The 54,873-nt window shown below is 61.0% G+C and carries 57 protein-coding genes, 1 tRNA gene, 1 pseudogene and 1 riboswitch (2 of these 60 only partly in view); of the genes and pseudogenes, 31 read left to right on the forward strand and 28 right to left on the reverse strand.

Features of this window, described 5'->3' with window-relative positions; genetic code table 11:
• The 3 genes in view from J3P79_RS19660 to dapA are tightly spaced (at most 17 nt apart) and all read right to left on the reverse strand, a layout consistent with a single transcriptional unit that may run on beyond the window.
• Window positions 1-343, reverse strand: partial view of an MBL fold metallo-hydrolase gene (locus J3P79_RS19660; protein ID WP_434605238.1) — the 5' portion only. It extends 416 nt beyond the left edge of the window; only the first 343 of its 759 coding nucleotides appear in the window; its start codon is at window positions 341-343; the stop codon falls past the left edge of the window.
• Window positions 344-347: 4 nt separating this feature from the next.
• Complete coding sequence (bamC, locus tag J3P79_RS19665) at window positions 348-1,463, reverse strand: outer membrane protein assembly factor BamC (protein ID WP_434605240.1); 1,116 nt, start codon at window positions 1,461-1,463, stop codon at window positions 348-350.
• A 17-nt stretch (window positions 1,464-1,480) separates the two neighbouring features.
• Window positions 1,481-2,359, reverse strand: a complete 879-nt coding sequence (gene dapA, locus J3P79_RS19670; protein ID WP_434605242.1) for a 4-hydroxy-tetrahydrodipicolinate synthase — start codon at window positions 2,357-2,359, stop codon at window positions 1,481-1,483.
• A gap of 315 nt (window positions 2,360-2,674) precedes the next feature.
• On the opposite strand from dapA, the gene J3P79_RS19675 reads away from it, so the two are divergent.
• Together J3P79_RS19675 and J3P79_RS19680 are read left to right on the forward strand one after the other, a co-directional pair.
• Complete coding sequence (locus tag J3P79_RS19675) at window positions 2,675-3,235, forward strand: glycine cleavage system protein R (protein ID WP_003184325.1); 561 nt, start codon at window positions 2,675-2,677, stop codon at window positions 3,233-3,235.
• Between the two features lie 10 nt (window positions 3,236-3,245).
• A complete protein-coding gene (locus tag J3P79_RS19680) occupies window positions 3,246-3,719 on the forward strand; it encodes a peroxiredoxin (RefSeq protein WP_434605244.1) in 474 nt (157 codons plus the stop codon).
• Between the two features lie 129 nt (window positions 3,720-3,848).
• On the opposite strand, the gene J3P79_RS19685 is transcribed toward J3P79_RS19680, so the two are convergent.
• Both J3P79_RS19685 and J3P79_RS19690 read right to left on the reverse strand, forming a co-directional pair.
• The gene (locus J3P79_RS19685) at window positions 3,849-4,919 is read right to left on the reverse strand and encodes an AI-2E family transporter (protein WP_039593318.1); all 1,071 of its coding nucleotides are present in this window, start codon (window positions 4,917-4,919) and stop codon (window positions 3,849-3,851) included.
• A 29-nt stretch (window positions 4,920-4,948) separates the two neighbouring features.
• Complete coding sequence (locus tag J3P79_RS19690) at window positions 4,949-5,188, reverse strand: sulfurtransferase TusA family protein (protein WP_434605247.1); 240 nt, start codon at window positions 5,186-5,188, stop codon at window positions 4,949-4,951.
• A 98-nt stretch (window positions 5,189-5,286) separates the two neighbouring features.
• On the opposite strand from J3P79_RS19690, the gene J3P79_RS19695 reads away from it, so the two are divergent.
• Window positions 5,287-6,720, forward strand: a complete 1,434-nt coding sequence (locus J3P79_RS19695) for a M48 family metalloprotease (protein WP_434605249.1) — start codon at window positions 5,287-5,289, stop codon at window positions 6,718-6,720.
• A gap of 66 nt (window positions 6,721-6,786) precedes the next feature.
• On the opposite strand, the gene J3P79_RS19700 is transcribed toward J3P79_RS19695, so the two are convergent.
• From J3P79_RS19700 to rpoE, 4 genes are all read right to left on the reverse strand, one after another.
• Window positions 6,787-8,217, reverse strand: coding sequence for a DegQ family serine endoprotease (locus tag J3P79_RS19700; RefSeq protein ID WP_434605251.1), 1,431 nt, complete (start codon window positions 8,215-8,217; stop codon window positions 6,787-6,789).
• A gap of 230 nt (window positions 8,218-8,447) precedes the next feature.
• Entirely contained in the window at window positions 8,448-9,395 is a 948-nt protein-coding gene (locus tag J3P79_RS19705; protein ID WP_434605254.1) for a MucB/RseB C-terminal domain-containing protein, read from the reverse strand.
• Window positions 9,396-9,403: 8 nt separating this feature from the next.
• On the reverse strand, window positions 9,404-9,991 hold the full coding sequence (locus J3P79_RS19710; protein WP_039593313.1) for a sigma-E factor negative regulatory protein: 588 nt from the start codon (window positions 9,989-9,991) through the stop codon (window positions 9,404-9,406).
• Between the two features lie 30 nt (window positions 9,992-10,021).
• Window positions 10,022-10,603 (reverse strand): RNA polymerase sigma factor RpoE, encoded by a 582-nt coding sequence (gene rpoE / locus J3P79_RS19715; protein WP_003172477.1) that lies wholly within the window; start codon window positions 10,601-10,603, stop codon window positions 10,022-10,024.
• 558 nt (window positions 10,604-11,161) lie between these two features.
• Between rpoE and nadB the strand changes: the two genes are divergently transcribed.
• Window positions 11,162-12,778 (forward strand): L-aspartate oxidase, encoded by a 1,617-nt coding sequence (nadB, locus tag J3P79_RS19720; protein ID WP_434605256.1) that lies wholly within the window; start codon window positions 11,162-11,164, stop codon window positions 12,776-12,778.
• On the opposite strand, the gene J3P79_RS19725 is transcribed toward nadB, so the two are convergent.
• Both J3P79_RS19725 and J3P79_RS19730 read right to left on the reverse strand, forming a co-directional pair.
• Window positions 12,747-13,199: a protein YgfX gene (locus tag J3P79_RS19725; protein WP_434605258.1), complete on the reverse strand. Its 453-nt coding sequence runs from the start codon at window positions 13,197-13,199 to the stop codon at window positions 12,747-12,749. The genes nadB and J3P79_RS19725 overlap by 32 nt on opposite strands.
• A complete protein-coding gene (locus tag J3P79_RS19730) occupies window positions 13,183-13,437 on the reverse strand; it encodes a succinate dehydrogenase assembly factor 2 (RefSeq protein WP_003184348.1) in 255 nt (84 codons plus the stop codon). The genes J3P79_RS19725 and J3P79_RS19730 overlap by 17 nt, the downstream gene beginning before the upstream one ends.
• A 149-nt stretch (window positions 13,438-13,586) precedes the next feature.
• Here J3P79_RS19730 and J3P79_RS19735 point away from each other — a divergent pair, with 149 nt between their 5' ends.
• Together J3P79_RS19735 and J3P79_RS19740 are read left to right on the forward strand one after the other, a co-directional pair.
• Window positions 13,587-14,528 carry a YgfZ/GcvT domain-containing protein gene (locus J3P79_RS19735; RefSeq protein WP_434605260.1) on the forward strand — a complete coding sequence of 314 codons (942 nt, stop codon included), beginning with the start codon at window positions 13,587-13,589 and terminating at the stop codon, window positions 14,526-14,528.
• Between the two features lie 35 nt (window positions 14,529-14,563).
• The gene (locus J3P79_RS19740; protein WP_434605261.1) at window positions 14,564-15,385 is read left to right on the forward strand and encodes an HDOD domain-containing protein; all 822 of its coding nucleotides are present in this window, start codon (window positions 14,564-14,566) and stop codon (window positions 15,383-15,385) included.
• Between the two features lie 56 nt (window positions 15,386-15,441).
• On the opposite strand, the gene J3P79_RS19745 is transcribed toward J3P79_RS19740, so the two are convergent.
• Window positions 15,442-16,827 carry a sensor histidine kinase gene (locus J3P79_RS19745; RefSeq protein ID WP_434605262.1) on the reverse strand — a complete coding sequence of 462 codons (1,386 nt, stop codon included), beginning with the start codon at window positions 16,825-16,827 and terminating at the stop codon, window positions 15,442-15,444.
• The gene (locus J3P79_RS19750; RefSeq protein WP_039593307.1) at window positions 16,820-17,491 is read right to left on the reverse strand and encodes a response regulator; all 672 of its coding nucleotides are present in this window, start codon (window positions 17,489-17,491) and stop codon (window positions 16,820-16,822) included. Before J3P79_RS19750 ends, J3P79_RS19745 begins: the two co-directional genes overlap by 8 nt.
• Before the next feature lie 421 nt (window positions 17,492-17,912).
• Here J3P79_RS19750 and J3P79_RS19755 point away from each other — a divergent pair, with 421 nt between their 5' ends.
• The 4 genes from J3P79_RS19755 to J3P79_RS19770 are packed head-to-tail and all read left to right on the forward strand — an operon-like array spanning window position 17,913 to window position 21,974.
• A complete protein-coding gene (locus tag J3P79_RS19755; RefSeq protein ID WP_434605263.1) occupies window positions 17,913-18,905 on the forward strand; it encodes a Bug family tripartite tricarboxylate transporter substrate binding protein in 993 nt (330 codons plus the stop codon).
• Between the two features lie 55 nt (window positions 18,906-18,960).
• On the forward strand, window positions 18,961-19,422 hold the full coding sequence (locus tag J3P79_RS19760) for a tripartite tricarboxylate transporter TctB family protein (protein ID WP_434605264.1): 462 nt from the start codon (window positions 18,961-18,963) through the stop codon (window positions 19,420-19,422).
• A 1-nt stretch (window position 19,423) separates the two neighbouring features.
• Window positions 19,424-20,938: a tripartite tricarboxylate transporter permease gene (locus tag J3P79_RS19765; protein WP_434605266.1), complete on the forward strand. Its 1,515-nt coding sequence runs from the start codon at window positions 19,424-19,426 to the stop codon at window positions 20,936-20,938.
• Window positions 20,931-21,974 (forward strand): AbrB family transcriptional regulator, encoded by a 1,044-nt coding sequence (locus J3P79_RS19770; protein WP_434605268.1) that lies wholly within the window; start codon window positions 20,931-20,933, stop codon window positions 21,972-21,974. Before J3P79_RS19765 ends, J3P79_RS19770 begins: the two co-directional genes overlap by 8 nt.
• 120 nt (window positions 21,975-22,094) lie before the next feature.
• Here J3P79_RS19770 and ung read toward each other — a convergent pair whose 3' ends face one another.
• Complete coding sequence (ung, locus tag J3P79_RS19775; protein WP_434605269.1) at window positions 22,095-22,787, reverse strand: uracil-DNA glycosylase; 693 nt, start codon at window positions 22,785-22,787, stop codon at window positions 22,095-22,097.
• A 130-nt stretch (window positions 22,788-22,917) separates the two neighbouring features.
• Between ung and J3P79_RS19780 the strand changes: the two genes are divergently transcribed.
• Window positions 22,918-24,030, forward strand: coding sequence for an enoyl-CoA hydratase/isomerase family protein (locus J3P79_RS19780; protein WP_434611554.1), 1,113 nt, complete (start codon window positions 22,918-22,920; stop codon window positions 24,028-24,030).
• Between the two features lie 57 nt (window positions 24,031-24,087).
• Here the strand turns inward: J3P79_RS19780 and J3P79_RS19785 are convergent, their stop codons facing one another.
• The gene (locus tag J3P79_RS19785; protein WP_434605270.1) at window positions 24,088-24,498 is read right to left on the reverse strand and encodes a hypothetical protein; all 411 of its coding nucleotides are present in this window, start codon (window positions 24,496-24,498) and stop codon (window positions 24,088-24,090) included.
• Window positions 24,499-24,803: 305 nt separating this feature from the next.
• A riboswitch (guanidine-I (ykkC/yxkD leader) is annotated at window positions 24,804-24,905 on the forward strand.
• 60 nt (window positions 24,906-24,965) lie between these two features.
• On the opposite strand from J3P79_RS19785, the gene J3P79_RS19790 reads away from it, so the two are divergent.
• From J3P79_RS19790 to J3P79_RS19845, 12 genes and pseudogenes are all read left to right on the forward strand, one after another.
• On the forward strand, window positions 24,966-26,033 hold the full coding sequence (locus J3P79_RS19790) for a putative urea ABC transporter substrate-binding protein (RefSeq protein WP_434605271.1): 1,068 nt from the start codon (window positions 24,966-24,968) through the stop codon (window positions 26,031-26,033).
• A gap of 15 nt (window positions 26,034-26,048) precedes the next feature.
• Window positions 26,049-26,864, forward strand: coding sequence for an ABC transporter permease (locus J3P79_RS19795; RefSeq protein WP_434605272.1), 816 nt, complete (start codon window positions 26,049-26,051; stop codon window positions 26,862-26,864).
• The gene (locus J3P79_RS19800) at window positions 26,861-27,649 is read left to right on the forward strand and encodes an ABC transporter ATP-binding protein (protein WP_434605273.1); all 789 of its coding nucleotides are present in this window, start codon (window positions 26,861-26,863) and stop codon (window positions 27,647-27,649) included. The genes J3P79_RS19795 and J3P79_RS19800 overlap by 4 nt, the downstream gene beginning before the upstream one ends.
• 13 nt (window positions 27,650-27,662) lie before the next feature.
• Entirely contained in the window at window positions 27,663-28,388 is a 726-nt protein-coding gene (locus tag J3P79_RS19805; protein ID WP_434605274.1) for an urea amidolyase associated protein UAAP1, read from the forward strand.
• Window positions 28,389-28,399: 11 nt separating this feature from the next.
• Window positions 28,400-29,041, forward strand: a complete 642-nt coding sequence (locus J3P79_RS19810; RefSeq protein WP_434605275.1) for an urea amidolyase associated protein UAAP2 — start codon at window positions 28,400-28,402, stop codon at window positions 29,039-29,041.
• Between the two features lie 191 nt (window positions 29,042-29,232).
• On the forward strand, window positions 29,233-32,808 hold the full coding sequence (uca, locus tag J3P79_RS19815; RefSeq protein ID WP_434605276.1) for an urea carboxylase: 3,576 nt from the start codon (window positions 29,233-29,235) through the stop codon (window positions 32,806-32,808).
• Window positions 32,809-32,830: 22 nt separating this feature from the next.
• A complete protein-coding gene (gene atzF, locus J3P79_RS19820) occupies window positions 32,831-34,609 on the forward strand; it encodes an allophanate hydrolase (RefSeq protein WP_434605277.1) in 1,779 nt (592 codons plus the stop codon).
• Window positions 34,610-34,858: 249 nt separating this feature from the next.
• Window positions 34,859-35,476, forward strand: a pseudogene (locus J3P79_RS19825) (GGDEF domain-containing protein); the annotation flags it as partial.
• Window positions 35,469-35,687 carry a cysteine-rich CWC family protein gene (locus J3P79_RS19830; RefSeq protein ID WP_434605278.1) on the forward strand — a complete coding sequence of 73 codons (219 nt, stop codon included), beginning with the start codon at window positions 35,469-35,471 and terminating at the stop codon, window positions 35,685-35,687. The pseudogene J3P79_RS19825 and the gene J3P79_RS19830, both read left to right, overlap by 8 nt.
• A gap of 35 nt (window positions 35,688-35,722) precedes the next feature.
• Complete coding sequence (locus tag J3P79_RS19835; protein ID WP_434605279.1) at window positions 35,723-36,415, forward strand: pseudouridine synthase; 693 nt, start codon at window positions 35,723-35,725, stop codon at window positions 36,413-36,415.
• A gap of 309 nt (window positions 36,416-36,724) precedes the next feature.
• Window positions 36,725-37,609 carry an alpha/beta fold hydrolase gene (locus J3P79_RS19840; protein ID WP_434605280.1) on the forward strand — a complete coding sequence of 295 codons (885 nt, stop codon included), beginning with the start codon at window positions 36,725-36,727 and terminating at the stop codon, window positions 37,607-37,609.
• Window positions 37,610-37,758: 149 nt separating this feature from the next.
• Window positions 37,759-37,832, forward strand: a tRNA-Gly gene (locus J3P79_RS19845).
• Window positions 37,833-38,002: 170 nt separating this feature from the next.
• Here the strand turns inward: J3P79_RS19845 and J3P79_RS19850 are convergent.
• The 3 genes from J3P79_RS19850 to J3P79_RS19860 all read right to left on the reverse strand — a co-directional run bounded on the left by J3P79_RS19850 (window position 38,003) and on the right by J3P79_RS19860 (window position 39,186).
• On the reverse strand, window positions 38,003-38,218 hold the full coding sequence (locus J3P79_RS19850; RefSeq protein WP_434605281.1) for a hypothetical protein: 216 nt from the start codon (window positions 38,216-38,218) through the stop codon (window positions 38,003-38,005).
• 93 nt (window positions 38,219-38,311) lie between these two features.
• Window positions 38,312-38,506 (reverse strand): hypothetical protein, encoded by a 195-nt coding sequence (locus J3P79_RS19855; protein WP_434605282.1) that lies wholly within the window; start codon window positions 38,504-38,506, stop codon window positions 38,312-38,314.
• A 203-nt stretch (window positions 38,507-38,709) separates the two neighbouring features.
• A complete protein-coding gene (locus J3P79_RS19860; RefSeq protein ID WP_039593289.1) occupies window positions 38,710-39,186 on the reverse strand; it encodes an Lrp/AsnC family transcriptional regulator in 477 nt (158 codons plus the stop codon).
• A gap of 144 nt (window positions 39,187-39,330) precedes the next feature.
• Here J3P79_RS19860 and J3P79_RS19865 point away from each other — a divergent pair, with 144 nt between their 5' ends.
• The 3 genes from J3P79_RS19865 to J3P79_RS19875 all read left to right on the forward strand — a co-directional run bounded on the left by J3P79_RS19865 (window position 39,331) and on the right by J3P79_RS19875 (window position 40,850).
• Window positions 39,331-39,960 carry a LysE family translocator gene (locus J3P79_RS19865; protein WP_434605283.1) on the forward strand — a complete coding sequence of 210 codons (630 nt, stop codon included), beginning with the start codon at window positions 39,331-39,333 and terminating at the stop codon, window positions 39,958-39,960.
• A gap of 263 nt (window positions 39,961-40,223) precedes the next feature.
• Window positions 40,224-40,439, forward strand: coding sequence for a type II toxin-antitoxin system HicA family toxin (locus J3P79_RS19870; protein ID WP_434605285.1), 216 nt, complete (start codon window positions 40,224-40,226; stop codon window positions 40,437-40,439).
• On the forward strand, window positions 40,440-40,850 hold the full coding sequence (locus J3P79_RS19875; RefSeq protein WP_434605286.1) for a type II toxin-antitoxin system HicB family antitoxin: 411 nt from the start codon (window positions 40,440-40,442) through the stop codon (window positions 40,848-40,850). It abuts the gene before it with no gap.
• Window positions 40,851-40,915: 65 nt separating this feature from the next.
• Here J3P79_RS19875 and J3P79_RS19880 read toward each other — a convergent pair whose 3' ends face one another.
• The gene (locus J3P79_RS19880) at window positions 40,916-41,062 is read right to left on the reverse strand and encodes a hypothetical protein (RefSeq protein WP_434605287.1); all 147 of its coding nucleotides are present in this window, start codon (window positions 41,060-41,062) and stop codon (window positions 40,916-40,918) included.
• 177 nt (window positions 41,063-41,239) lie between these two features.
• On the opposite strand from J3P79_RS19880, the gene J3P79_RS19885 reads away from it, so the two are divergent.
• Complete coding sequence (locus J3P79_RS19885) at window positions 41,240-41,644, forward strand: low affinity iron permease family protein (RefSeq protein ID WP_434605288.1); 405 nt, start codon at window positions 41,240-41,242, stop codon at window positions 41,642-41,644.
• Between the two features lie 46 nt (window positions 41,645-41,690).
• On the opposite strand, the gene J3P79_RS19890 is transcribed toward J3P79_RS19885, so the two are convergent.
• The 3 genes from J3P79_RS19890 to J3P79_RS19900 form a co-directional block, all read right to left on the reverse strand.
• Entirely contained in the window at window positions 41,691-42,599 is a 909-nt protein-coding gene (locus tag J3P79_RS19890; protein ID WP_434605289.1) for an SDR family oxidoreductase, read from the reverse strand.
• A 78-nt stretch (window positions 42,600-42,677) separates the two neighbouring features.
• Complete coding sequence (locus tag J3P79_RS19895; RefSeq protein WP_434605290.1) at window positions 42,678-43,181, reverse strand: DUF4142 domain-containing protein; 504 nt, start codon at window positions 43,179-43,181, stop codon at window positions 42,678-42,680.
• Window positions 43,182-43,528: 347 nt separating this feature from the next.
• Window positions 43,529-44,878 carry a diguanylate cyclase domain-containing protein gene (locus J3P79_RS19900; protein WP_434605291.1) on the reverse strand — a complete coding sequence of 450 codons (1,350 nt, stop codon included), beginning with the start codon at window positions 44,876-44,878 and terminating at the stop codon, window positions 43,529-43,531.
• 366 nt (window positions 44,879-45,244) lie between these two features.
• Here J3P79_RS19900 and J3P79_RS19905 point away from each other — a divergent pair, with 366 nt between their 5' ends.
• Window positions 45,245-46,480, forward strand: coding sequence for an aminotransferase class I/II-fold pyridoxal phosphate-dependent enzyme (locus J3P79_RS19905; RefSeq protein ID WP_434605292.1), 1,236 nt, complete (start codon window positions 45,245-45,247; stop codon window positions 46,478-46,480).
• Between the two features lie 12 nt (window positions 46,481-46,492).
• Window positions 46,493-47,656 (forward strand): multidrug effflux MFS transporter, encoded by a 1,164-nt coding sequence (locus tag J3P79_RS19910; protein WP_434605293.1) that lies wholly within the window; start codon window positions 46,493-46,495, stop codon window positions 47,654-47,656.
• Here the strand turns inward: J3P79_RS19910 and yiaY are convergent.
• Window positions 47,653-48,801: an L-threonine dehydrogenase gene (gene yiaY / locus J3P79_RS19915; protein WP_434605294.1), complete on the reverse strand. Its 1,149-nt coding sequence runs from the start codon at window positions 48,799-48,801 to the stop codon at window positions 47,653-47,655. The two genes, J3P79_RS19910 and yiaY, sit on opposite strands and share 4 nt — an antisense overlap.
• Window positions 48,802-48,943: 142 nt before the next feature.
• Here yiaY and J3P79_RS19920 point away from each other — a divergent pair, with 142 nt between their 5' ends.
• Window positions 48,944-49,963, forward strand: a complete 1,020-nt coding sequence (locus J3P79_RS19920) for a DUF4917 family protein (protein ID WP_434605295.1) — start codon at window positions 48,944-48,946, stop codon at window positions 49,961-49,963.
• A gap of 26 nt (window positions 49,964-49,989) precedes the next feature.
• Here J3P79_RS19920 and J3P79_RS19925 read toward each other — a convergent pair whose 3' ends face one another.
• From J3P79_RS19925 to J3P79_RS19945, 5 genes are all read right to left on the reverse strand, one after another.
• On the reverse strand, window positions 49,990-50,571 hold the full coding sequence (locus J3P79_RS19925; protein ID WP_434605296.1) for a DJ-1/PfpI family protein: 582 nt from the start codon (window positions 50,569-50,571) through the stop codon (window positions 49,990-49,992).
• Between the two features lie 129 nt (window positions 50,572-50,700).
• Window positions 50,701-51,918 (reverse strand): class I SAM-dependent methyltransferase, encoded by a 1,218-nt coding sequence (locus tag J3P79_RS19930; protein ID WP_434605297.1) that lies wholly within the window; start codon window positions 51,916-51,918, stop codon window positions 50,701-50,703.
• Window positions 51,919-52,071: 153 nt separating this feature from the next.
• Entirely contained in the window at window positions 52,072-52,689 is a 618-nt protein-coding gene (locus J3P79_RS19935; RefSeq protein WP_434605298.1) for a TPM domain-containing protein, read from the reverse strand.
• A gap of 28 nt (window positions 52,690-52,717) precedes the next feature.
• Window positions 52,718-53,467 (reverse strand): TPM domain-containing protein, encoded by a 750-nt coding sequence (locus J3P79_RS19940; RefSeq protein ID WP_434605299.1) that lies wholly within the window; start codon window positions 53,465-53,467, stop codon window positions 52,718-52,720.
• A 41-nt stretch (window positions 53,468-53,508) separates the two neighbouring features.
• On the reverse strand, window positions 53,509-54,117 hold the full coding sequence (locus tag J3P79_RS19945) for a LemA family protein (protein WP_434605300.1): 609 nt from the start codon (window positions 54,115-54,117) through the stop codon (window positions 53,509-53,511).
• Between the two features lie 260 nt (window positions 54,118-54,377).
• Here J3P79_RS19945 and bglX point away from each other — a divergent pair, with 260 nt between their 5' ends.
• On the forward strand, window positions 54,378-54,873 hold the 5' end (the start) of the coding sequence (gene bglX / locus J3P79_RS19950) for a beta-glucosidase BglX (RefSeq protein WP_434605302.1). It continues 1,796 nt past the right edge of the window; only the first 496 of its 2,292 coding nucleotides appear in the window; its start codon is at window positions 54,378-54,380; its stop codon lies beyond the right edge, outside the window.

Below are 54,873 nucleotides of genomic sequence, written 5' to 3' on the forward strand. Positions count from 1 at the left end.
CCACGCTGACCACGCTGATATCCAGGCCACCGATGCGCAGTTGCTCGCCACCTGCCACGAAACCGGCTGGCTCGATGGGCTTGCGCAGGCCTTCAAACGTCCCACGACTCAGGTACACCGGCAGATTGTAGCGCCGAGACAGCAAACCCACGCCATGCACGTGGTCGGCATGTTCGTGGGTCACCAATATCGCGCTCAGTTGCGCCGGGTGTACACCCAGGCGCAACAGGCGCCTCTCGGTTTCCCTCAGGGAGAAACCACAGTCGACCAGAACGTAGGTTCCAGCACTGGCTATCAGCGTGCCGTTCCCCTGGCTACCGCTGCCGAGAACGGCAAAACGCATCGGATCAGCCCAGGTTGTCCTGAATCACGCCCAACACCTTGCGAGCCACATCGGCCGGCGCCACGGTGTTGATGTTTTTCTCGACGGTGACCTGGACGTTGTCGCCGACCTTGCTCAGGCGAACCTGGTAACGCTCGGCGCGAGCTTCGATTTCTTCCTTGTCCGGCGCGCTGCCGAACAGGCCACTGAAGAAGCCAGGTTTCTCGTCTTTCTTCTCGGCTTTTTCGGCCAGGTTGATGTAGTACAGGCCCAGGCTGCGGTTGATGTCTTCAACGCGCCACTCGCCCTGCTCCAGCGCACGGCCAACGCTCGACCAGGCGCGGTCCAGATCGGAGCCAACGTTGAGCACCGGGTTGCCGCTGCCGTCTTCACTCAGGCTGACGCGGCTTGGCGTGTCGTAGTCGCGGGTAGCGAGCATCGAGACCGAACCGCCCTGCTCGGCGGTGCGGCTCATGCTGGCAAGCATGTCGTCCACCAGCGCGGCGTCGAGACCGGTATTGACCGAACGATTGGTGAAGGCCACTTCGGCGGTGCTGCCGGCGGGACGCTCGGCGCTGACGACGTAGATTTCACTGGTGTTGCGCTGCACGCCCGGTTCGATCCGCACGCGCACGCGGGTTTCGCTGTCTGCCGCGACACCGGCGGCGCTCAGGCGCTTGGCCATGGCGGCGGACAGTTCATCGGAGCGCTGCCAGGTGGTGGTGAACTCGCCGGTTTGCGGGCGCTGTTCGTCCAGGCGGAAACCGTTGTCCTCGAAGAACTGGATCGCTACAGGCCAGACTTCGGCCGGTGGATGCTGGCCCATGACCCAGCTGGAATCGCCGCTCTTCTGCAGGGTGTAATCACTGGCATCGGCCACGGCCGACAGCGGCTGCGGACGTGGAACGATGTACTCACCCTTGACGCTGTCGTCGGCGACGTTGCGCGGGATCGGCAACAGCGGATCCAGGCGTTTGGCGACGCTGACGTCCGGCGGCAATTGCATCGGTGCAGTCTGTTGCGCTTCGAGGTAGTCGCTACCACGGTCGCGGAAGTAACCTTCCGGTCCCCAGATCCATCCGCAGCCACTGGTGCTGGAGATAATCAAGGCAAGTGCGGAAAGTCCGGCCATTCGCTTCATGCGTTGTACTTCCTCAATTAAACCAGGACGCCGGACTGGCGCATGGCCTGCCGCAGCGGTTCGTGACAGGGGGTGCTCAGCCAGGTCAGTGGCAGGCGAATGCCTTCGTGCATCAGGCCCATTTCGACCAAGGCAAACTTCACCGGGATCGGGTTGGCTTCGATGAACAGGTCCTTGTGCAGCGGCATCAGTTTTTCGTTGATCGCCCGTGCGGTCTCGGCATCGCCCTTGAGGGCGGCCTCGCACAGGTCGGCCATTTCGCGCGGGGCAACGTTGGCGGTAACGGAGATGTTGCCCTTGCCGCCCAGCAGGATCAGCTCGACGGCGGTAGGATCATCGCCGGACAGCACGATGAAATCCTTGCTCACGCCATCGAGGATGGCCTTGGCACGCTTCAGGTCGCCGGTGGCTTCCTTGATGCCGATGATGTTCGGCACGGTGGACAGGCGGATCACGGTCTCGGCCTGCATGTCGCAGGAGGTGCGGCCGGGAACGTTATAGAGAATCTGCGGGATGTCGACCGCTTCGGCAATGTGCTTGAAGTGCTGGTACAAACCTTCCTGGGTCGGCTTGTTGTAGTACGGCACGACCAGCAGGCACGCATCGGCCCCGGCTTCCTTGGCATTGCGGGTCAGCTCGACAGCCTCGCGGGTCGAGTTCGCGCCGGTACCGGCGATGACGGGGATGCGCCCGTTGACCTGCTTGACCACGGCGCGGATGACTTCGATATGCTCGTTGACATCGAGGGTTGCCGACTCGCCGGTGGTGCCGACGGCGACGATGGCATGGGTGCCGTTTTCAAGGTGGAAGTCCACGAGTTTGCTGAGGCTGGCCCAGTCAAGACGCCCTTGTGCATCCATGGGTGTGACCAGTGCCACCATACTGCCCGCAATCATGAAACCGCTCCTGCCGGAAAAAGAGAGCCGTAATGGTACTGGCGCCAAGATGCTTGTACAAGCGAACTCCCATTCCCCTTGGCGATGGTTTTCGCTACCCTTCAGGCTTTGATCGGTACCGATAAGCTCATACGCCGGTCCCCAGCCTCCGCTTTCGTCGCTACAAGCCCCGATCCTGCGTGTGTCCCGGTGTATTCGTGTTGCTCCGCAACGCAGCACATCCACAAGACCAAGGGCTTGAATCGTTCGGTTTCCCAGGGCTGGCACCGCATCGAGCTGAAACGTACCGACCGCTCATCGCTTTAGGAATGCTGCATGTCCACCCCCACAGTCCGCGAACAATTCCTTGTTATCAGTGCCCTTGGCGCCAACCCCATGGAGCTGACTAACGTCCTGTGCCGCGCCAGCCATGAAAATCGCTGCGCTGTCGTGACGTCACGCCTGACCCGTCATGGCGAGTGCAGCGCGCTCGTGCTGGAAATCTCCGGCAGTTGGGACGCCCTGGCCCGCCTCGAGGGCAGCTTGCCCGTGCTGGCCAAGAAACACGCGTTCACCGTCAACGTGGTACGCAGCGCCGCCCTGGAGAATCGTCCCCAGGCCCTGCCCTACGTGGCTTATGTGAGTTCGGCCTACCGTCCGGACATCATCAACGAGTTGTGCCAGTTCTTCATGGACCATCACGTCGAGCTGGAAAACCTGACCTGCGATACCTACCAGGCGCCGCAGACCGGCGGCACCATGCTCAACGCCACGTTCACCGTGACATTGCCGGCAGGCACCCAGATCAGTTGGCTGCGCGATCAGTTCCTGGATTTCGCCGATGCGATGAACCTGGATGCCTTGATCGAACCGTGGCGCCCACAAAACCCAATGTAAGGAAGCGTTCATGGCCGTTGCCATCGACCAACCGGTCACCGATTTCCAGGCGCCCGCCACCAGCGGGCAGACCGTGAGCCTCGCCGCCCTAAAGGGCAAGCAGGTGGTCATCTACTTCTACCCCAAGGACAGCACCCCTGGCTGCACCACCGAAGGCCAGGGTTTTCGTGATCAGTACGCGCTGTTCCAGGCCGCCAACACCGAAGTGTTCGGCGTCTCCCGGGACAGCCTCAAGTCCCACGAGAACTTCAAGTGCAAGCAGGAATTCCCCTTCGAGCTGATCAGCGACAAGGATGAAGCGGTTTGCCAGTTGTTCGAGGTGATCAAGCTGAAAAAGCTGTATGGCAAGGAATACCTGGGCGTTGATCGCAGCACCTTTCTGATCGACAAAGATGGCGTGCTGCGCCAGGAATGGCGCGGCGTGAAGGTGCCGGGGCATGTGGACGCGGTGTTGGTGGCGGCTCAGGCCCTGAACAAGGCCTGAAATTTTCGCCGCCTGTACTGGCGCCATCGCGAGCAAGCTCGCTCCCACAGGATTGATGAACACCATAAATCCCCTGTGGGAGCGAGCTTGCTCGCGATGGGGCCATAAGCCTCACCCCATTTACTCAAGCTACAACAACGGAGCCACCACCGGTTCCTTGCTCGGCCAAGCATCCAGCACAGCCTTGAACAGCGTCGCCAGGGGAATCGCGAAGAACACGCCCCAGAAGCCCCACAACCCACCGAACAGCAACACCGCACAGATAATCGCCACCGGATGCAGGTTCACCGCCTCGGAGAACAGCAGCGGCACCAGCACGTTGCCGTCCAGGGTCTGGATGATCCCGTAGACCGCCATCAGGTAGATGAACTGATCGCTCCAGCCCCACTGGAACAGCGCAATCAGCGCCACCGGCACGGTCACCACCACGGTGCCGACGTAAGGCACCACCACTGAAATACCCACCAATAGTGCCAACAGGGCGGCATAGTTGAGTCCCAGGGCGACAAAGCCGATGTACGTCACGCCGCCACAGATAAATATCTCGATGACTTTCCCACGGATGTAATTGGCGATCTGCCGATTCATTTCCTGGGCCACCCGCGTGAGCAACGCCCGTTCGCGAGGCAGGTAACCGCGGACCCAGCGCCCGATCATTTCCCGGTCCTTGAGAAAGAAAAACACCAGGATCGGCACCAGCACCAGGTAAATCATGATGTTCACCAGCAACGGCAAGCTGGACAGCGAAAACGTCAGGGCCCACTGGCCGAACTTGCCGATCTCGCCGCGTACCACTTCGATCGTCTGCAACACCTGCTCATCCGAGACCAGGTGCGGATAACGTTCCGGCAGCAGCAACAGCAGCGATTGCCACTTGACGAGCATGCCCGGCAATTCGTTGAACAACGTCACCAACTGGTGCCAGAGCAAGGGCACGATCACCACCAGAAACACCAAAAGCAGTCCCATGAACAGCGCAAACACCAGCCCTACCGCGACGGAGCCGGGCAGTCGCAAGCGTTCCAGCGTGGTGACCAGGCCTTGCATCAGGTACGCCAGCACCATCCCTGCCAATACGGGTGCGAGCATGCCGCCCAACGTCAGGACCGCTGTGAATGCCAGGAATAGCAGCACTGCCAGCACCACGGCTTCTTCATCGGAGAAGTAGCGCTGAATCCAGTCGCGTAACACTTTGAACATTAAAAATCCTTTAGCGGGGTCGCCTGCTTTCAGGCTTTCTTCAACCAGTAACGGTAGACGCCGTTTTCGTCCTCTTCGTGCAGCAGCGTATGACCGGCCAATCGGGCGAAGGTGCGGAAATCGCGCTGCGAACCAGCATCCGTGGCGGTTACCTTGAGCACCGCACCGCTGGCCAGGCGATTGAGTTCCAGCTTGGCCTTGAGCAACGGCAACGGGCAATTCAAGCCGCTGGCGTCCAGCTCGGCATCGTGGGCTACAGCATCGATCATTGTTTCACTCCGCAACGGGTCGTCAAGCCGCCTAGAATATCTGGTCCCAGACCCGCTGTCCGGCTACAGTAAGGTCTTTGTCGACTAAGGTTTCGTGCATGACATTTCTGCGCCCCACCCTGCTGACGCTCGCCTGCCTGCTTGCCTCACCGGGCTTCGCCGACGACTTGCCGTCACTTGGCGACGCCAGTTCTGCCATCGTCTCGCCAGAGCAGGAGCACCAACTGGGCCGCGCCTGGCTGGCTCTGCTGCGCAGCCAGGTTTCACAGCTCAACGACCCACAGCTCAAGGACTACGTCGAAACCAGCGTCTACAAGCTGGTGGAAACCAGCCAGGTCAATGACCGGCGCCTGGAATTCATCCTGATCAACAGCCCGCAGCTCAACGCCTTCGCCGCACCTGGCGGGATCGTCGGGGTCAATGGCGGCCTGTTCCTCAACGCCCAGACTGAAGGCGAATACGCGTCGGTCATGGCCCACGAACTGGCGCACTTGTCCCAGCGCCACTTCGCCCGTGGCGTGGAAGCACAACAACGCATGCAGGTGCCGATGATGGCCGCGCTGCTGGCGGGTATCGTGGTCGCCGCTGCTGGCGGTGGCGACGCCGGGATTGCCGCCATCGCCGGGACCCAGGCCGCCGCCATCCAGGAACAGCGGCGCTTCTCGCGCCAGAACGAACAGGAAGCGGATCGCATCGGCATCCAGAACCTGGAAAAAGCCGGTTATGACCCACGGTCCATGCCAACCATGTTCGAGCGCCTGATGCGCCAATACCGCTTTGATGCCAGGCCTCCCGAGTTCCTGCTGACTCACCCGGTCACCGAGTCGCGTATCGCCGACACCCGTAACCGCGCCGAACAGGCCAGGCCGGGGGGCATCGAGGACAGCATGCGCTATCAGCTGATTCGCGCGCGAGTCCAGTTGACGTATGAAGAAACCCCGGGGCTTGCCGCCAAGCGCTTTCGCGCGCTGCTGGACGAAAACCCAAAGAACGATGTGGCCCGCTATGGCCTGGCGATCGCACAGATCAAGGGCGGCCAGCTGAATGAAGCGCGGGAGAACCTCAAGCCCCTGCTGGCTAAATCGCCCAACGAAATCATCTACAACCTGGCCCAGGTCGATCTGGACATCACCAGCAACAAGCTGCCAGACGCTCAATCTCGTGTCGACCGGCTGCTGACCCAGTACCCGGGCAATTACCCGCTCAACCAGGTTCGTGTCGACCTGCTGCTCAAGCAGAATCGTCCCGCAGATGCGGAAAAAGCGCTGGAAACCCTGCTCAAAAGCCGTCCGGACGATCCGGATGTCTGGTACATGGTCGCCGAGACACGCGGCCTGTCGGGCAACATCATCGGCTTGCATCAGGCTCGCGCCGAGTACTTCGCGTTGGTCGGCGACTATCGCCAGGCGATCCAACAACTGGATTTCGCCAAACGTCGCGCAGGCAGCAATTTCCCATTGTCGTCGCGGATCGACGCACGGCAGCGAGAGCTCATGGAACAGGAGCGAATGGTCAAGGACATGATGGGCTGAACATACCAGCCAGGCATAAAAAAACCGCCTCGACATCGAGGCGGTTTTTTTCAGCCGGTTACTGGCTTATTCAGCCAGCTTGAACGTAATGAAACTCGCACGCCCTTGACGCAGGACGCGCATCGATACCGAGCGATTCTTCGGCAGCGCCTTGGCGATATCGGTGAACTCCTTGGCGGATCCGATGGCCTGGTTATTCAGGTGCGTAATGATGTCGCCCGGTTGCAGGCCGATCAGCGCAGCAGGACCTTCCTGCACTTCCTTGATCACCACGCCACCTTGCAACTCCAGGGTGCGCTTCTGCTCGTCGGTCAGTTCGACCACTGCAACGCCCAGGCGATTGCTGCTGCGCTCTACGCCGGACTTGGGCAGCGAATCCAGCTCCTTGCCTTCTTCCGGAATAGCGCCGACCGTCAGTTCAACGTTCTTGCGCTTGCCCTCGCGAATCACTTCGAGGTTGGCCTTGGCACCAGCCTTGAGGGCCCCCACCAGGTGTGGCAAGTCAGCGGACATGACGATCGGCTGGCCATTGAGGCTGAGGATCACATCGCCGACCTGCAAGCCGCCCTTGGCAGCCGGACCACCGTCCTGGATTTGCGCCACCAGGGCACCGGCGGGTTTTTCCAGCCCGAACGATTCGGCCAGGTCTTTGTTCACTTCCTGGATGACCACGCCCAGCCAGCCACGGCTGACTTTGCCTTCACTTTTCAGCTGGTTGGACACGTCCATGGCAACGTCGATGGGAATCGCGAAGGACACGCCCATGAAGCCACCCGAACGGGTATAGATCTGCGAGTTGATCCCCACCACTTCACCGTCGAGATTGAACAGCGGGCCGCCGGAGTTGCCTGGGTTGATCGGCACGTCGGTCTGGATGAACGGCACGTAGTTTTCGTTGGGCAGGCTGCGGCCGATGGCACTGACGATGCCCTGGGTCACGGTGTGGTCGAAGCCGAACGGCGAACCGATCGCGACGACCCATTGGCCGGCCTTCAGATTCTGGGATTTGCCAAGCTTGAGCACGGGCAAGTCCTTGCCTTCGATCTTGAGCAGCGCCACGTCGGAACGTGGGTCGGTGCCGATCAGCTTGGCCTTGAGTTCACTGCGATCGGCCAGGCGTACCAGGATCTCATCGGCATCGGCGATCACATGGTTGTTGGTCAGGATGTAGCCATCCGGTGAAATAATGAAACCCGAGCCCAGGGATTGCGCTTCCCGCTGGCGACCACCACCGGGCGAACGGGGTTGTTGTGGCATGCCCCGCTCGAAGAACTCCCGCAGCATGGGCGGCAAGCCTTCCAGGTCTGGCATCTGCTGGTCCATCACCCGACGTTCCGGCAGCTTCTGGGTCGTACTGATGTTCACTACGGCGGGCGAAGCCTGCTCGACCAATTGCGTAAAGTCGGGCAATTCGACCGCCACGGCAGGAACGGCCTGGCCGAGCACAAGCACGGTGGCAAAAATGGAGAGATAGGTTTTCAAGCGTAGTATCGACATACGGCTCCCGTTACGACGAGCATGGTTAAGCGATATGGAGCAAGAACACCGAAGAACGATACGCCGGTATTTTTGTTCCGCAAACAGACAAGGCCAGAGCCGAGCGGCTCTGACCTAATAAAAAAAAAATCGTTTTTTTGCAAATGAAAATGCTGACAGGAAGTTTCCGCATATCGATCAAGCCTTGGCGTTAACGGCCTCCTGCGCAATCGAATCACCTGAGCACTGGGCTATTTGGTTGCCGTGACGTCGGAGCGCATGGAAAGCGCGATCCGCTCGGCCGTCCCGATAGGAATCTCACCGACCACTGTGACCATCATCTCGCCTTGCGGCGTGGTCAGACGACGGGATACGGCGGCGGTCGGACCTAACTGCGTCCGGGTATCGGTAGCGGTGGCGCCGTTCAACGGCTCCAGGAACACCGAGAACCGAGCCAGGCCGTCGTCATACATGAGGCTGCTGACCGGCACCTTGGTGTCCGGGTCATTTCGCGCAACACTGCTGGTCAATTCAAAGCCTGGCGGAAGCCAGTCCGAACGCCATGCGGTCTTGACTGCCGTCGCCTTGTCGGGCTCCTTTGCAACAGCCGTACATTCGGCACTGGCCTGCAGGTCAGCCTCCGAAGGCGCTGCGGTATTCAGGCGGGTATATTGAAAGCGTTCGAGCAACTGTCCCTTGTCATTCAACAGCAAGGACTTGAGGGGCAACCCGGTTTCCTTGTCCAGATGCAGCTCGAAACCGTAACGATGCTGATCCTTCGGAGTCAGGGCGACGATGACCGCCTGACGCCCAGCCACACGCGACTTGCCGATTACGGCAAGGTCATACCAATTCTTGAGTTTTTGCGGATCGAGCGCACGTGCAGTGCCATCTGGCGCATTTCCCAGCCCGGCGATCAAGGTGCCACTGACGCATTGAGTACGTCCATCAATGCGCATGACCTCCTGTGCCGAACCGTCGAGCTGGAGTAACCGCTCGCGGACCTTGCCATCCTGGACACGATGCCAGATGTTATGGGTAGAAAAACTACCGTTACGCTCGTAAACGAAAGTGCCCTGGAAGCTTTGCTGTTGCTCGGCTTGACTCAGACGATTAAGCCAGTCTTGAGCCTCGCCGGCGTGGGCGGGAATCACGCACCAGCCACCAAGCAGAAGCGAGAAGAGAGGTATGGCGCGCATGGTCCTCCTTAACGGTTTTCCAAGCTGGCCGCACGAGCGTAAGGCAGCGCGCTTTCAGTGCCTTTCAACGCAGCCTGCTGGGCATGCTGACGCAGGTAGTTCGGCAGGCGCTGATCGTGCCAGCCTGGCTGTCCTTGCAAGACACCGTTGTTCATCGGGCCAGCAGCCTCCGAACCTTCGCTGTAGCCGGCCAGTACCGCAGGCCCCTTGACCTGTGGTGTTGCCAGGCTTGGCTGGTTGGATTGCTGCGCCATCTGCACGCCAGCGATCTCGTCCTGGTTGTACAACCGGACACCGGCCAATACCGCGACGGTGACCGAAGCAGCTACAGCCAGGCGACCCAGGCTACGCCATGGACCACGGGAGGCTTTCGCCGGTACGGCTTCATCAGCCAATGCAGCAGAAACGGCCGCAGCGATGTCCAGGCGCGGAAGCAGCAGGTCCTTGTGCATGACAGCCCGGGCGATCTGGTAACGAGCCCAGGTCTCACGGGTTTCAACATCGTCGAAGGCATTCAATACCCGACGCAATTCCAATTCGTCCGCTTCGTTATCCATCACTGCGGACAGCGATTCCTGCAGGGCTTCACGACTCATGGCGTTCCTCTCTTGGCTGTCGCCGCTGTCTCAGTTTTCCTGCAACAACGGTTGCAGGGCTTTATCGATGGCCTCCCGAGCGCGGAAGATCCGGGAGCGCACGGTACCCACCGGACATTGCATGACGCTCGCAATGTCCTCGTAACTCAGACCGTCGAATTCACGTAAAGTTAAAGCCGTACGCAAATCTTCGGGCAGTTGCTGGATGGTCCGATGGACGGTGCCTTCGATCTCATCCCGCAGCAATGCTCGCTCCGGTGATTCGAGGTCCTTGAGGCCGTGATCGCCATCGTAGAACTCCGCATCTTCAGAACTCACATCACTATCCGGCGGCCGGCGGCCGCGTGAAACCAGATAGTTTTTCGCCGTGTTAATGGCGATGCGGTAAAGCCACGTGTAAAACGCGCTATCCCCGCGAAAATTTCCAAGTGCGCGGTAGGCCTTGATGAAGGCTTCCTGGGCAACATCCTGGGCTTCATGGGTGTCGTGCACAAAACGCACGATCAACCCGAGAATTTTGTGCTGGTATTTCAGCACTAGCAGATCGAAAGCTCGCTTGTCGCCGCGCTGAACGCGTTCGACCAGCTGCTGATCCTCTTCCTGGGTTAGCATGAACACTCCTCGATAAGCTCGAAGGAGGCTTGCACTACTAATCGACCGGGCTTGCAAACATAGACTCGGGCTTTTCGCAAAAGTTCTCCCCCTTCCAAGCAAGTTTCCGGCGCGCTCTGATCCGGCACGCACGAAAAACGCAGCACGAGATTCCCCGGCTGCGCGAATAATCTGTCGCCGGGCCTGCCGGGCGAGGATTCGAATCGAAGTCCTGCACCAACCCGACGCCGTTCCCTTTTGCAGACAACCGTCTATTGAACGTAGCCGCTTGGCAAAAGTTCCCGCTATTTTCAGCCCTTCAAAACGAAAATTTGGCAACCGTGACGAGATAAACAACGTTCCGTCCTCGAAAACGTCGCGTTGTCGCCATTTCAGCAAAACCCTGTTCCGACGAAGCGTGTCGCTTTTCCGTCACGCTGGTTTCACATCGCCATGATTGCCCGGCTATTGTGCCGATCCCCCCCTCTATATACTAGTGGGCTGCAAGGCTGCCTGATCCGTTGAAGCGGATGTCCGGCGCCAACCCCTCACGGGTCGCTTTGAGCGGAAATCATTCGAATGAGCCAACAGTTCCAACATGATGTTCTGGTAATCGGCAGCGGTGCCGCCGGGTTGAGCCTGGCGTTGACGTTACCCACGCATCTGCGCATTGCTGTATTGAGCAAGGGCGACCTCGCCAACGGCTCGACGTTCTGGGCCCAGGGCGGCGTCGCGGCCGTGCTGGATGACGCCGACACGATCCAATCCCACGTCGACGACACGCTCAACGCCGGCGGCGGGCTGTGCAATCAAGACGCGGTGCGTTTCACCGTCGAGCACAGCAGGGAGGCGATTCAATGGCTGATCGACCAGGGCGTGCCGTTTACCCGCGATGAGCAGTCCGGCACCGAAGACGGCGGCTTCGAGTTTCATTTGACCCGCGAAGGCGGTCACAGCCACCGCCGGATCATCCATGCCGCCGATGCGACCGGCGCGGCGATCTTCAAGACCCTGCTTGCCCAGGCCCGGCAGCGGCCGAACATCGAACTGCTGGAGCAGCGAGTCGCGATCGACCTGATCACCGAGAAACGCTTGGGCCTGGACGGTGATCGCTGCCTGGGCGCCTATGTTCTGAACCGTGGCACGGGAGAAGTCGACACCTACGGTGCGCGTTTCGTGATCCTGGCTTCCGGTGGCGCGGCAAAAGTCTATCTCTATACCAGCAACCCCGATGGCGCCTGCGGTGACGGCATCGCCATGGCTTGGCGCTCCGGTTGCCGGGTGGCGAACCTGGAATTCAACCAGTTCCACCCAACCTGCCTGTATCACCCGCTGGCCAAGAGTTTCCTGGTGACCGAGGCCCTGCGCGGCGAAGGCGCTCACCTGAAGCTGCCCAACGGGGAACGCTTCATGCAGCGCTTCGATCCCCGCGCCGAGCTGGCCCCACGGGACATCGTTGCCCGGGCCATCGACCATGAGATGAAGCGCCTGGGCATCGACTGCGTCTACCTGGACATCAGCCACAAGCCCGAAGCGTTCATCAAGAGCCATTTCCCGACGGTCTACGAACGCTGCCTGGAATTTTCCATCGACATCACCAAGCAACCTATTCCGGTGGTGCCGGCGGCGCATTACACCTGTGGCGGCGTCATGGTCGACCAGTTCGGCCGCACCGATGTCCCAGGTCTGTATGCCATCGGCGAAACCAGCTTTACCGGGCTGCACGGCGCCAATCGCATGGCCAGCAACTCGCTGCTGGAATGTTTCGTCTACGCCCGCTCGGCAGCGGCCGACATTCTTGAGCAATTGCCGCAGATCGCCATCCCGGCCGCCCTGCCCTCATGGGACGCCAGCCAGGTCACCGACTCTGACGAAGACGTGATCATTGCCCACAACTGGGACGAACTGCGGCGTTTCATGTGGGACTACGTTGGGATCGTGCGCACCAACAAACGCCTGCAACGGGCCCAGCATCGGGTTCGACTGCTGCTCGATGAGATCGATGAGTTCTACAGTAACTACAAAGTGAGCCGGGACTTGATCGAACTGCGCAACCTGGCTCAGGTGGCCGAATTGATGATTCGCTCGGCCATGGAACGCAAGGAAAGCCGAGGACTGCATTACACCCTCGATTACCCGGACCTGTTGCCCGAGGCGCTGGACACTATCCTGGTGCCGCCCACCTACGCCGGCTGAACCTGAGTCGTACCCGCAGGCGCCGATGGACATCCGGCGCCAGCGCATCGCGAGGCACACACAGCGAGCGGACCCGCCACTCACCCTGGAGGCGAAAGCGCAGCACGACGATCATCGGCAATGCGAGGCTGTCGGGCCGCAACTGCACCGCCTGCCAGCCGCCGCCGGTGCTCCAGAGCTGCCAGCCATCGGCATCGCGACGCAAGCCGCGAAACGCCCGTCGATGGGTCAACAGCAGATGTCGCGGCAGTACCCAGGCGCCATGGCCCAGGCACAGCAGGATTCCGACGGCTGCATACCCAGGAGGGACAGCCAATAGCAACAACGAACCAAGGGCGAGCGCCAGCGCCAGGAGATAGGCCGCCAGCAATTGCCTGGAGGCGCGCCAGCGGCATTCGAAGCGATTACTTGGGCTGGACACGATCCAGGATCATCCGGACCATGCGTTGCAACTCCGGATCTTCGGACTCACTGCGTTCCATGAACCAGCCGAACATGTCCTGGTCTTCGCACTCGAGCAGGCGGACGTAGCATGCACGGTCAACCTCATTAAGGTGGGGATAGACCTCTTTCACGAACGGCACCAGCAACACGTCAAGCTCAAGCATGCCGCGGCGGCTGTGCCAGTAGAGGCGATTCAGTTCAACATCTTCGACCATGGAGCGCTCCTCAAATAGAGCGCAAGTATACAGGCCCGGCCGTGGCGGAACAGACGGCTTTGGTCGGCCATCGCCGAACCTTTGTGAACTACCCATTTCAAGGGCGTCCCCTTATGATGTCTACCAGACTTTTTACCCTGCGATGACCCATGGCTGATTCCGCTTTTTTCTGCACCCTGTCCCACGAAGGCGTTCTCGCGGTCCGCGGCGTGGATGCCGGCAAATTCCTGCAAGGCCAATTGACCTGCAACCTCAACTACCTGAGCGACACCCGGGCCAGCCTCGGCGCCCGTTGCACGCAAAAAGGCCGGATGCAATCGAGCTTCCGGATCGTGCTCGAAGGCGACGGCGTGCTCATGGCGATGACCAGCGAGTTACTCGAACCCCAACTGGCGGACCTGAAGAAGTACGCGGTGTTCTCCAAATCCAAACTCACCGATGAAAGCCAGGCATGGGTTCGCTTCGGATTGGAAAACGCTGACACCGCCCTCGGCGAACTGGGCCTGGAGTTGCCGGCCGATACCGACAGCGTGGCCCGCCAGCAATCCTTGATCGCCATCCGCGTCTCCCCCGGCCGTGCCGAACTCTGGGCCCGCGCCGAACAGGCCGAGCCGCTACGCACTCGCCTGGGCGCTGAGCTGGCCGAAGGCGACTTGAACCAATGGCTGCTGGGCCAGGTCCGTGCGGGCATCGGCCAGGTCATGCCGGCCACGCGCGAATTGTTCATTCCGCAAATGCTCAACCTGCAAGCCGTCGGCGGCGTGAGCTTCAAGAAAGGCTGCTACACCGGCCAGGAGATCGTCGCTCGCATGCAGTACCTCGGCAAGCTCAAGCGTCGCCTGTATCGCCTGCAACTGGACGCCAGCGAATTGCCGGAGCCCGGCACCCCGCTTTTTTCCCCCACTCACGGCAGCTCCATCGGTGAGGTCGTCATAGCCGCCCGTGCCGAGCGAAACATTGAACTGCTGGCGGTATTGCAGGCCGAAGCGGCAGAGGATGGCAATTTGCATCTCGGTGCTTTGGAAGGACCCGCGCTACAATTGCTGGACTTGCCTTACGAACTGGATCGCGACCGCGAAATCCAGCGTTGATCGCAACATTTTGTCGCAACACCTAGAGAACCGAAATGAGCGATTTGGCGGATAAGGTCCAGCGGGATTTGGTGGCGGCCATCGATAATGACGACCTGGTCCTACCCACATTACCGGAAGTGGCCATGCAGATTCGCCGGGCCGCCGAAGATCCGGAGATCAGCGTCAGCAACCTGAGCAAAGTGATCGGCCGCGACACGGCACTCTCGGCGCGACTGATAAAAGTGGTCAACAGCCCGCTACTGCGCGCCACGCAGGAAGTGACGGATTTGCACACGGCCATCACCCGGCTGGGCGTCAATTACAGCAGCAACCTGGCGATTGGCCTGGTCATGGAGCAGATATTCCATGCCCGCTCCGATGTCGTCGAACAAAAGATGCGAGAAGTGTGGCGCAAGAGCCTGGAGATCGCCGGTGTCAGTTATGCGCTATGCCGCAGCTACACGCACCTCAAGCCTGACCAGGCCGCGCTGGGCGGCTTGGTCCATCAGATCGGCGTGCTGCCGATCCTGACGTATGCCGAAGACAACAATGAGCTGCTGTCGGACCCGATCAGCCTCAACCATGTCATCGAGACAATCCATCCCTTACTGGGGGACAAGCTGCTCAGTGTCTGGGAGTTTCCGGAGCGGTTGGTGAAATTGCCGGGGTTGTATCTGGATTTCACCCGGGATTCGAAACAACTCGATTATGTCGACCTGGTGCAGGTCGCCGCGCTGTACTGCTACAAGGACTCCGACCATCCGCTGAGCAGGATCGACGCCTTTGCAGTCCCCGCGATCAAAAAGCTGGGCATTGACCTGGACAACCAGGACCGCTGCGCGGATCTGGAAGAAGCGCGGTCAATGTTCTACTGACAAAGCCTGTTGTGGCCAGGGAGCATGCTCCCCCGCCACAGGGTTCCGCATTGTCGTCAACCTGGGATAAAACTCACCCGCACCTTCAATCCGCTCTCCTGCCCATCATGCAGGCTGATCTGTGCGAGATGTGCGCGACAGATTTCCCCGACGATCGCCAATCCCAAGCCGGAACCGGCCACTTGCTGGTTGCGTCGATAAAAGCGCTCGAACACCCGCTCCCGCTCGGTTTCAGGAATGCCGGGGCCATCATCCTCAACCTCCAGCACCGCCGGCGCGGTGACCCGCAGGATCACGTTGCCGCCCGAGGGCGTATGGGCCAGCGCGTTGTCCACCAGATTGCTCAACAGCTCGTTCAACAAAGTCGGCTCCCCCCTCAACCAGACGGGCTCATCGGCCTCCAGCGCCAATGCGACACCCCGAGCATGGGCCAATGGCGCCATGGCCATGCCCAGTTCACGGGCGAGCTGGCTCAGGTCAAGCAATTGCGCGCCACCCTCGGCAATCGCCCGCGCGCCATTTTCCACCCGGGCCAGTGACAGCAGCTGGTTCGCAAGGTGAGTCAAGCGGTCGGTGCCCTGGGCCGCGGTCTCCAGGGTTTCGCGCCACGTGGCCGGTTCAGTGGCGCGCAAGCCCAATTCCAGGCGCGCCTTGAGAGCAGCCAAGGGCGTTCGCAGCTCATGAGCGGCATCGGCGATGAATTGCGCCTGGCGTTCGAACTGGCCGCGCAGGCGCTCGGTAAAATGATTGAGCGCGCGCACCAGCGGCCATAATTCGTGCTGGACTTCCACCAGCGGTAGCGGCCTCAAGTCGTCTGGTTGACGCTCTTCCACTGCGGTGCGCAAGCGCTCCAGCGGACGCAGCGCGGCACTCACTGCGAACCACACCAACAACAGCGCCCCCACGGCCAGCATGCCCAACCGTAGCAAGGTGTCGGCCATCAAGCTGCGCGCCATGCTGACCCGCGCCTCTTCGGTTTCCGCCACGCGGATTTCCGCCATGCCGTTCATTTCCGGCTCGCTCACGGCCTTGAGCAGGCTCACGACCCGCACGTTCTGGCCCTGATAAGTGGCGTTGTAGAAGCGCGCCAGTGCCGGATAATCGTCCGTGCGCGGCGTACCCGGCGGCGGACCGGGAAGGTTTTCGTAGCCGGAAATCAGCTTCTGGTGGATATCGTTGACCTGATAGTAGATACGCCCGGCGCTGTCATAGGCGAAGGTGTCCAGGGCCACGTAAGGCACGTCCGCGCTGAGCGTGCCGTCTCGCTGCGAAAGTCCGGCGGCGATGGTCCGGGCCGAAGCCAACAGCGTCCGGTCGTAGGCGGTATCGGCCGCTTCGCGACCATTCCAATAGGCGCTCAGGCCGCTGGCGAGCATCAACACCACCAGCAACGACGCAAGATTGCGCAGCAGCCGCCAGCGTAGACTGTCGGGCTTATGCATCGCGGGTTTCCAATAAATAGCCCAAGCCCCGGAACGTGACGATCGCCACCGCATGGCCATCGAGTTTCTTGCGCAGTCGATGAACGTAGATCTCGATGGCGTCAGGGCTGGCTTCTTCGTCCAGGCCAAACACCTGGGAGGCCAGTTGCTCCTTGCTCATCACCCGACCAGGGCGGGCAATCAGCGCTTCCAGGACCGCCTGCTCACGGGAGGTCAAGGTCATCAGTTCCTCGTCCAGGGTAAAACGCCGGGTGTCCAGGTCGTAGACCAACCCACCGCAGCGCTGCTGGCGCTCGCCACCGAGTACGCTACGGCGCAGCAACGCCTTGACCCGGGCTTCCAGCTCGGTCAGTTCGAAAGGCTTGGCCAGATAATCATCGGCGCCGAGATTCAGCCCATGGACGCGGTCCTTGACGTCGCTGCGAGCGGTCAACATCAGCACCGGCAAGGTCTTGCCCCGCGCTCGCAAGCGCGCCAGCACCTCGAAGCCGTCCATGCGCGGCAACCCGACATCGAGAATCGCCACGGCATATTCCTCGCTACCCAGGGCCAGGTCGGCGGCCACGCCGTCATGCAGCACGTCCACTGTCAAACCCGTGCTCTTGAGCGCCTGGGCGACACTTTCGGCCAGCTGCAGATGGTCTTCGACGAGCAGAACACGCATGGGTTTTTCCTCGATTCAGGGATGGCCGGCGCCATTCTTTGGCGCGGAGTTTACAGCCGCATCCGCCACTGTGAAGCCAAAAATCATCCTGAAAGCTTTTGAAAGGTTAGCGAAAGGTTGGGCCGCTAGAGTCGCTCCACGGACAGTTTCGACTGCCGGTCGCGAAACACCTCGCGAAACGAAAAACGCCTCGAAGCGTTTTCGCCGAATAAAAACAATAAGCGGAGTATTCATCATGCTGTCCCTACAGCTCCTGGCTTCAATGCCCACCCGCCTTTCCTGCCTCAACCAGACTACCCTTGCCTGTGCCGCTGCGCAGACCGAACTGCCGCGTCTTTGAAACGCGTTCGCGGGTCTGCACCGTACATGCTCTTCGAAGCCTGATTTGAAACACAAAACAACAACTCCTGTGGAGACGAAAATGAACCTAGCACTGCGTAAAGTAGCCCTCGCCGTCGGATGCCTGATGCTCGCCGGGCCAACGCTCGCCGCTGATCCAGCCAAAGAGCCGAAGCGCCCGGAATGCATCGCCCCCGCCGCTCCAGGTGGTGGTTTCGACCTGACCTGCAAACTGGCGCAAAGCGCACTGGTCAATGAAAAGCTGCTGACCAAGCCGATGCGCGTCACCTACATGCCCGGCGGTGTCGGCGCGGTGGCCTACAACGCAGTGGTCGCACAACGCCCGGCCGACGCCGGCACGCTGGTGGCCTGGTCCAGTGGCTCGTTGCTGAACCTGGCTCAAGGCAAGTTTGGCCGTTTTGATGAAACCAATGTGCGCTGGCTCGCTGCCGTCGGCACCAGCTATGGCGCCATCGCCGTGAAAAGCGATTCGCCCTACAAAAATCTCGACGATCTGGTACAGGCCCTGAAGAAAGATCCTGGCTCGGTGGTGATCGGCTCCGGCGGCACCGTCGGCAGCCAGGACTGGATGCAGACCGCGTTGATCGCCAAGGCTGCCGGCATCGACCCGCGCAAACTGCGTTATGTGGCCCTTGAAGGCGGCGGTGAAATCGCGACCGCCCTGCTCGGCGGCCATATCCAGGTGGGCAGTACTGACATCTCCGACTCCATGCCACATATCCTGAGCGGCGACATGCGTCTGCTGGCGGTGTTCTCCGACAAACGCCTGGACGAGCCGGAAATGAAAGACATCCCGACCGCCGTGGAACAAGGCTACGACATTCGCTGGCCGGTGGTACGTGGCTTCTACCTGGGCCCGAAGGTCACCGATGAAGAATACGAATGGTGGAAAAACGCCTTCGACAAGCTGCTGGCCTCCGAAGACTTCGCCAAACTGCGCGACCAGCGCGAACTGTTCCCGTTCGCCATGACCGGTCCGGAGCTCGATGCCTACGTGAAGAAACAAGTGGCCGACTACAAGGTGCTGGCCAAAGAGTTCGGCCTGATCCAGTAATCGCCTCTGTTCTCGCGGCGGCGCTGGTACAACCGGCGCCGCCCAGGAGTTAGTCATGTTCGTCATCCAACGTATTGTTGCCGCAGTGCTGCTGCTGGCCTGCATCGGCCTGGCGCTGATGGCCTGGCCTTATCAGGCCGCCTTTTCCTATGAACCCGTCGGCCCGCGTGCCTTTCCCCTGCTGATCATCGGGCTGATGGGGCTGGCGCTGCTGTACATGCTGTTTCGCCCCACGCCCGTCGTACACAGCGAGGACGACCCCCAACTGGACCGCGAAACCCTGCAGAAAATCGGCATCTGCGTGTTGCTCCTGTTGGTCTTCGCCGGGACCTTCGAACCCCTGGGCTTCATCCTCGCCAGCATTGTCACCGGTGTGCCGATGGCGCGCCTGTATGGCGGCCGCTGGGTACCTAGCGTGGTGATCATCAGCCTGATGGCCATTGGTCTTTATCTGTTGTTCGACAAGCTGATGGACGTGCCGCTGCCCCTGGGCCTGCTCGACGTCCTGGAGAATTGATATGGATACCCTGAATTATCTCGGCCAGGGTTTTGGCGTTGCACTGACCCCCTACAACCTGGTCACGGCACTGACCGGCACCCTGATCGGCACCGTGGTCGGCCTGCTGCCGGGCCTGGGCCCGATCAACGGCGTGGCGCTGCTGATCCCGATCGCCTTCGCCCTGGGCCTGCCGCCGGAGTCGGCGTTGATCCTGTTGGCGGCCGTTTACCTGGGCTGTGAATACGGCGGGCGTATCAGCTCGATCCTGCTCAACATCCCGGGCGAAGCGTCCACTGTAATGACCACGCTGGACGGCTATCCAATGGCTCGCCAAGGCCTGGCCGGGGTCGCCTTGTCACTGTCGGCGTGGAGTTCGTTCCTCGGCGCGCTCATCGCCACCTGCGGGATGGTGCTGTTTGCTCCCTTGCTGGCCAAATGGGCCATTGCCTTCGGACCGGCGGAATACTTCGTATTGATGGTGTTTGCCATCGTCTGCCTGGGCGGCATGGCTGGCGATCGCCCGCTGAAGACGTTTATCGCGGCACTGATTGGCCTGTTCCTGTCGTGCGTCGGCATCGACGCCAACAGCGGCGTCTACCGCTTCACCGGCGACAACATTCATTTGACCGATGGCATCCAGTTCGTCGTACTGGTGCTGGGCCTGTTCTCCATCAGCGAGATCCTGTTGCTGCTGGAAAAGACCCATCGCGGCCAGGAAGCGGTGAAAGCCACCGGACGCATGATGTTCAACGTCAAGGAAGCGGCCTCGGTGTTCTGGGTGAACATGCGCTGCGGCGTGCTCGGTTTCATCATGGGCGTCTTGCCAGGTGCCGGCGCCACCTTGGCCAGTGCCGTGGCCTACATGACTGAAAAACGCATGGCCGGTGCCAGCGGTACGTTCGGCCAGGGCGACAAGCGCGGCCTCGCGGCCCCGGAAACCGCCATCGGCGGCGCAGCCTGCGGCGCACTCGTACCGATGCTGACTCTCGGCGTTCCCGGTTCGGGCACCACCGCAGTGATGATCGGCGCGTTGTCGCTGTACAACATCACACCCGGCCCGCTGCTGTTCCAACAGCAACCGGATATCGTCTGGGGCCTGATCGCCTCGTTGTTCGTCGCCAACGTCATGCTGGTGATCCTCAACATCCCGATGATCCGCGTCTTCACCCGCATCCTGGCCGTGCCGAACTGGGCGCTGGTGCCCGTGATCGCAATCATCACGGGCATCGGTGTCTATGCGGTGCACGCCACCACGTTCGACCTGTTCCTGATGATCGGCATCGGTATCTTCGGCTACATCCTGCGCAAGTTGGAATTCCCGCTGTCGCCCGTGCTGCTGGGTTTCATCCTCGGCGGCCTGATGGAGCAGAACCTGCGTCGTGCGTTGTCGATCTCCAACGGTGCACTGGAAATCCTCTGGTCCAGCCCGATCACCTTCGGTTGCTGGGTCCTGACGGCGATCATGCTGTTCCTGCCACTGTTGCGCATCTGGCGTCGTCGCAGCGCCCAGCGTCGTGCCCTGGCCAATGTCTGAGGCAACAACCTTCAGAAAATGGTGGGGAACACCGCTGGTCGGTCTGGCCGGCGGTTATCTGGCCAGCCTGATCGGCTGGCCCTTGCCCTGGATGGTCGGCTCGCTGTTGGCGATCATCCTGGTGCGCTGCCTGACCCCATGGCAATTGATGGAAATCCCCGGCGGCCGCAAATGCGGCCAATGGGTGGTGGGTATCGGCATCGGTTTGCATTTCACGCCGGTGGTGATGGAACAAGTCCTGAGCCACTTCGGCCTGATCTTCTTCGGCGCGCTGGTCACCAGCGTGTCGAGCGTGGTGAGCGTGTGGCTGATGCGCCGCACTGGCGAAGACCGCGCCACCGCTTTCTTTTCCAGTATGCCGGGCGGTTCCGGCGAAATGGTCAACCTCGGTGCCCGCAACGGTGCGGACCTCAGCCGTGTTGCGGCGGGCCAGAGCCTTCGGGTGCTGGTGGTGGTGCTGTGCGTGCCGGCCGCTTTCAAATATCTGCTGGGCGAGGGCACCCCCGTGCAACATGCCACCACGGTGGATTGGTTGTGGCTGGCGATCCTGTTCCCGGCCGGTGCCCTGCTCGCCTGGATCTGGGAACGGCTGCGCCAGCCCAACCCATGGTTGTTCGGTCCGTTGCTGGTCAGCGCGGCGGTGAGCATCGGCTGGGATTTGCACATCGGCCTGCCCGACGGCGCCAGTCAGCTTGGCCAGTGGCTGATCGGCAGCGGGTTAGGATGTCATTTCAACCGGCAGTTCTTTCGTCGGGCACCGTCGTTCATGGGCCGCACGTTGGTTGGCACGGTGTTGACGATGCTGATCGCCACACTTGCAGCCCTTGGCTTGAGTACCTTGACCCACCTGGATCTGCGTTCGTTGACGTTGGGCATGATGCCCGGCGGCATCGCGGAAATGAGCCTGACGGCGGAAACGCTGCAACTGTCGGTGCCCTTGGTGACGGCGTTGCAGGTCATGCGGCTGCTGTTCGTGCTGTTCCTGGCGGAGCCGTTGTTCCGGTATTGGATGCGCAGGCCGGGTTCGGACCTGTAGACCGAGTGGCCTTCATCGCGAGCAAGCTCGCTCCCACAGAGACTTGTGTTGCCCTAGAATCTGTGGGAGCGAGCTTGCTCCGGGCGGCGTTCCGACGATGGCGCCCGCCCGGCTAGCGCATCAAACCGGTGGCAACCGCCATTCGATCGGCCTCTCGCCATGCTGCTCGAGAAACTTGTTGGTCCGGCTGAAATGTCCGCAGCCGATAAAGCCCCGATGGGCCGATAGCGGTGACGGATGGACCGAGGTCAACACCAGGTGCTTGGTCGCATCGATCAGCTTCTGCTTGCTCTGGGCATGGGCGCCCCACAGCAGGAACACCAAGTGCGACTGGTGTTCACTGACCACCTCGATGACCCTGTCGGTAAAATGCTGCCAACCTTTCTTCGCGTGGGCGTTGGCATTGGCGCGCTCCACGGTCAGGGTGGTATTGAGCAGCAACACGCCCTGGTCGGCCCAGCTTTGCAGATAGCCGTGGTTGGGGATATCGATGTTCAGGTCGCGCTTCAACTCCTTGTAGATGTTCACCAGCGAAGGTGGTGTCGGCACCCCCGGCTGCACCGAGAAGCACAGGCCATGGGCCTGGCCCGGGCCGTGATAGGGGTCCTGGCCGAGGATCACGACCTTGACCTTGTCCAGCGGAGTGGAATTGAGGGCGTTGAAAATCAGCGGGGCCGGCGGATAAATCTCCTTGCCGGCTGCGTATTCACCGCGCAGGAACTCACGCAACTCTGCCATGTAGGGCTGGTCGAACTCGGCACGCAGTGCCTGCTTCCAGCTGGGTTCGAGTTTGATACGGTCGTCAGCGGTCATGGTTGTACCCGGTAAAAACAATGGGCGCACCCTAGGAAAGCCCACAAGGCTTGTCAATTGATCTGACGCGGATCCGGCACTTTCTCCCACAGCAGTCATACTGATGGTTCAATTTCTGATCGAGGTCACGATGAATCTGCACTTCGAAGAACTCACCGGCATCAATGGCGCGCGCCTGGGCGTCGCCACCCTGGACGCCGAAAAATCCTTGAACGCCCTGTCCCTGCCAATGATCAACGCCCTGCGCGATCGTCTTGACGCGTGGGCCAAAGAACCGCAGATAGTCTGCGTGCTGCTACGTGGCAACGGTGCCAAAGCATTTTGTGCCGGCGGCGAGGTCCGCAGTCTGGTGGAGGCCTGCCGCGCCCACCCTGGCGAGGTGCCGCCGCTGGCCGCGCAATTTTTCGCCGCAGAATATCGCTTGGACTTCAACCTCCATACCTACCCCAAGCCTTTGCTGTGCTGGGGCCACGGCTACGTGCTCGGCGGCGGCATGGGATTGCTGCAAGGCGCGAGCACGCGAATCGTCACGCCGAGCAGTCGCCTGGCGATGCCGGAAATCAGTATCGGCTTGTATCCGGACGTCGGCGCCAGTTGGTTCCTGTCGCGCCTGCCAGGCAAGCTTGGCCTGTTCCTCGGCCTGACCGGTGCCCACATGAACGCGCGCGACGCCATCGACCTGGGCCTGGCCGATCGGTTTCTACTCGATGAGCAGCAGGACGACCTCATCGAAGGATTGTTGCAGCTCAACTGGCAGGAACAGACCGAGATGCAACTCAACAGTCTGCTCAAGGCCTTGCAGCAAGAAGCGCTGGCCCAGTTGCCCGAAGCCCAGTGGTTGCCCCGTCGGCAGAAAATCGACGAATGGCTGGACGTCAGCGATGTCCGCTGCGCCTGGAAGGCCCTGGGTTTGCTGGTGGACCATCCAGACCCACTGATCGCCCGTGCGGCCAAGACCATGACCGAAGGCTCACCGCTGACGGCGCACCTGGTCTGGGAGCAGATCAGCCGGGCGCGGCATTTGTCGTTGGCCGGCGTGTTCCGCATGGAATACACCCTGAGCCTGAACTGCTGCCGTCATCCGGAATTCAGCGAAGGGGTGCGAGCGCGCCTGATTGATAAGGATCACAAGCCCCGCTGGCACTGGCCGGACATCAATCATGTACCGGAAGCGGCGGTCGAGGCCCACTTTCACAAGGTCTGGGAGGGTCGGCATCCGTTGGCGGATTTATCCAACGAATAAATCCCTTGGGCAATAAAAAAGCGGTGCTTCATGCGCCGCTTTTTTATTGTTTGTCCATTACCGATGGTGGCCCCGTCCATCATGGCCCCGCCCATCATGACCACGTCCTCGATGGTCATGTCCGCGGTCACGCCCACCCCGGCCACGCCGGTCGTCATTCCAGCCACCCCGATCGCGACCGTCCCAACCGCCCCGGTGTGGATAAGGCCGGTACGCTGCTCGCGGTGGCGAGTAATAGCGCGGGCCCTGTTGGTAATAGCGCGGCGCCGAGTAATAACGGGGTGCCGGTTGGTAATACCGTGGCGCGTAATAACGCCGTGGTGCCGAATAATAGCCGCCGCTGTAATAAACCGGCGCCGGTGAGGTGTAGACCTCTGAACGGTAGTAGCTCGAGTCTCCGTCGTAGTAAGGCACGCATGCCGAAAGAGTCAGACCAAGAAACGCAATGAGGAGTAGTCGTCGATACATGGCGGCCTCCTGGACCGCGAATGGGCCACACCAGCGACGCTGATGGGCGGCAGTCATCTATTGGGGTGACTGACGATTAATCTGACAGTGAATTCGGAATCTGGTGCGACGCGGCAACAACTCGAAACATGTCACTCGTCGCCCTATTCCGGTGCGCATCGGCACCACAACCACGCATAAATCTGCGCACAGCCATGCCAGCCAAATCTGCGACCTCTCTGGGCCGGGCCTTTACTCGAATTGGCACGTCTCTCGCTTTAACAACTCCGTGCAGGAGTCATCACAGGTTCGCGGCACCACAATTTGCAATGGCTGACTAGGGTTCCGGCTCGCCTCTGGCGAGTGGCTGGTCCGAGAGTTGGCGACCTCCAGTTGAGGTTACACGGCGGGACAAAAGCCCGGGAGACAAGCCACCGTTCGCGGTGCCGCGTTGCTCCTGTCCGCCCTTGATCAACTGGAGAACCACCATGTTCAAGCTTCGTCTGTCCGCCCTGCTCCTCGCCGCCCTCTCGGCTCTCATGAGCTTCTCGTCTGCCGCCGCGCAAAAAGACCACTTCAGCGTCTGCTGGACCATCTACGCCGGCTGGATGCCTTGGGAATACGCCGGCAGCCAAGGCATCGTCGATAAATGGGCAAAAAAATACGGCATCAAGATCGATGTCGTGCAGCTCAACGACTACGTCGAATCCATCAACCAGTACACCGCCGGTCAGTTCGACGGCTGCACCATGACCAACATGGATGCCCTGACCATTCCCGCCGCCGGTGGCGTGGACAGCACCGCGCTGATCGTCAGCGATTTCTCCAACGGCAACGACGGCATCGTCCTCAAGGGCGAGGGCAAGAAAGTCGCCGACCTCAAGGGCATGGACGTCAACCTGGTGGAGCTGTCGGTGTCCCATTACCTGCTGGCGCGCGCCCTGGATTCAGTTGGCCTCGCCGAAAAAGACCTGAAAGTCGTCAATACCTCCGATGCCGATATCTCCGCCGCCTTCAACACCGACCAGGTCAAGGCCGTCACCACCTGGAACCCGATGCTCTCGGACATCAAGGCCCAGCCGGGCGTGAGCGAAGTGTTCAATTCCAGCCAGGTTCCCGGCGAGATCATGGACATGATGGTGGTCAACACCCAGACCCTGAAGGACAACCCGGCCCTCGGCAAGGCCTTGACCGGCGCCTGGTTCGAAGTGGTGGCGCTGATGAACGCCAAGAACGCCGCCGCCAACGCTGCGCTGGAACACATGGCCAAAGCGTCGGGCACTGATCTCAAAGGTTTCCAGGCGCAACTGGACACCACCAAGCTGTTCGCCACGCCCAAGGAAGCGCTGGCCTTCGTCACCAGCGAGCAACTGCCCGCCACCATGGGCAAAGTCGCCGAGTTCTCGTTCAAGCACGGCTTGTTGGGCGAAGGCGCCAAGAGCACCGACGCGGTCGGCATGACGTTCGCCAATGGCGTGACCCTCGGCGACAAGGCCAACCTCAAGCTGCGCTTTGACCCAACCTACGTACAGCTGGCCGCCGACGCCAAGCTGTAAACCGGAGGACCTGGCATGCGCCTGATCAACCGCTACCCGGATCGTCCCAGCCGTCTGTTGTTGGTGATCCTGCCCTTCGCGCTGGTGCTGTTCGCCTACTTCATGGGCTCGGCCGAACGGTTGACGGACAACCCCAACGACAAGCTCCTGCCCAGCGCCGTGCAAATGGCCGATGCAGTTAAACGCCTGGCCTTTACCGCCGATGCCCGCAGCGGCGACTACCTGCTCTGGCAGGACACTGCGTCGAGCCTGCGCCGGTTGGCGATCGGCCTGGGCATCAGCGCCCTGGCCGGGTTATGCCTGGGCATCGCCGCCGGCACGCTACCGCTGTTTGGCGCGCCGCTGTCGCCGTTGCTCACTGTGGTGTCGATGGTGCCGCCATTGGCGATCCTGCCGATCCTTTTCATCGTCTTTGGCCTGGGGGAACTGTCTAAAGTGATGCTGATCGTGATCGGCATCACGCCGTGCCTGGCACGGGATCTGGAACAGCGCGCCCGGGAAATTCCCCGTGAGCTGCTGATCAAGGCCCAGACCCTCGGCGCATCGACCTGGACCCTGATCCTGCGCGTGGTGCTGCCGCAACTGCTGCCACGCTTGCTGATTTCCCTGCGGCTGATGCTGGGTTCGGCCTGGCTGTTCCTGATCGCCGCCGAAGCCATCGCTTCCACCGATGGGCTGGGCTATCGAATTTTCCTCGTGCGCCGTTACCTGGCGATGGACGTGATCCTGCCGTACGTGGTGTGGATCACCCTGCTCGCCTGGCTGATGGACTGGGGCCTCAAGCGCCTGACCCAGCGAGCGTTCCCTTGGTACGAGGGGGCGAAGGCATGAGCTTCATTACTGTGAACAATGTCTGGCAACAGTATGCCGACCAAGTCGTGCTGGAACGCTTGAACCTGAGTGTCGCCGAGGGTGAGTTCTGCACCTTGGTGGGCGCATCGGGTTGCGGCAAGTCGACCTTCCTGCGCTTGCTACTGGGCCAGGAACGCGCCAGTCGCGGACAGATCCTGCTGGACGGGGAACCCTTGGCGGGCGAGCCGGATGCCAGCCGGGGCGTGGTGTTCCAGCGTTATTCGGTGTTCCCGCACCTGACGGTACTGGACAACGTGGCCCTGGGCTTGGAGTTGCCGCGCTCGCCGTTGCTGGGGCGTTTGTTCGGCAGTGCCAAGCGCCGGGCTCGCGAAGAGGCTGCGCAACTGTTGGACAAGGTCGGCCTCGGCCACGCGTTGGACAAATACCCGGCGCAGCTCTCCGGCGGCATGCAGCAGCGACTGGCGATTGCCCAAGCCCTGATCATGAAGCCGCGTGTCCTGCTGCTGGACGAGCCCTTCGGCGCCCTCGACCCGGGCATCCGCAAAGACATGCATGCCTTGCTGCTGGCGCTGTGGCGCGAGACCCAACTGACGGTGTTCATGGTCACCCACGACCTGTCCGAAGGCTTCAGCCTCGGCACGCGCCTGCTGGTGTTCGACAAGGTCCGCGTCGATCCGCACGCCCCCGGCGCCTATGGCGCACGCATCACCTACGACATTCCATTGAACAGCGACCGCCGCACCGCCCGTGCCGCCGTCGACGCCCTGCCCGCCGAACTGGCCGGCACGTTGCGTATCGCTTGAAAGGAGATTTTCCATGACCGATTCGATCCAGCTGTTTCCTCCCTTCGCTGAAGAAATGTTGCCCGGTGGCGGCCATCGCTCGTTCGTGCTCAAGCGCGGCCAACTGCTGCGCCTGACCGATCTGCGCAGTGGCGCCAACGTGAGCCTGACACTGCTCAACGCCAACGAAAAAACCGAACGCCTTAACCTGCCGGACAGCCTCAAGTGCCAACACACCGCCAAGCTCACCGCCGGTCATTGCCTTTACTCGGACATGGGCCGGGTACTCGCTGCAATCACCGCTGACACCTGTGGTTGGAGCGACAGTTTTGGCGGTGTGCTCTGCGCCGAAGAAGTCGCTGAAAAGTATGGTCAGGGCCGCTATCAGGAACTGCGCAACGGTTTCTTTCGCAACGGCGCCGACAACCTGCTGGTGGAACTGGGCAAATGGGGACTGGGCCTGTCCGACCTACTCATGACCCTCAACCTCTTCAGCCGTGTCGACGTCGACGAAGCCGGAGGTTTTCACTTTGTGGAAGGCAACTCCAAGGCCGGCGACTACATCGAGTTGTACGCGCCGATGGATACCTTGGTGGTGCTGACCGCGCTGCAGCACCCGATGGACCCGAACCCGCAATACGCCCCGCAGCCGCTCAAGCTCAGTTGGATGAACGCCAACCCCAGCGTCGCCGAACACTGCCGCCAATCGCGCCCGGAAAATCAGCGCGGCTTCATCAACACCGACCGCCTGTTCGCCTGAGGATCGTCGCCATGTCACTGTCCATCGCCACCGCACACAAGCAACCCGAGACCGCCGCCTACCGCGCCACGATTCCCGCCGGGGAACCTTGGCTGACCGAGGTCAAGGCCGGCCAGACCTTGCGCATTCTTGACCTGGAAGGCAACCAGGCGGTCGATACGCTGTTCTACAGCCTGGCCAATCCCAGGGAACGCTACGACGTGCAACGCACCTTGCGTCGGCAGAACAGCGTTTACCTGGGCGTTGGCAGTGTGCTGTATTCCAACCTCGGCCGGCCGATGCTGACCATCGTCGAAGACACCTGCGGACGCCACGACACCCTCGGCGGCGCCTGTGCCCAGGAAAGCAACACCGTGCGCTACGCCCTGGAAAAACGCTACATGCACAGCTGCCGCGACAACTACCTGCGGGCCTGCGCCCACGACGGTCGGCTGGGCAAGGGCGACATCGGGCCGAACATCAACTTCTTCATGAACGTGCCGGTCACCGCCGATGGCGGCCTGACCTTTGAAGACGGGATCTCGGCGCCGGGGAAATACGTCGACCTGCGGGCCGAAATGGACGTGATCGTCCTGATCTCCAACTGCCCGCAACTGAACAACCCGTGCAATGCCTACAACCCCACGCCAGCGGAGCTTTTGATATGGAACTGAAGCTCGCACGCCTGCGCCGCTGGCTGTTTGTGTTGTGCCAGAGCCGGTCGGGGCAGTGCATCAAATAGACACAGAATGGCGGTGTTTTTTAAGGAAGGTTTGCCGCCGGGGACGACCCCGGCGGCCATCAAAAACTGCGGGACGGCCCGCATCCCAGTTCAGGCGGCACGCATGCCTGAGGGGGCAATGCCATGTTCGAAAAAATCCTTATCGCCAACCGCGGCGCCATCGCCTGCCGCATCCTGCGGACCTTGCGTGAGTTGGAGGTCCGAGGCGTCGCGGTGTACGCCCAAGCCGACGAAGCCAGCCTGCACATCCTCCATGCCGACGAAGCCCATTGCCTGGGCGAAGGCGCGGCGGCGGGCACTTACCTGGCGGTGGACAAGCTCCTGGCGATCGCCAAAAGCAGCGGTGCGACGGCGATTCATCCCGGCTACGGTTTTCTCTCGGAAAACGCCGCTTTCGCCGAGGCCTGCGAGGCGGCCGGTATCGCCTTCATCGGCCCGACGCCCGAGCAACTGCGCGTGTTCGGCCTCAAGCACACCGCGCGCGCCCTGGCGCGGCAGCACGGCGTGCCAATGCTCGAAGGCACCGAACTGCTCGACAGCCTCGACGCCGCGTTGCAGGCAGGTTCACAGGTGGGTTACCCGGTGATGCTCAAAAGCACGGCCGGCGGTGGAGGGATCGGCATGCGAGTGTGCCGCAGCGCCGCCGAGTTGAGCGAATCCTTCGAAGCGGTCAAGCGCCTGGGGCAGAACAATTTCAGCGACGCCGGCGTGTTCATCGAAAAGTATATCGAACGGGCGCGACACCTTGAGGTGCAAGTGTTCGGCGACGGCCAGGGCCAAGTGATAGCCCTGGGCGTGCGTGACTGCTCGGTGCAACGGCGCAACCAGAAAGTCATCGAGGAAACCCCGGCGCCCAACCTGCCCGAAGGCATGGCCGAGGAACTCTGCGCAGCAGCGATCAAACTGGCCCAGGCCGTGGACTACCGCAGCGCGGGCACCGTGGAGTTCGTCTACGACAGTGACGCCGGACGCTTCTATTTCCTGGAAGTGAACACGCGCCTGCAGGTGGAGCACGGCGTTACCGAGCAGGTATGGGGCGTGGACCTGGTGCGCTGGATGGTTCAACTGGCCGCCGGTGATCTGCCCCCCTTGAGCGAACTGGGCCAGGGCCTGAAAGCCTGCGGCCACGCGATCCAGGCACGCCTGTATGCAGAGGACCCGGGCCGGGATTTCCAGCCGAGCCCGGGCCTGCTGACCGCCGTGGAATTGCCACAGGCCGACGGTAAAGGGCTGCGCATCGACACGTGGGTGGAGGCTGGTTGCCAGATCCCGCCCTACTTCGACCCGATGATCGCCAAGATCATTCGCTGGGCACCGACCCGCGAGCAGGCGCGCCTGGGGCTGCACCAAGCGCTGGACGACAGCTTGCTATACGGCGTCGAAACCAACCGCACCTACTTGCAGCAGATTCTTCTCGACGCGCCCTTCGCCAACGGCCAGCCCTGGACGCGCTGCCTGGAAACCCTGGCCTACCGCGCCAACACGTTCGAAGTGCTCAGCCCCGGCACCCAGACCAGTGTCCAGGACTACCCCGGCCGCCTCGGGTATTGGGCCGTGGGCGTGCCGCCGTCAGGGCCGATGGACAGCCGTTCGCTGCGCGCGGGCAATCGCTTGCTGGGCAATGACGAAGGTGCGGCGGCGTTGGAAATCACCATGAGCGGACCGTTGCTGCGTTTCAACTGCAACGCCCGGGTGGCGGTGACCGGTGCGCAGATTGCCCTGGCCTTGGACGGCGAAGCGGTGCCGATGAACACCCCGCTCTCGATCACGGCCGGGGCAACCCTGGCCCTGGGCACCATCAGTGGCGCCGGGGCGCGCAGTTATTTGTGCCTGCAAGGTGGCTTGCAAGTGCCGGACTACCTCGGCAGCAAAAGCACCTTCACCCTCGGCCAATTCGGCGGCCATGGCGGACGCGCGCTGTGCACCGGCGATGTGCTGCACCTGGCTGCGCTGGATGAGCGCGCCGCGTTCCCGACAGTGAACGAGCCGCCTCTGTCATTGCCAGCCGTGCGGCAGATCCGCGTGATCTACGGCCCCCATGGCGCGCCGGAATATTTCACCGAACGCTACATCCAGACGTTTTTCGAAACGTCATGGGAGGTGCATTTCAATTCCAGCCGAACCGGCGTGCGACTGATTGGGCCGAAACCCGAGTGGGTGCGTGCCGACGGCGGCGAAGCGGGCCTGCACCCCTCCAATATCCACGACAACCCGTATGCCATCGGCGCCGTGGATTTCACCGGCGACATGCCCGTCATCCTCGGCCCCGACGGCCCGAGCCTGGGTGGTTTCGTCTGCCCGGTAACGGTGATCGAGGCGGACCTGTGGCAGTTGGGGCAGCTCAAGGCCGGGGACAAGGTGCAGTTTGTGCCAGTGGATATATCGACCGCGCGATCACTGGTAACGGACTTCTCCCTCGCCACGGATTCTGGGGATACACAAACACTGTTGTCGCCGGTGGTATTGGATATCGGCCAGGACGATACCCGCCTGGTGGCTAGATTGTCTGGCGACACCCACCTGCTGCTGGAAATCGGCGCGCCTGAACTCAACCTGGTGTTGCGCTTCCGCGCCCACGCCTTGATGCAAGCGGTGCAACAAAAACACCTGCACGGTGTGATTGACCTGACGCCGGGCATCCGCTCGCTGCAAGTTCATTACCAGCCTGAGCAATTGTCGCTGGCCAATCTGCTGGTGATCGTCGCGGGAGAATGGGACGCCGTGTGCGCCGCGCAAGATCTGCAAGTGCCGTCGCGCATCGTCCACCTGCCACTGTCCTGGGATGACCCGGCCTGCCAACTGGCCATCGAAAAATACATGACCACCGTGCGCAAGGATGCCCCGTGGTGCCCCAGCAACCTGGAATTCATCCGCCGCATCAACGACCTGCCGAACCTCGACGAAGTGCAACGCACCGTGTTCGACGCCAGCTATCTGGTGATGGGTCTGGGCGATGTCTATCTCGGCGCACCGGTCGCTACGCCGCTCGACCCGCGCCATCGACTGGTCACCACCAAATACAACCCGGCCCGGACCTGGACCGCGGAAAACTCGGTGGGCATCGGTGGCGCCTATATGTGCGTGTACGGCATGGAAGGTCCCGGCGGCTATCAGTTCGTCGGGCGCACGTTGCAGATGTGGAATCGTTATCGGGCCGTTGCCGCGTTTGATGGCAAGCCCTGGCTGCTGCGGTTCTTCGATCAGATCCGCTTCTACCCGGTCAGTGCCGATGAACTGTTGCGCATCCGCCGGGATTTCCCGCTGGGCCGCTTCGACCTGCAGATCGAGCACAGCCAACTCAACCTTGCTGACTACCAACATTTCCTGGCCCGGGAAGCGGACAGCATCGGCGCGTTCCGCCAACAGCAGCAACAGGCCTTCAATGCCGAGCGCGAGCGCTGGATTGCCAGCGGCCAGGCGCATTTCGACAGCGAGGAGCCGTCGCCCGCGCCGAGCGAAGAGGCATTGCTGGGCGAGGGCCAACTGAGCGTCGAGAGCCACATCGCCGGCAATCTCTGGCAAGTCCAGGTGCAAGTCGGTACGCGGGTCGCCGCCGGTGACGTACTGGTGATTCTGGAGTCCATGAAAATGGAGATCCCGGTGCTTGCGCCAATGGCCGGTGTGGTACGCGAAGTACGCGTCCAACCCGGTTCGGCGGTTCGCGCTGGACAGCGTGTGGTGGTGCTGGAACGTGACTGAACTCAATCAAAGGATTAACGCGATGAAACTCTCTCTGCGCCTGGACAACCTGCGCGACGCCTACCGCAACGGCGAAACGACACCGCGCCAGTTGCTGCTGGCCCTGCGGGAAAAGGCCGCCGCCCTCGACCCGGACTATCACCTGTTCATCCATCTGCTGTCCCCCGAGGAACTGGAACCCTATCTGGCGGCATTGGAAAGCCGCGACCTGGAGAGCCTGCCGTTGTACGGTGTGCCGTTCGCCATCAAGGACAACATCGATCTGGCCGGCATTCCCACCACCGCCGCCTGCCCGACGTTTGCCTACGTGCCGCAACGTTCGGCCACGGTGGTCGAGCAGTTGTTGGCCCTGGGCGCCATTCCCTTGGGCAAGACCAACCTCGATCAATTCGCCACCGGGCTCAACGGCACCCGCACCCCTTACGGTGCCTGTCGCAACAGCGTGTTGGCGGACTATCCGGCCGGTGGCTCGAGTGCCGGCTCGCCGCTGGCGGTGGCCCTGGGCGTGGCAAGTCTTGCGCTGGGCACCGACACCGCAGGCTCCGGGCGGGTGCCTGCTGCGCTGAACAACCTGGTCGGACTGAAAGCCACCAAGGGCCTGATTTCCACCGCCGGCGTGGTGCCGGCCTGCCGGACACTGGATTGCGTGACGACATTCACCGCGACGGCGCGCGAAGCCAGTCAGCTGTTGGCATTGACCTCACATCTCGACCCGCGCGACGAATACAGCCGTCAGAACCCACAATGGAACGACGGCTCGGCGTTCGGCACGCCCCGACGCTTTCGCTTCGGCGTGCCTCGTCGGCAAGACCTGGCGTTTTTCGGCTGCGACGAAGGCCCACGGTTGTTCCACGACGCCATCGAGCGCCTCGAACGCCTGGGCGGCGAAGCCGTCGAGCTGGATTTGTCGCCCTTCCTCGAAGCCGCGCGCTTGCTCTACGAGGGACCTTGGGTTGCCGAGCGCTACAGCGTCGCCGGGGAGTTGATCGAGCGCGACGCCAACGCGGTACTGCCGGTGATCCGCGCCGTATTGGCGAAAGCGCCTACCGTGACCGGCGTGGATACCTTCCGCGCCCAGTACCGTTTGCAAGCGCTCAAGGCCCAGTGCGACCGAATGATGGAAACACTCGACTGCGTGCTCACCCCGACCATTGGACGCCCGGTGACCCTCGCTGAACTCGCGGCCGAACCGCTACTGCGCAATGCGGAACTGGGTTACTACACCAATTTCATGAACCTGCTGGACTACGCCGCCGTCGCCGTGCCCAGCGCCTTCATGGCCAACGGCTTGCCTTGGGGCGTGACATTGTTCGGCCGGGCCTTCACCGACCAATACCTGCTGGGCGTGGCCGACGCCTTGCAGCGCCAACAACGGCCTGACTTGCCGACACCCGCCAATCCGGCGCGCCATGATCGGGCACGGCTGGTGGTGTGCGGCGCGCATCTGGAGGGGTTGGCATTGAACTGGCAACTCAAGCAACGCGGCGCCCGGCTGATCGAGGCGACCCACAGCTCGCCGAATTACCGCCTCTATGCCTTGGCGGGCGGCCCACCCCTGCGCCCCGGCATGCTGCGCGTTGGCGAGGGGGGCGTGGCGATCGAAGTGGAAGTCTGGGAGCTGCCAAGCAGCGAGTTGGGCTCGTTCCTGACCGGTATTCCCGCACCGCTTGGGTTGGGCAAGGTGCAACTGGCCGATGGGCGCTGGGAAAGCGGTTTCATCTGCGAGCCGTATGGCCTGGACGGCGCAGAGGACATCAGCCAGTTGGGCGGATGGCGGGCTTACCTGACTACCCGTCAGTAAACGGCACCCTGTGGCGAGGGAATTTATCCCTCGCCGCAATCTAGCAAACCTGCAAATCCGACTGTCTTTTCCCACAAGGCCACTAAACTGATTCCATCGGGTCACTCCTGGGGAATCGCCATGTCGCTTCGTTCGCCGTTGCATGCCCAGCGCTCACCGGTGCTGATGCTCGCCATTTTGCTGGGTGCCGCCTTCCTGCTGACTTCGCTGTTGGCTTATTACGCCGCCAACACGTCGCTCAAGGACAACATAGTGAAGGCGTTGTACTTCAACTTGCTGATCGGCCTGCTGGTCACCGTGGCGGTGCTCGTCGTGCTTTATAGGCTGATCGCCAATTTCCAGCGCCGGATCGACGCACAGGCCATCCTCGATGGCTTGACCGAACTGCCCAACCGCCGGGGCTTCGACCTCCTGGCGGTGCAAGCGCTGCATGAAGCCCAGCGCGAGCCCAAGCCCTTGAGCGCGTTGCTGCTGGAGGTGGATAACTTCAAACAACTGGATGCCAGCCACGGCCACGTTGCCAGCGACCAGTTATTGAGTGGTTTCGCTCGCGACCTGACCGCCACCTTGCGGCACTCGGACATCGTGTGCCGCTGGGGCACTGATGCCTTCGCCCTGCTACTCAAGGACACCGATGGGCAGAACGGCCTGAGGATCGCTGAGAAAATTCGCCAGCACATCGCGTTGCAGCGCTATTTTTGCAACTCAAAGCAATTGCAGGTCACCGTCAGCATCGGCCTGACCACCTTGCAGGATGAAGACACCTTGCATAGCCTGTTGTCCCGGGCCGATCATGCGTTGCTACGCGCCCGACAGACCGGCAGCAACCGAACCTGCGTGGAAATGCCTCACTCCAGTTATGAATAAACCTGATCATTGCCCGGCCTGCGGCGGCGCCAACGACTGCACCCTCGCCGATCCGAAGACCGCCGACCGCGCCTGCTGGTGCTACGGCGTGCGCATCGACCCGGCTGTGCTTTTGGCATTGCCGACCGAATTGCGAGACAAATCCTGCCTGTGCCCGCGATGCGCCCAGGTCGACGACCAATTGCGCGCCAATGCGCAACCGATCGCGTAAGATTCCCGCCCCCCGCTTCCTGGCCTGAACTGCCCATGCGTGTCGACCGTTTCCTCAGTAACCTGCCGCGCTTCAATCGCCAGCAGGTCCGCCTGTTGCTGGTGGCGCGTCGGGTGCAGATCGATGGCCAGACCGTCACTGAGCCACAAGCGCAGGTGCGGGAATTCAGCCGCGTCGAAGTGGACGGGGAAATCTTGCAAGCAGGCCGACCGGCGCGGTATTTCATGCTGCACAAGCCGCCCGGTTGCGTCAGCGCCACACGCGATCCGCAGCACCGCACCGTGCTCGACTTGCTGGACGAACCGGACAAGGACGACCTGCACATCGCAGGCCGCCTGGACTTCAATACCACCGGGCTGATGCTGATCACCAACGACGGCAGTTGGTCGCGACGCCTGACCCAACCGCAGACCAAGCTGCCGAAGATCTACTACGTCGAGACCGAGCAGACCATTACTGCCGAATACGCGCTCACCTTTGCCCAGGGCCTGTATTTCGCTTTCGAGGACCTGACCACGCAACCCGCGGAACTGACGCTGCTGGGCCCAAAGTCCGCGCGGTTGAGCATCGTTGAAGGTCGGTATCACCAGGTCAAGCGCATGTTCGGTCACTTCAACAACAAGGTGCTGCGCCTGCATCGCGAACGAATGGGGCCGCTGGTGTTGGACTCCCATCTGGAGCCCGGTGGGTATCGCGCCCTGAGCGCTGAAGAAATCTGCCTGATCTGAAGGAAATGACCGCTGGGCAGAAGTGCCCGACAATTTTCAAAGAGCACTTGCGCAACGCTCGCCCCCCTGCTTGAATCAAACCGTCGGCCGAAATGTGACCGACGAGTCACCTCATACCTCTAAGAAACTTTTTGCCGGCTGGAGCCCCCAGGCTCCGCCTCATCCCCCGGCAAACTGCCCGCCATAACAATACCCGTCGACCAACTGTCATGGATCGACATGGGCCTTATCTTCCAGGCGTATGCCTACCTGTCACATTGCCCGTGCAATCTCATTGCGCGCATACCCGCTTGCCAGGAGTCTTATGACATGAGGCCAGAAATCGCTGTGCTGGATATACAGGGTCAGTATCGGGTTTACACGGAGTTCTATCGCGCAGACGCCGCGCAAAAGACCATCATTCTGGTCAACGGCTCGATGGCCACCACCGCGTCGTTTGCACAGACCGTCAAGAACCTCTACCCGCAATTCAACGTTGTGCTGTACGACCAGCCCTACGCGGGCAAGTCCAAGGCTCACAACCGCCACGAAAAAATGCTGACAAAGGAAATCGAAGGGCAGATTCTCCTGGAGCTGATCGACCACTTCGCCGCCGAACACGTGTTGTCCTTTTCATGGGGCGGCGCCGCCACGTTGACGGCACTGGCCCAACGCCCGCGGCGCATCGAAAAAGCCGTGATCAGCTCGTTCTCACCGGTACTCAATGCACCGATGCGCGACTATCTGGAGCGCGGTGTGGATTACCTGAGCAGCCTGGACGGCGACCGTGTCGGGCACCTGGTCAACAATACCATCGGCAAGCACCTGCCGCCGCTGTTCAAGCGTTTCAACTATCGCCACGTCAGCAGCCTGGCCGAGCATGAATACGGGCAGATGCACTTTCACATCAACGACGTGCTCCACAGCGACCAGCAGTGCTACATCAATGCCGCCAAGAAGGTCGACGTTCCGGTGCTCTTCCTGAACGGCGAATGGGACGAGTACACCTCAGCTACCGACGCCAGGCTCTTCGCCAATCACGTCCAGCACAGCACCTTCACCACGCTGCAAGCCACCGGGCATTTCCTGGACATGGAACACAAGGCCGCCTGCCGCGACAGCCGCGACGCGTTGCTGGGTTTCCTCAAGCCGAGTCACCACGCTAGCCGACCGCGTTACAGCCAGGTGCAGGATTACCATGCAGTGGCGATCTGAAAAGAAGTCATCGCGGACAAGCCTCCGACAAACCGGCTTGCCCGCGAAGACCGCTCTGTTTTGAGGCTTGCGCAGACGGATGACCTGACCGGCCGGAAAGAAAAACTTCAAATCCCGAGCGACATCTGGTACAAAGTCAGCCGCTCTGAGCGGGTGTCGTATAATGGCATTACTCCAGCTTCCCAAGCTGATAACGAGGGTTCGATTCCCTTCACCCGCTCCAATCGAATTCTGGTCCTGCGTCGTGGTGGTTTTGACGGGGGATCGAAAAAAACCGGCTCTTGGTGGCCGGTTTTTTTTGGTCTGGGATTTGTGGAATTTCCGTCGCTGACGGTTACACCAAGTACCTTGAAATCGATGATGGCCAGGTTTTTATCGCAATGGCAAAGAGAATCAAACCTGCTTTGCGACAAAAGCGACCACGGTAAGCACGATCAGGGCGAAGGCAGCACCGATGCTGAACGGCAGCAACGTAACCCGGATTGTAGTCGGAGCCGGGCGTCTCATCTCTTCGGCTAACGCTTCCACCTCTTGATGCAGTTGCTCGATGCTCGCTTGATAATCACGAGGTATGGACACGTCTCTTTCTCCTCCGAGGCTGCGGCTCATGCTGGGTCTTGAACTACTTCGAGCAATTTGAGCGGTGTACTTCCAAAGCTCAAGTACCGTTAGGGTGATTGGCGTATCGTGGCAAACCAGCGATCAGATTCTAATCCCAAAACCCGCAACGGCAACAATGGCAGTCATTACCCCTGCCCCAACGGCGTACGGATACCATAAGGCTTCATGCTTCAGCTTGGTTTCTTCGGCCGTAAGCTTGCGAGTCTCAGCCAACAACTTTCGGGTTTCAACCAGCAGTTTATCGAGTTCCAAATTATCGCGGTCGTTCTGGAGCATCCATCCTCCTTTTGAGGGTTAAGCCACTGCCCTGAGCTTTTTGTTCTGCGATGCCGGGAGAACCAGCCCACTGCAATCGCTCATTGCCAGCCGTTTAGTGCGTCTGCGGAGCACTATTTCCTATATGGGCGGTTATGGACAGCGGGTGATTCCCGTTTGGCTTGTAGGCAAAAACAGCACGTTGCGTACGACAGAAAACCGCCTCACTCCCCCGCCAGATGCCCCAACGGCAACGGCCCCGGCGCCTTCACCGTGTTGATCGCAAAATTGCTGCGAATATCACTGACGCCCGGCAGCTTCAGCAGCTTGCTGGTGACAAAACGGTCATAGGCGCGCAAGTCCGGCACGACGACTTGCAGCAGAAAATCCGACTCACCTGACACCAGGAACGCCGAAATCACTTCGGGCAGCGCGGTCACCGCCTGACGGAACGCCTCGGCTCGCTCGTCAGTGTGCCGTTCGACCTTGATGCCAACAAAGATCGTCATTCCCAGGCCCACTTCGTCGCGGTCAAGGACGGCTTGGTAGCCGCGAATGACCCCTGCCTCTTCGAGCATCCGCACACGCCGCAGGCACGGTGACGGCGACAAGCCTATTTCTTCGGCCAGTTGCACGTTGCTCAGCCGGCCGTCCCGTTGCAATGCCGTCAGGATTTTGCGGTCGAAGGCGTCAAGTTTCATGATTTGGCATTATCCGGATTACTGACTCGATTACTTGGCAGGTTATGCCAATTTCCTAATCTTTAGAAGCTGACTACGCAACCACCTGCCCTGCCCTTCGGCCATAGACTGGCACTTCCAATCCACTGAATGCGGGGGCATGCAATGACGGGGCTCTGGTTGTTTTTCATGGCGTTGACGGTGGCGTACCTGTTGCCTGGGCCGGACATGATCCTGGTGCTGCAAACCGGCGCCCGTCAGGGCAAAGGCGCGGCGCTGGCGACGGCGGGGGGCTTGGGCGTTGCCCGGGCATGTCACGTCGCGCTGGCAGCGATGGGGCTTTCGGTGTTGTTCAAGACTGCTCCCTGGACCTTCGATGTGGTGCGCCTGGGCGGGGCGGCTTATCTGGCCTGGCTCGGGTTTCAATGCTTGCGCACCACCTTGTTGCCCAACTTCGAAGGAGGCGCCGCTGCTAATGGAAAGCGGCAATGGCTTCAGGCGATCCAGCGCGGTCTGCTGACCAATCTGCTCAATCCCAAGGCCTTGCTGTTTTGCTCGGTGTTGCTGCCGCAGTTCATTGATCCGCGGGACGGGCCCGTGTTGGGGCAGTTTGCGATACTTGGCGTGGTGCTGGTCGGCGTCGGCCTGCTGTTCGACAGCGCCTATGCATTGGTCGGCGTGGCACTCGGGCGATGGCTCCAACGCTCGCCTTCGGCCCAACGCGCGCAGCAATGGTTGTTTGGGAGCCTGCTGATTGGTTTTGCGGTGCGGCTGACGTTTGTGCAGCAGTCGTAAGTCCTCTGGATTTGTGGCGAGCACCTTCAAAACCGGGGCTGCTCCGCTGCCCAGCGGGAGCAAGCTCCCTCGCCACGTCGATATCAGCCACCCAATCTCACATCCCGAAATAAAGCCAACCCGCCTTCTCCGGCCCTTCCATGACTGCGCTTCTAGACTTCAAAGCGAGAGATCCCAGCCCCAACCGTCGCCGAGGGTGGTTATAGTGTTGATCATTCCCGAACAGTAGGTATAGTACCCACCAACAACACCATGGAGGTGTTGTGAATAGCCGATTCTTGATAAGCCAAATTGTTGCAGATGGGTGGTACCTGGTGCGGATCCGGGGCAGTCACCATCACTTCAAACACCCGACCAAACCGGGGCTGGTTACGGTTCCTCATCCCAAGAAGGACCTGCTCAAGAAAACGGCCATCAGTATCTTGCAACAGGCCCTTCTCCAGGCGCCCAGTTGCCCCGCTTTTCCGGAGGACGATTGAATGCTTTACCCGATTGCGATTTCCATGGGCGATGACAAGCACGCCTGGGGCGTTGAGGTGCCGGATATTCCCGGTTGCTTTTCCGCAGGTGACGACCTGGACGAGGCCATGGCGATGGCGCGAGAGGCCATAGAGGGTCACTTCGAGATTCTGGCTGAGGACGGTTCGCCAATTCCATCGGCCAACACCGTCACCCTGCATGCGGCCAACCCGCAATACGCTGGTTGCACATGGGCGCTAGTGGACATCGATATCACCAAGTACCTGGGTAAGGCCCAGAAGCTCAACATCACCCTGCCCGGTTATCTGCTGAACCGTATCGATGAGTATGTGCTGCACCATCCTGAAGAAAAAAGCCGGTCAGGCTTCCTGGCGTCGGCGGCGCTCAAGGTACTGCAACAAGGCCGCTGAGCATTCGCAGAGAAAACACGAAACTATGGGAGCGAGCATGCTCGCTCCCATAGTTTTCAATGGATCTATTTGCTCTCCGACTTGGATTCCTGCATCTGCACCGAGGACTTGGTGCCGTCGGTGTTGTCCTTGGTCTCGTTATCCGAATTGTCAAAGCAGCCTTGCAGGGCAAACAGGCAGCAGGCGAGGCAAAAGGTGCGGGCGATATTCATGATGTACTCCGATGCTGAGGGCTTTCAGGAGTGACCCGCGAGAATGACATTGGTTGCGACTGTCGTCGTGCCGGACGATGAACGTCGAGGAGACGCTTGCGGTTGAAATGTAAGTAGAATTTTCGCCGACGCGTTGCTGTCACACCTGACAGGTGCATCCCAAAAAGGAACACAGTAATGACGTTCGCAAAAATCGCTCAAAAACTATCCCTCTGGGCGGGGAGCCCCAAGACTTTTCTGGGGGCCATTGTGTTGTTGGCGCTCTGGGCTGCCAGCGGACCTTTCTTTGGTTTCAACGACACCTGGCAGTTGATCATCAACACCTCGACCACCATCATCACCTTCCTGATGGTGTTCCTGATCCAGAATACGCAAAACCGCGATACAGATATCCTGCACTTGAAAGTGGACGAACTGCTGCGGGCGTCGAAGGACGCGCAGAACGCAATGCTCGGCCTCGAGTCGCTGGATCTCAAGCAACTTGAAGCGCTACGCAAGCAGTATCAGGACATGGGCAAAGACGAGGCCAAGAGCCTTGACGGCGTTGAGCCGAAGAACAAGATCGACCTGAACCAGTGCTGATGCCGAGGCGCGAGCGGTTCAGGCCACTCGCGCGCTCTTTCGGTCATCAGGGCAACGGGTTGCCGCCCGTCACGCCGAATACTTCCCCGGTGATATAACTCGATTCCTGCGAAGCGAGCAGCACATAAAGCGGCGCGCATTCGGCGGGCTGTCCCGGACGTTTCATTGGCACCTGGGAGCCGAACGTAGGAATTTTTTCCCTGGGTTGTCCGCCGCTGGGTTGCAACACGGTCCAGATCGGCCCCGGAGCAACCGCATTGACACGGATCCCCTTGCTGATGACCTGCCCGGCCAACGCCTTGGTAAACGCCACAATCGCCGCTTTGGTGGTGGCGTAGTCCAGCAACGTTGCGGACGGATCATAGGATTGGATAGAGGCGGTATTGATGATTGTCGCTCCCGCTGGCATCAGCGGCACTGCGGCCTTGCAGATCCAGAACATCGCGTAGATGTTTGTTTTCATGGTGTCGTCGAATTGCGCGGTAGTGATATCGGCAATGTCTTTTTGCGCTTCCTGCTTACCGGCGACGTTCACCAGGATATCCAGGCCATCGAGTTGCTGCTGCGCCATCTTCACCATCTGGACGCAGAACGCCTCATCCTTCAGGTCGCCCGGAATGGCGACGGCCTTACGGCCCTCCGCCTTGATCAGCTCAATGACTTGCTGTGCATCGCGCTCTTCGCTGGGCAAATAATTGATCGCTACATCCGCGCCTTCCCGGGCGTAGGCGATGGCAGCGGCGCGACCGATCCCCGAGTCACCGCCGGTGATCAGCGCCTTGCGCCCCTCGAGTCGGCCGAAGCCTTGGTAGCTTTTTTCGCCATGATCGGGTTGCGGCACCATGTCCTGGTCAATGCCCGGCGGTGATTGTGGCTGGTCGGGAAATTCCGGACGCGGATACTGGGTCAGCGGATTCTGCATCGCGTATTGGTTGGGTTCTCGGCTTGTAGACATCGAGGTTCTCCTTTTCGGCGGGCAAAACAAGCCGGGGCGCTGGCGCCCCGGCCCTGAACATGAAACGGGTGCGGTGGATCAGCGGCTGGCCTGCAACGCCCTGGCCATCTCGAGATGGGTTTGCAGCTTGGGCAGCGTTTCGTCAGCGAACGCCTTGATCTCCGGCACATGGGTGGTCTGGGCCTGTTCCTGGATCTGCTCGATGGCTTCCTCAGTGGCCTTGACCTGGCTGGCGGCATAGGCCGCTTCAAACGACTCGCCCTCCGCCACCTGCGGCATCAGGGTCTTGGCCTTGTCCGCCACTTCTTCCCTTGGCGCGACAGGCAAATCGAGTTTCTTGGCGATTTTCGCCAGATGCTGGTTGGCGGTGGTGCGGTCGTTGATCACCATGATGGTGTAGTCCTTGACCTCCCGTGACTCCGCCTTCGAATGCGCCTCACGGCTGGCTTCAATGTCGGCCATGCCTTTGGCGGATGCATCGTTGATGAATTCGACAGGTGACTGGGCCCAGGCACTGTTGGCACCCAGGCCCATCAGCACGACAACACTGGTGGTGCGTAAAAAGGTGGCCATCCGGCTCATGGTCACGCCCTCCTCTAAAAGAAAATGCGATGATTTTTTCCACCGCGCAAATCAGAACCATCACGGATACTCAGCGAGATGTGCGACCCGGCTTGCGGCCAATCTCGGCTTTCAGCGGACTTTTATCGACACTCGCGATGGTGGTTCTCCCACTTTTGCGACCCGCTTCGGACACCTTCGTTCGATCGTGGGCAATGTTTCCCGGATAAATGTTGCTTGGCCCGCGCATGGTCCAGCCCTCCGTATTGCAAGAATGATGGGCACGCGTACCCCGTACTTCATTTGAAATGACCCGGGATTCAAGGTTTGGAAAAAGCGCCGGCGCCACGACGAACGGTGGCTTGAATTCAGATGCCCAAGGCCCGGTGGTTATGGCGCTTGGCTGCGTACATCGCCTCATCGGCGTGGCGGAACAGGGCCACGTCTTCTGTCCCATGGTCGGGAAAACAGGCCACGCCGATGCTCGGCTCGATGTTCAGGCAGTGGCCGTCCAGCCGTAGCGGCTGAGACAATGTTTCGCGGATTTTCTCTTGCACCCTGCCGGCGTCTTCCACGCTATGAATGCTGTGGAGCAACACCACGAACTCATCGCCACCGATGCGCGCAACGGTGTCGGTGTCACGTACGCACCCCTTCAATCGACTGGCGACCGCTTGCAGCAGCATGTCGCCGACGCCATGACCGTAGGTGTCGTTGACCTGCTTGAAACGGTCCAGGTCGATATACAGCAACGCCATCCGCCCGGATGCAACCCGGGCCGTGGCGAGCGCGGCCTTGAAGCGATCGCGCAACAACTCGCGGTTGGGCACTTGGGTCAGTTGGTCGTACTGCGCCATGTGCTGAAGACGTGCGTGCAGTTGCTGGCGCTCGATGGCCAGGGTGATCTGGGCACAGACATATTGCAGCAGTTCCTTATCCTGCTCCGTATAGCGCTCGCTGTCCGGGGCGCTCTTGACGATCAACGCACCGATTGTGCTGCTCTGGGAATTGAGCGGCACGCCCAGCCAGCAAGGCGCATCGGGCTTCGCCACGAGATCGCAGAACTCCACGGGCGACGCGCTGCAACCGGGCGTGAGCAGGATCGGCTGACCACTGCGTATCACTTCGGCACATAAGCGCCCGACCGCCGTACCCGGCAGCTCGGGCTCACGCTCCCGATCGTCGACGTGGTAGGCAAAGTTGAGTTGTTCGCACTCTTCGTCATACAACGCCACCGAGAAATTCAGCGCCGGCAGCCATTCGCCAATAATGAAGTGGATACGCTTGAACAACGCCAGCAAATCAGCGGCAGCGTGGGCCGCCTCGGAGACGGCATATAACGCAGCCTGCCGGGACTCCGCCTGCTTGCGCTCGGTGATGTCGCGGGCCACGGCGATGCGCAGTTGGTCAGCCTCGGACCAGCGCGCCGACCACAGGATATGCACCACCCCACCGTCCTTGCGCAGGTAGCGATTCTCGAAATTGAGCTTGGGCTCGCCCTCCATGACCTCTCGCGCGGCATCCAGGGTTCGCTGACGGTCGGCGGGATGCACCAGGTCGATCATCGCCCGGCCGATCAGCTCTTGGGGGGTGTAGCCGAGAATACGCTCGCAGGCGGCGCTGACGAACACGAAGCGCCCCTGGGCATCGACAGCGCACACAGCGTCGAGCAGCAGATCGAGGTAACTGGCCAACGGCGTGGAATATCGAGTGTCCATGGCGCGCAAGCCGTCCGGATAATGAGGCAATGGGCGAACCGGGTCATCACCCGTTCACGACGCCAATAGGGCATGCGAAGCCGACGCGCACCCCTCGGCACTGATGAGGATAGCGCAGGGTGTCGACAGATGGTTACCCAGACGCCTGAAGATAGCAAACGTCCCAGGCGCGGGGATCGGGCGCAGCTCCGACACGGCAGACGGATTTCCCGTCCAAGCCCCTAGGCAGGGTCCTACGCAGAAATCTCCAGTCACACTCAAACACACCGGAATCGGCCGATTCAAATCCTCCCCTCCCAGTCTGTAAAGTCTGGAAACACAAGCCCCCACGGACAGTAACCCTCAACCAAGGAATGTACTCACACCATGAACCAGACTGCGCAGCCCACTCAGCACTTCAATAACTATCGCAAAATCATTTCCCTGGCCGACCAGGATTGGCAGAACGCCGAAAGCGGCAGAATTGCCGGACTGAACGTCGAGGTCCAGTCGCCCAACGTCCTCGTCGACCAATATGGTCGTACCTTGCATCACTTCTGCACCACGTCGTACCTGGGCCTGGACTATCACCCCGCCTTGCTGGATGGCGCCATGATGACGCTATGGGAAACCGGGACCCTGCGTGTCGCCAATTCAAAAAACCGCAGTCGGCTGGCAATCCTGGACCAGTACGAAACCCAGCTATCGGAACTGTTCGGTGCCAGTTGCCTCAGTGCGCTGTCATGCAGCGCGGCGAGCGCAGGGATCCTGCCACTGTTGGCCAGTGGCGCGCTAACCGGCAACCGTCCGCCGCTGATGGTGTTCGACAAGCAGGCCCACTACTCGATGAACCACCTCAAGGCCGCGTGCGCCGATGAAACCGAGGTCATTACCTGCCCGCATAACGACATGGATTTTCTCGAGGACGCGTGCAAACGCCGGAATAACGTGGCCTACGTGACTGACGGCGCCTACAGCATGGGTGGCATGGCGGACCTGGACAGCCTGCTGTATCTCAAGCAGCGTTATGGCCTGTTTCTTTATCTGGACGATTCCCACGCCCTGTCAACCGTCGGGGCTGGCGGCATGGGCCTGGTGCGCTCGCGGATCCACGCAGTGGATGAGCGAATCCTGATTGTTGCCTCGCTGGCCAAGTCATTCGGGGCCAGCGGTGGGCTGGCCATGTTCGGCAACGAACGGCACAAGACGCTGGTGCAACGCTACGGCGGCCCGGCCAATTGGTCGCAGAGCCTCAACTCAGCGGCTATTGGCGCAGGCATGGCCTCGATCCGTTTGCATCGCAGCCCGGAATTCCATGCCCTGCAAGAGCGCTTGCAGGCTAATATCCGCTTCTTCGACAGCCTCATCCGCACCGAACAGTATGCAAGCCCCATGGCGATCCGGCTGGTGCGCTGCGGTGAGGCAGCCCTGGCCACTCGGCTGGCGGTCGAGTTGGCCGACCTGGGGTATTTCACTTCAGCGGTATTTTTCCCGGTGGTACCCCAAGACAAGGCCGCGATCCGCATCACCTTGCGGGCCGACATGGAGCCGGAGGTGATTCGTTCCTTCTGCGAACGGCTCACCGATCTTTTGGTAGCCAACGGACGTGACATCTGTTCTTGAAACGAGCCCTTGATGAAAAACCGTACAACGCTGATCGTCACTTGCACCACGGTCTTCCTGGCACAGCTGGGCATGAGCATTTACCTACCGGCCCTGCCGGACATTGCCCAGGCCCTGGGCGCCGATGCGTCCCGAGTGTCGTGGGGCTTGTCGGTGTACCTGATCGGCATGGCCCTGCCGATGCTGACGTGGGGCAGCCTGAGCCAGCGCATTGGGCGCAAGCCTGTGCTATTGGCGGCATTGACGCTGTACGGCCTGGGGAACCTGGCGTTGCCGTTGGGCACGACGATCGAAACGTTCCTGGCGTTCAGGTTGATCCAGGGCATCGGCGCCAGCGGCATTTCTGTGATGGCACGGGTGTTGATCCGTGACAGCTTCAGCGGCGACTTGCTGGCCAAGGCCTTGTCCTGGATATCGATTGCCTTTGTGGTTGCCCTCGGCATCGGTCAGTATCTCGGCTCGCTGATCCAGGCTGCGTTTGGGTGGGAAGCGATTTTCCTCGGCTTGGGCGCGGCCAGCCTGGTCATGGCCGCCGCCGTGTCGACGGCAACATTCCCGGTGCTTGCCGAAGGTAGCAACGGACAATCAGCGTGGAGGATCTATGGACAGATACTCCAGCATCGCGGTTTTCTGCTGCCAGCCTTGGCGGGCGGCTTGGGCTACGGCGTGATCATCGCCTTCAACACCGCCGCGCCGCTGATTCTGCAAGAGAGCTTCCACTGGTCGCCCATTGAGTACGGGCTGTTGGGCTGGCCGATCAGCGCGGCGTATTTGCTGGGCGCGCTCGCGGTGAACGCTTTTGTGCTGCGCACGGGCCAGCGGCGGCTGATGGGCTGGGGCATCGCCCTGGTAGTGGGCGGCAGCGCGACCATGCTGGCAGGAAGCGTTTCACTGAGCAGCGTCGCGCTTGTGTTCTGGTTGCCGTACTGCTTCGCGGTGTTTGGCCAGTCGCTGAACTATCCGATCAGCCTGTCGCTGGCAAACGAAGGCTCGCCGATCGCCGGCGCCTACGCCATGGCATTGAGCGGTTTCCTGCATCAGTTGATGGCTTCGGTGATCGGTGCGATGGCCAGCCTGTTGTTGAGCCAACAGGCCTGGCCACTGGCGGTGCTGTGCACTTTGTTAGCGGTGGCGGCGATGTTGTGCGCAAGGTTCACGCCGCCCCGGGTCGCTTAGAAAGCGCTGCGGAAAATTTCCTCGATTTGCCGCTGGTCCGCCGCCCGCGGGTTGGTCAGGCCGCATGCGTCTTTCAAGGCATTGGCAGCCAGCACCGGCACGTCATTGAGGCGCATCCCCAACTCCCGCAAGCCTGCTGGGATATCCACGTCCACGGCCAGGCTGCGAATCGCCGCAATGGCGGCCTGCGCGCCTTCTTCAGGGCTGAACCCGCGAATATCGCCCCCCATGGCATGGGCTACGTCCGTCAGCCGGACGGCACATACCATGGCATTGAAACTCTGCACATGGGGCAGCAATACGGCGTTGCATACACCATGAGGCAAGTCATAGAAGCCGCCCAACTGATGCGCCATCGCATGCACAAAACCCAGAGAAGCATTATTGAACGCCATCCCCGCGAGAAACTGTGCGTAAGCCATATTCTCCCGTGCCGCCAAGTCGTTGCCGTCACGCACGGCCAGACGCAGGTTGTTGCTGATCAATGTAATCGCTTTAAGGGCACAGGCGTCGGTGATGGGCGTAGCGGCCGTGGAGACATAAGCCTCGATCGCGTGAGTCAACGCATCCATGCCGGTGGCGGCGGTCAAGCCCTTGGGCATCGCCACCATCAGGGCCGGATCGTTGACCGACATCAGCGGCGTTACGTTACGGTCGACGATGGCCATTTTCACGTGGCGCGTCTCGTCGGTGATGATGCAGAAACGGGTCATTTCACTGGCGGTGCCCGCCGTGGTGTTGATGGCAATCAAGGGCAGCTGCGGCTTGCTCGAACGGTCGACGCCTTCGTAGTCACGGATCTGTCCACCGTTGGTCGCGCACAACGCGATGCCCTTCGCGCAGTCATGGGGGGAGCCGCCGCCCAGCGACACGATGAAATCGCATCGGGTTTCTTTCAGCAAACCCAGCCCGAGCTCAACGTTGGCAATGCTCGGGTTGGGCTTGGCGCCGTCGTAGATCACCGCGTCGACATCCTGGATCGCCAGCAATTCGGCCACTTTGGCGGCAACACCGGCCTTCGCCAATCCCACGTCGGTGACGATAAGCGCCTTGCGAAAACCATAGTTGCGGATGGCGGTCATTGCCTCGTCGAGGCAACCCAGGCCCATGATGTTCACGGCTGGAATGAAAAAAGTGCTGCTCATGGGGACACGCTCCTGAAAGAGGCCGGATCGGCAGGGGCGTACAGGATTGACCGACTGGTCACAACGTATCTTGATCTGGCTCAAGACTGGGTCGTGATAAAGTCACGCCCTGCCTTTGCCACGTTTTGAGATAACTTTCGCGATGACCGATTTGCAGGAATACGACGCCCGGCTCGAAGAGTGGGAGACCTTGCGCGCCAACACCCTCTTCAGTGGCTTGTTAGTGGGCAATGGCGCCAGCCGCGCCGTGTGGGACGATTTCGGCTACGACTCATTGTTCGAGAATGCCCGTACCGTCGAGGAAAAACCCTTGGGCGCATCGGAACTGAGCGTGTTCGACGCGCTGCAAACGCGCAGTTTCGAGCAGGTACTTGGGTCGCTGAAGACCACCAGCCGGGTCAACAAGGCCCTGGCCGTCAGCTCCGCCGCGCCGCGCAATCGCTATTACGCGATCAAGGAAGCGCTGATCAACACCGTACACGCCGTGCATATTCCTTGGCGGCTGGTACAACCCTCGACCCTGGCGAGCCTGAACCAGGAACTGGGGCGCTACCGCACGGTGTTCACCACCAACTACGATTTGCTGAGCTATTGGGCGCTACAGCACACGCCAGGGACGTTCACCGATCTGTTCCTGGGCGCCGATCACAGCTTCGACCTGAGCCAGACCCACCTCGACAAACCTCGCCTCCTGTACCTGCACGGTGGCCTGCACCTGGTGCGCAACCAGGACGGGACGGCACGCAAGCTCACGTCCACCGAAGGCACGCTGCTGGGCAGTTTCGCCATCAACAACACCATCAAGACCCTAGACGATGTGCCGTTGCTGGTCAGCGAAGGCACGAGCGAGGACAAGCTCAAGACCATCCGCAGCAGCGACTATCTGTCGTTCTGCTACGACCAACTGCTGCACCATCACGGCAACCTTTGCCTGTTCGGCCACGCCCTGGGCGAGCAAGACAGCCACATCGTCCACGCCTTGCGCCAGGCCGCGCCGAAAACCGTTGCCATCTCGATCTACCCGCGCAGCCAGGCGTTCATCCAGCACCAGAAACGGCATTACGCCAAGCTATTCCAGGGGCTGGACACTGAGTTGCGCTTTTTCGATGCCAAGAGCCATCCCCTGGGCGATCCGAAGTTGACGGTGCCGGTGGAGGTCTAGCCTCTCGATGGCGCCTATGATGGCGCCTATAAGGTAATCGCCGTACCTAGCAACGTCAGGAACCCCGCCAGCCAGTTCGGGTGCGCTGGCCAGGCCGGGGCCGTGGCCAGGTTGCCCTGGACGTGGCCTTCGGTCACCGGGATGTCGATGAACGTCCCGCCAGCCAAGCGCACTTCCGGGGCACAGGCCGGATAGGCACTGCACTCGCGCCCTTCCAGGATGCCCGCCGCCGCCAGCAACTGCGCACCGTGGCACACCGCCGCGATAGGCTTGCCCGCCAGGTCAAAATCGCGCACCAGCTGCAGGACTTTTTCGTTCAGTCGCAAGTATTCCGGTGCTCGGCCACCGGGCACCAGCAACGCATCGTAGTCGCTCGCCTCGACGCCGGCGAAGTCATGGTTGAGGGCGAACAGATGTCCTGGTTTTTCGCTGTAGGTCTGGTCGCCCTCGAAGTCGTGAATCGCCGTGCGGACAGTCTGCCCAGACGTCTTGTCCGGGCAGACGGCGTGGACGGTGTGGCCGATCATCTGCAACGCCTGGAACGGCACCATGACTTCGTAATCTTCGACGTAATCGCCGACCAGCATGAGGATTTTCTTGGCGGCCATGGAATGGGCTCCTTTGGAATGCGTGAGGGTGGACGCATTAAAGGTAGACCGCCGTAACGACAGCCCGCCATTAACTGACAGACTGCACATCAACAATGGCAGATGAACCTGTGGGAGCGGGGCAAACGATCAAGCGAGGTAGCCATCCGCCCGCAGCAGCGTTTCGAGGCAGTGCTCGGTGATGTGGTAGAAGGCCTTGAGTTCTTCGATCTTGGCGAGCAGTTCGGCCGGTTGCACCGGTTCGGCGCGCTTGACGGCCAGAATCATCTTGTTTTTGTTGGTGTGGTCCAGGGAAATGAATTCGAACACCTTGGTCTCGTAGCCACACGCTTCGAGGAACAGCGCCCGCAGGCTATCGGTGACCATTTCCGCCTGTTGGCCCAGATGCAGGCCGTATTGCAACATCGGCTTGAGCAGCGCCGGGCTCTGGATTTGCAGGCGGATCTGCTTGTGGCAGCACGGCGAGCACATGATGATCGAGGCGCCCGAGCGGATGCCCATGTGGATGGCGTAGTCGGTGGCGATGTCACAGGCGTGCAAGGCGATCATCACATCCACCGCGCTCGGTGCCACGCTGCGCACGTCGCCATGCTGGAAGCTCAGGCCCGGGTGCTCGAGCCGGGCGGCGGCCTCGTTGCACAGCTTGACCATATCCTCGCGCAGTTCGACGCCGGTGACCACGCCTTCGGCCTGCAAGGTGTTGCGCAAGTAATCATGGATGGCGAAGGTCAGGTAGCCCTTGCCCGAGCCGAAATCCGAGACTCGCACCGGTTTGTCCAAGGCCAATGGCGAAGACGTGAGGGCGTGGCTGAAGACCTCGATGAACTTGTTGATCTGCTTCCACTTGCGCGACATTGCCGGAATCAGCTCATGCTTGTGGTTGGTCACGCCCAGGTCGGCCAGAAAGGGTCGGCTCAGGTCGAGGAAGCGGTTCTTCTCGCGGTTATGCCCGGCGGACGGCACCTCCCGTAGCTGCTGGGGCTTGCTCTTGAACAGCGAGCTCTTGCCCTTCTTGCTGTATTCCAGCTGCGCCTCGTCGGTGACAGACAGCAAATGCGCGTTCTTGAACGAAGCCGGCAACAGCGCGGCGACGGTCTCCGCGCCTTCTGCCAGAGAAAAATTCTTGGTGATGTCTCGCGTCTTGTAGCGGTAGACGAAGGACAAGCACGGCTGATCCTTGACCGTCAGTTGCTTGATGATCAACCGCTGCAGATCAGGTTCGTCACCGGCGTACTTGGCCAGCACCAGCTTGATGAACGCGTTTTGCTCGAGGCTGGCTTGCAGCAGTTCGATGAACTGAGCGTGGTGATCCGGCGCGGGACGGGCGGGAGTTGCGGTGGTGGACATGGAAAAGCGGCCTCGGTGCGGGCGGATCGGGAATGGCGGGTATTTTAGGGGGGATCGGATGCCGGGGCACGGGGAATTTCCTCAACGGTGCGAGATGCGCAGCGCAATCCAGGTGGCAGCGCGCTTTCGCCATGGTGTCCGGCAGCAAATCACTCAGCCCAACACCACCAACCGATTCGGCAGTTCATTACGCGCATGGGTCACCGGCACGTGTTCCTTGAGCAGTTCGCCGCAAGCCTCGATGCACGTCACGAAACCCTGCAACGTCTGCCCCTGGCGAACCTGCTGGGTAAACGCAGTGACAATGGCATCCCAATGGCTGTTGTCGAGTCGCTTGGAAATGCCTTCGTCCACCAGGATCTCCACATAGCGCTCGGCCTCGCAGACGAAGATGAGCATGCCGGTGCTGCCGACGGTGTGATGCAGGTTCTGTTCGAGGAATTGCCGGCGCGCCAGGTTGGATGCCCGCCAGTGGCGTACGGAACGAGGAATCAAGTGGGTCGTGATGGCAGGAATGCGAAACACCAGGCACAACACGATGAAACTGGCCCACTGCACCCACAGCAGACTGTGCATAGTCAACCAGCCCGTCAGGTAATGCAGGATGCCGGGCACCACCAGCGCCAGCAAGCTGGCCCACAACAATGGGATGTAGGCGTAGTCGTCGGCGCGGGCGGCAAGCACCGTGACCAGCTCGGCGTCGGTGTCGCGCTCGACCCGAGCGATGGCCTCGGCCACTTTGCGCTGTTCGTGTTCAGTCAGTAATGCCATGTGTTAAAAAATCCGCTCATTATTGTTGTCACCAGCCGCCCGACGAACCACCGCCACCGAAACTGCCTCCCCCGCCACTGAAGCCGCCGCCTCCGCCGCCTCCGAAGCCACCACCGCCGCCTCTGTAACTGCTACCGCCGGAACCGCCGCCGCTGGGCAGGATACCGAGCATCTGGCAGACGAATATCGTCAGGATGAAAAGCATCGCCAGGAAGATGAACAACCCTGGGTGGCGCTCGACGAAGTCGCCCTCGTCCTGACCGTCCCCGCTGTACGCCGCGGCCGGTTCATCGAGGGGGCTGCCGCCCAACACCACGAGCATTGCCGCCACGCCGTCACTGATGCCCTTGTTGAAATTGCCCGTCTTGAACGCCGGAGTGATCACCTGATTGATGATCACTGAACTCTGGGCGTCAGTCAGGCGGTCTTCCAGGCCGTAGCCAACTTCGATGCGCAGTCTACGGTCATCGCGCGCCACGATCAGCAGCGCGCCGTTGTTCTTGTCTTTTTGCCCGATGCCCCAGTGGCGGCCCAATTGGTAGCCGAAGTCTTCGATGCTGGCGCCTTGAAGATCGGCCAGCGTGACGATGACCACTTGTTCCCCGGTTGCCTGTTCATGGGCCTTGAGTTGCGCATCGAGTTGCGAGCGCACCGACGGATCGAGCATCTGGGCGGTGTCCACCACCCGGCCGGTCAGCGCCGGGAAGCTCAATTGGGCCTGGGAGGTGGCTGCAAATACCCAGAGCAACAGCACCAGGCCAAACTTCAACACTCGCATCGCAACTCCTGTGTGGGAGTGAGCCCGCTCCCACAGTTTTTTCAGAACTTCACTTCAGGGGCTTTCTCGGCATTCGGGCTGGTGGCCTCGAAGGTCTCGCGAATCGGCAAATCGCTGTACATCACGCTGTGCCAAAGGCGTCCCGGGAAGGTGCGGATCTCGGTGTTGTACTTTTGCACCGCGAGGATAAAGTCGCGACGCGCCACGGCGATGCGGTTCTCGGTGCCTTCGAGTTGCGATTGCAGCGCCAGGAAGTTCTGGTTGGCCTTCAGGTCCGGGTAGCGCTCGGACACCACCATCAAGCGGCTCAATGCGCCACTCAACTGATCCTGGGCTTGCTGGAATTGCTTGAGTTTCTCCGGATTATCCAGCGTGCTGGCATCAACCTGGATCGAGGTGGCCTTGGCCCGGGCTTCGATCACCGCCGTCAGGGTTTCCTGCTCATGCTGGGCATAACCCTTGACGGTTTCCACCAGGTTGGGAATCAGGTCGGCGCGGCGCTGATATTGATTCTGCACTTGGCCCCAGGCCGCCTTGGCCTGCTCGTCCAGGGTCGGGATGTTGTTGATACCGCAACCGGCCAGAAGCGTGGTGAACAGCATCAGCGCCAGCATTTGCAGGCCGCGAGGGTGGTTCAGTCGTGGATTCATCAGGTCGAGCTCTCCCTTGCATTGCATAAAAAAAACACCGCCACCTATCTTGCCGGTGTCTGGGGCATAATCGCCGCCGCACTGGATCGAATCGGGTCTATGGGCTAAAAGATGCGCCGTGCGAAACTAAGTTCATCGGCACAGGCTCGAAAGTATGCCGCATTGAATTGATCACACCTGAACAACAATAGCCGCTCCTCACATTTAGGCTGACCGGCGTGTCCTGATCACCGCCCTTTAGGCTTGCGAGAAAACTATTCATGAAGAAGCTGTGTTTGCTGGGCCTGTTTGTCACTCTGGCCAGTCAATCCGTATTAGCCGACAACCTGCCAGCCCCCATAGAGAACAAGGACGCTTTCATCAGCAACCTGATGAAGCAGATGACCCTCCAAGAGAAAATCGGCCAACTGCGCCTGATCAGCATCGGCCCGGAGATGCCCCGGGAGATGATCCGCAAGGAGATCGCCGCGGGCAACATCGGTGGCACGTTCAACTCCATCACGCGCGATGAGAACCGTCCGATGCAGGACGCGGCCATGCGCAGCCGGCTGAAGATCCCGATGTTCTTCGCCTATGACGTGATCCATGGCCACCGCACGATTTTCCCCATTCCCCTGGCCCTGGCTTCGAGCTGGGACATGGACGCCATCTACCGCTCAGGCCGCGTCGCAGCCAAGGAAGCGGCGGCCGACAGCCTGGACATCACCTTCGCGCCCATGGTCGACATTTCCCGTGACCCACGCTGGGGCCGGACTT

Source organism: Pseudomonas sp. R1-7, from assembly GCF_051132105.1.
Classification (GTDB): domain Bacteria; phylum Pseudomonadota; class Gammaproteobacteria; order Pseudomonadales; family Pseudomonadaceae; genus Aquipseudomonas.

Bases quoted from the DNA above. Each gene is read 5' to 3' on its own strand.
- bamC (WP_434605240.1), bottom strand. From the start codon at position 1,463: ATGAAGCGAATGGCCGGACTTTCCGCACTTGCCTTGATTATCTCCAGC.
- dapA (WP_434605242.1), bottom strand. From the start codon at position 2,359: ATGATTGCGGGCAGTATGGTGGCACTGGTCACACCCATGGATGCACAA.
- J3P79_RS19675 (WP_003184325.1), top strand. From the start codon at position 2,675: ATGTCCACCCCCACAGTCCGCGAACAATTCCTTGTTATCAGTGCCCTT.
- J3P79_RS19680 (WP_434605244.1), top strand. From the start codon at position 3,246: ATGGCCGTTGCCATCGACCAACCGGTCACCGATTTCCAGGCGCCCGCC.
- J3P79_RS19685 (WP_039593318.1), bottom strand. From the start codon at position 4,919: ATGTTCAAAGTGTTACGCGACTGGATTCAGCGCTACTTCTCCGATGAA.
- J3P79_RS19690 (WP_434605247.1), bottom strand. From the start codon at position 5,188: ATGATCGATGCTGTAGCCCACGATGCCGAGCTGGACGCCAGCGGCTTG.
- J3P79_RS19695 (WP_434605249.1), top strand. From the start codon at position 5,287: ATGACATTTCTGCGCCCCACCCTGCTGACGCTCGCCTGCCTGCTTGCC.
- J3P79_RS19700 (WP_434605251.1), bottom strand. From the start codon at position 8,217: ATGTCGATACTACGCTTGAAAACCTATCTCTCCATTTTTGCCACCGTG.
- J3P79_RS19705 (WP_434605254.1), bottom strand. From the start codon at position 9,395: ATGCGCGCCATACCTCTCTTCTCGCTTCTGCTTGGTGGCTGGTGCGTG.
- J3P79_RS19710 (WP_039593313.1), bottom strand. From the start codon at position 9,991: ATGAGTCGTGAAGCCCTGCAGGAATCGCTGTCCGCAGTGATGGATAAC.
- rpoE (WP_003172477.1), bottom strand. From the start codon at position 10,603: ATGCTAACCCAGGAAGAGGATCAGCAGCTGGTCGAACGCGTTCAGCGC.
- nadB (WP_434605256.1), top strand. From the start codon at position 11,162: ATGAGCCAACAGTTCCAACATGATGTTCTGGTAATCGGCAGCGGTGCC.
- J3P79_RS19730 (WP_003184348.1), bottom strand. From the start codon at position 13,437: ATGGTCGAAGATGTTGAACTGAATCGCCTCTACTGGCACAGCCGCCGC.
- J3P79_RS19735 (WP_434605260.1), top strand. From the start codon at position 13,587: ATGGCTGATTCCGCTTTTTTCTGCACCCTGTCCCACGAAGGCGTTCTC.
- J3P79_RS19740 (WP_434605261.1), top strand. From the start codon at position 14,564: ATGAGCGATTTGGCGGATAAGGTCCAGCGGGATTTGGTGGCGGCCATC.
- J3P79_RS19745 (WP_434605262.1), bottom strand. From the start codon at position 16,827: ATGCATAAGCCCGACAGTCTACGCTGGCGGCTGCTGCGCAATCTTGCG.
- J3P79_RS19750 (WP_039593307.1), bottom strand. From the start codon at position 17,491: ATGCGTGTTCTGCTCGTCGAAGACCATCTGCAGCTGGCCGAAAGTGTC.
- J3P79_RS19755 (WP_434605263.1), top strand. From the start codon at position 17,913: ATGAACCTAGCACTGCGTAAAGTAGCCCTCGCCGTCGGATGCCTGATG.
- J3P79_RS19760 (WP_434605264.1), top strand. From the start codon at position 18,961: ATGTTCGTCATCCAACGTATTGTTGCCGCAGTGCTGCTGCTGGCCTGC.
- J3P79_RS19765 (WP_434605266.1), top strand. From the start codon at position 19,424: ATGGATACCCTGAATTATCTCGGCCAGGGTTTTGGCGTTGCACTGACC.
- J3P79_RS19770 (WP_434605268.1), top strand. From the start codon at position 20,931: ATGTCTGAGGCAACAACCTTCAGAAAATGGTGGGGAACACCGCTGGTC.
- ung (WP_434605269.1), bottom strand. From the start codon at position 22,787: ATGACCGCTGACGACCGTATCAAACTCGAACCCAGCTGGAAGCAGGCA.
- J3P79_RS19780 (WP_434611554.1), top strand. From the start codon at position 22,918: ATGAATCTGCACTTCGAAGAACTCACCGGCATCAATGGCGCGCGCCTG.
- J3P79_RS19785 (WP_434605270.1), bottom strand. From the start codon at position 24,498: ATGTATCGACGACTACTCCTCATTGCGTTTCTTGGTCTGACTCTTTCG.
- J3P79_RS19790 (WP_434605271.1), top strand. From the start codon at position 24,966: ATGTTCAAGCTTCGTCTGTCCGCCCTGCTCCTCGCCGCCCTCTCGGCT.
- J3P79_RS19795 (WP_434605272.1), top strand. From the start codon at position 26,049: ATGCGCCTGATCAACCGCTACCCGGATCGTCCCAGCCGTCTGTTGTTG.
- J3P79_RS19800 (WP_434605273.1), top strand. From the start codon at position 26,861: ATGAGCTTCATTACTGTGAACAATGTCTGGCAACAGTATGCCGACCAA.
- J3P79_RS19805 (WP_434605274.1), top strand. From the start codon at position 27,663: ATGACCGATTCGATCCAGCTGTTTCCTCCCTTCGCTGAAGAAATGTTG.
- J3P79_RS19810 (WP_434605275.1), top strand. From the start codon at position 28,400: ATGTCACTGTCCATCGCCACCGCACACAAGCAACCCGAGACCGCCGCC.
- uca (WP_434605276.1), top strand. From the start codon at position 29,233: ATGTTCGAAAAAATCCTTATCGCCAACCGCGGCGCCATCGCCTGCCGC.
- atzF (WP_434605277.1), top strand. From the start codon at position 32,831: ATGAAACTCTCTCTGCGCCTGGACAACCTGCGCGACGCCTACCGCAAC.
- J3P79_RS19830 (WP_434605278.1), top strand. From the start codon at position 35,469: ATGAATAAACCTGATCATTGCCCGGCCTGCGGCGGCGCCAACGACTGC.
- J3P79_RS19835 (WP_434605279.1), top strand. From the start codon at position 35,723: ATGCGTGTCGACCGTTTCCTCAGTAACCTGCCGCGCTTCAATCGCCAG.
- J3P79_RS19840 (WP_434605280.1), top strand. From the start codon at position 36,725: ATGAGGCCAGAAATCGCTGTGCTGGATATACAGGGTCAGTATCGGGTT.
- J3P79_RS19850 (WP_434605281.1), bottom strand. From the start codon at position 38,218: ATGAGCCGCAGCCTCGGAGGAGAAAGAGACGTGTCCATACCTCGTGAT.
- J3P79_RS19855 (WP_434605282.1), bottom strand. From the start codon at position 38,506: ATGCTCCAGAACGACCGCGATAATTTGGAACTCGATAAACTGCTGGTT.
- J3P79_RS19860 (WP_039593289.1), bottom strand. From the start codon at position 39,186: ATGAAACTTGACGCCTTCGACCGCAAAATCCTGACGGCATTGCAACGG.
- J3P79_RS19865 (WP_434605283.1), top strand. From the start codon at position 39,331: ATGACGGGGCTCTGGTTGTTTTTCATGGCGTTGACGGTGGCGTACCTG.
- J3P79_RS19875 (WP_434605286.1), top strand. From the start codon at position 40,440: ATGCTTTACCCGATTGCGATTTCCATGGGCGATGACAAGCACGCCTGG.
- J3P79_RS19880 (WP_434605287.1), bottom strand. From the start codon at position 41,062: ATGAATATCGCCCGCACCTTTTGCCTCGCCTGCTGCCTGTTTGCCCTG.
- J3P79_RS19885 (WP_434605288.1), top strand. From the start codon at position 41,240: ATGACGTTCGCAAAAATCGCTCAAAAACTATCCCTCTGGGCGGGGAGC.
- J3P79_RS19890 (WP_434605289.1), bottom strand. From the start codon at position 42,599: ATGTCTACAAGCCGAGAACCCAACCAATACGCGATGCAGAATCCGCTG.
- J3P79_RS19895 (WP_434605290.1), bottom strand. From the start codon at position 43,181: ATGAGCCGGATGGCCACCTTTTTACGCACCACCAGTGTTGTCGTGCTG.
- J3P79_RS19900 (WP_434605291.1), bottom strand. From the start codon at position 44,878: ATGGACACTCGATATTCCACGCCGTTGGCCAGTTACCTCGATCTGCTG.
- J3P79_RS19905 (WP_434605292.1), top strand. From the start codon at position 45,245: ATGAACCAGACTGCGCAGCCCACTCAGCACTTCAATAACTATCGCAAA.
- J3P79_RS19910 (WP_434605293.1), top strand. From the start codon at position 46,493: ATGAAAAACCGTACAACGCTGATCGTCACTTGCACCACGGTCTTCCTG.
- yiaY (WP_434605294.1), bottom strand. From the start codon at position 48,801: ATGAGCAGCACTTTTTTCATTCCAGCCGTGAACATCATGGGCCTGGGT.
- J3P79_RS19920 (WP_434605295.1), top strand. From the start codon at position 48,944: ATGACCGATTTGCAGGAATACGACGCCCGGCTCGAAGAGTGGGAGACC.
- J3P79_RS19925 (WP_434605296.1), bottom strand. From the start codon at position 50,571: ATGGCCGCCAAGAAAATCCTCATGCTGGTCGGCGATTACGTCGAAGAT.
- J3P79_RS19930 (WP_434605297.1), bottom strand. From the start codon at position 51,918: ATGTCCACCACCGCAACTCCCGCCCGTCCCGCGCCGGATCACCACGCT.
- J3P79_RS19935 (WP_434605298.1), bottom strand. From the start codon at position 52,689: ATGGCATTACTGACTGAACACGAACAGCGCAAAGTGGCCGAGGCCATC.
- J3P79_RS19940 (WP_434605299.1), bottom strand. From the start codon at position 53,467: ATGCGAGTGTTGAAGTTTGGCCTGGTGCTGTTGCTCTGGGTATTTGCA.
- J3P79_RS19945 (WP_434605300.1), bottom strand. From the start codon at position 54,117: ATGAATCCACGACTGAACCACCCTCGCGGCCTGCAAATGCTGGCGCTG.